Source organism: Mycobacterium sp. E735 (genome assembly GCF_001666955.1).
Classification (GTDB): domain Bacteria; phylum Actinomycetota; class Actinomycetes; order Mycobacteriales; family Mycobacteriaceae; genus Mycobacterium.
The window spans coordinates 1-42,343 of sequence record NZ_LZIX01000073.1; the positions used below are offsets into that span (position 1 = coordinate 1).

The 42,343-nt window shown below is 66.6% G+C and carries 31 protein-coding genes and 2 tRNA genes; 13 read left to right on the top strand and 20 right to left on the bottom strand.

What is annotated here, in order from left to right; genetic code table 11:
- The first annotated feature begins 33 nt into the window (after positions 1 to 33).
- From A5704_RS05860 to A5704_RS29065, 4 genes are all read left to right on the top strand, one after another.
- The gene (locus A5704_RS05860) at positions 34 to 8,286 is read left to right on the top strand and encodes a tetratricopeptide repeat protein (protein WP_231968835.1); all 8,253 of its coding nucleotides are present in this window, start codon (positions 34 to 36) and stop codon (positions 8,284 to 8,286) included.
- Complete coding sequence (locus A5704_RS05865) at positions 8,279 to 8,986, top strand: Type 1 glutamine amidotransferase-like domain-containing protein (RefSeq protein WP_067887832.1); 708 nt, start codon at positions 8,279 to 8,281, stop codon at positions 8,984 to 8,986. The genes A5704_RS05860 and A5704_RS05865 overlap by 8 nt, the downstream gene beginning before the upstream one ends.
- A 180-nt stretch (positions 8,987 to 9,166) precedes the next feature.
- Positions 9,167 to 9,529 (top strand): hemophore-related protein, encoded by a 363-nt coding sequence (locus tag A5704_RS05870; RefSeq protein ID WP_369807379.1) that lies wholly within the window; start codon positions 9,167 to 9,169, stop codon positions 9,527 to 9,529.
- A 63-nt stretch (positions 9,530 to 9,592) separates the two neighbouring features.
- Positions 9,593 to 9,886: a hypothetical protein gene (locus A5704_RS29065; protein ID WP_231968837.1), complete on the top strand. Its 294-nt coding sequence runs from the start codon at positions 9,593 to 9,595 to the stop codon at positions 9,884 to 9,886.
- 21 nt (positions 9,887 to 9,907) lie between these two features.
- On the opposite strand, the gene A5704_RS05880 is transcribed toward A5704_RS29065, so the two are convergent.
- Entirely contained in the window at positions 9,908 to 10,804 is an 897-nt protein-coding gene (locus tag A5704_RS05880) for a TPM domain-containing protein (RefSeq protein WP_067887836.1), read from the bottom strand.
- Positions 10,805 to 10,915: 111 nt separating this feature from the next.
- On the opposite strand from A5704_RS05880, the gene A5704_RS05885 reads away from it, so the two are divergent.
- A tRNA-Cys gene (locus tag A5704_RS05885) sits at positions 10,916 to 10,986 on the top strand.
- A 53-nt stretch (positions 10,987 to 11,039) separates the two neighbouring features.
- On the opposite strand, the gene A5704_RS05890 is transcribed toward A5704_RS05885, so the two are convergent.
- The gene (locus tag A5704_RS05890) at positions 11,040 to 11,426 is read right to left on the bottom strand and encodes a YchJ family protein (protein ID WP_067887838.1); all 387 of its coding nucleotides are present in this window, start codon (positions 11,424 to 11,426) and stop codon (positions 11,040 to 11,042) included.
- Positions 11,427 to 11,605: 179 nt separating this feature from the next.
- A complete protein-coding gene (locus tag A5704_RS05895; protein WP_067887840.1) occupies positions 11,606 to 12,835 on the bottom strand; it encodes a nucleotide disphospho-sugar-binding domain-containing protein in 1,230 nt (409 codons plus the stop codon).
- A gap of 34 nt (positions 12,836 to 12,869) precedes the next feature.
- On the opposite strand from A5704_RS05895, the gene A5704_RS05900 reads away from it, so the two are divergent.
- On the top strand, positions 12,870 to 16,241 hold the full coding sequence (locus tag A5704_RS05900) for an adenylate/guanylate cyclase domain-containing protein (protein WP_231968838.1): 3,372 nt from the start codon (positions 12,870 to 12,872) through the stop codon (positions 16,239 to 16,241).
- Here A5704_RS05900 and A5704_RS05905 read toward each other — a convergent pair.
- The 8 genes from A5704_RS05905 to A5704_RS05940 all read right to left on the bottom strand — a co-directional run bounded on the left by A5704_RS05905 (position 16,208) and on the right by A5704_RS05940 (position 23,556).
- On the bottom strand, positions 16,208 to 17,320 hold the full coding sequence (locus A5704_RS05905) for a hypothetical protein (protein ID WP_156736938.1): 1,113 nt from the start codon (positions 17,318 to 17,320) through the stop codon (positions 16,208 to 16,210). The genes A5704_RS05900 and A5704_RS05905 overlap by 34 nt on opposite strands.
- Positions 17,321 to 17,413: 93 nt before the next feature.
- On the bottom strand, positions 17,414 to 17,911 hold the full coding sequence (locus tag A5704_RS05910) for a hypothetical protein (RefSeq protein ID WP_067887880.1): 498 nt from the start codon (positions 17,909 to 17,911) through the stop codon (positions 17,414 to 17,416).
- Positions 17,912 to 18,014: 103 nt separating this feature from the next.
- Positions 18,015 to 18,088: transfer RNA gene (locus tag A5704_RS05915), tRNA-Ile, on the bottom strand.
- A gap of 103 nt (positions 18,089 to 18,191) precedes the next feature.
- Complete coding sequence (locus tag A5704_RS05920) at positions 18,192 to 18,611, bottom strand: hypothetical protein (protein ID WP_067748511.1); 420 nt, start codon at positions 18,609 to 18,611, stop codon at positions 18,192 to 18,194.
- Between the two features lie 277 nt (positions 18,612 to 18,888).
- The gene (locus A5704_RS05925) at positions 18,889 to 19,311 is read right to left on the bottom strand and encodes a hypothetical protein (protein ID WP_231968841.1); all 423 of its coding nucleotides are present in this window, start codon (positions 19,309 to 19,311) and stop codon (positions 18,889 to 18,891) included.
- A gap of 397 nt (positions 19,312 to 19,708) precedes the next feature.
- The gene (locus A5704_RS05930; RefSeq protein ID WP_067887848.1) at positions 19,709 to 20,575 is read right to left on the bottom strand and encodes a carboxymuconolactone decarboxylase family protein; all 867 of its coding nucleotides are present in this window, start codon (positions 20,573 to 20,575) and stop codon (positions 19,709 to 19,711) included.
- A 40-nt stretch (positions 20,576 to 20,615) separates the two neighbouring features.
- Entirely contained in the window at positions 20,616 to 21,989 is a 1,374-nt protein-coding gene (locus tag A5704_RS05935; protein ID WP_067887850.1) for a TldD/PmbA family protein, read from the bottom strand.
- Positions 21,990 to 22,038: 49 nt separating this feature from the next.
- On the bottom strand, positions 22,039 to 23,556 hold the full coding sequence (locus tag A5704_RS05940; RefSeq protein WP_067887883.1) for a TldD/PmbA family protein: 1,518 nt from the start codon (positions 23,554 to 23,556) through the stop codon (positions 22,039 to 22,041).
- A gap of 59 nt (positions 23,557 to 23,615) precedes the next feature.
- Here A5704_RS05940 and A5704_RS05945 point away from each other — a divergent pair, with 59 nt between their 5' ends.
- The 3 genes from A5704_RS05945 (at position 23,616) to A5704_RS05955 (ending at position 26,719) form a co-directional block, all read left to right on the top strand.
- Positions 23,616 to 24,500, top strand: a complete 885-nt coding sequence (locus A5704_RS05945) for a carbohydrate ABC transporter permease (RefSeq protein WP_067748507.1) — start codon at positions 23,616 to 23,618, stop codon at positions 24,498 to 24,500.
- Positions 24,487 to 25,302, top strand: coding sequence for a carbohydrate ABC transporter permease (locus A5704_RS05950; RefSeq protein WP_067887853.1), 816 nt, complete (start codon positions 24,487 to 24,489; stop codon positions 25,300 to 25,302). Before A5704_RS05945 ends, A5704_RS05950 begins: the two co-directional genes overlap by 14 nt.
- Before the next feature lie 79 nt (positions 25,303 to 25,381).
- Entirely contained in the window at positions 25,382 to 26,719 is a 1,338-nt protein-coding gene (locus tag A5704_RS05955; RefSeq protein ID WP_067887856.1) for a sugar ABC transporter substrate-binding protein, read from the top strand.
- On the opposite strand, the gene A5704_RS05960 is transcribed toward A5704_RS05955, so the two are convergent.
- The 4 genes from A5704_RS05960 to ddaH are packed head-to-tail and all read right to left on the bottom strand — an operon-like array spanning position 26,716 to position 31,149.
- Complete coding sequence (locus A5704_RS05960) at positions 26,716 to 27,594, bottom strand: universal stress protein (RefSeq protein WP_067887859.1); 879 nt, start codon at positions 27,592 to 27,594, stop codon at positions 26,716 to 26,718. The two genes, A5704_RS05955 and A5704_RS05960, sit on opposite strands and share 4 nt — an antisense overlap.
- Entirely contained in the window at positions 27,591 to 29,003 is a 1,413-nt protein-coding gene (locus tag A5704_RS05965) for an amino acid permease (RefSeq protein ID WP_067748582.1), read from the bottom strand. The genes A5704_RS05960 and A5704_RS05965 overlap by 4 nt, the downstream gene beginning before the upstream one ends.
- Before the next feature lie 59 nt (positions 29,004 to 29,062).
- A complete protein-coding gene (rocD, locus tag A5704_RS05970) occupies positions 29,063 to 30,295 on the bottom strand; it encodes an ornithine--oxo-acid transaminase (RefSeq protein WP_067887862.1) in 1,233 nt (410 codons plus the stop codon).
- The gene (ddaH, locus tag A5704_RS05975) at positions 30,292 to 31,149 is read right to left on the bottom strand and encodes a dimethylargininase (RefSeq protein ID WP_067887865.1); all 858 of its coding nucleotides are present in this window, start codon (positions 31,147 to 31,149) and stop codon (positions 30,292 to 30,294) included. Before ddaH ends, rocD begins: the two co-directional genes overlap by 4 nt.
- 122 nt (positions 31,150 to 31,271) lie before the next feature.
- Here ddaH and A5704_RS05980 point away from each other — a divergent pair, with 122 nt between their 5' ends.
- On the top strand, positions 31,272 to 31,718 hold the full coding sequence (locus tag A5704_RS05980; RefSeq protein ID WP_067748496.1) for an Lrp/AsnC family transcriptional regulator: 447 nt from the start codon (positions 31,272 to 31,274) through the stop codon (positions 31,716 to 31,718).
- A gap of 55 nt (positions 31,719 to 31,773) precedes the next feature.
- On the opposite strand, the gene A5704_RS05985 is transcribed toward A5704_RS05980, so the two are convergent.
- From A5704_RS05985 to A5704_RS06000, 4 genes are read right to left on the bottom strand one after another with little or no spacing between them, the layout of a single operon-like run.
- On the bottom strand, positions 31,774 to 33,579 hold the full coding sequence (locus A5704_RS05985; protein ID WP_156737618.1) for a sulfatase-like hydrolase/transferase: 1,806 nt from the start codon (positions 33,577 to 33,579) through the stop codon (positions 31,774 to 31,776).
- Positions 33,572 to 34,030, bottom strand: coding sequence for an SRPBCC family protein (locus A5704_RS05990; protein ID WP_067887871.1), 459 nt, complete (start codon positions 34,028 to 34,030; stop codon positions 33,572 to 33,574). Before A5704_RS05990 ends, A5704_RS05985 begins: the two co-directional genes overlap by 8 nt.
- A 21-nt stretch (positions 34,031 to 34,051) precedes the next feature.
- Positions 34,052 to 34,903: a CbiQ family ECF transporter T component gene (locus tag A5704_RS05995; protein WP_067887874.1), complete on the bottom strand. Its 852-nt coding sequence runs from the start codon at positions 34,901 to 34,903 to the stop codon at positions 34,052 to 34,054.
- Positions 34,900 to 36,870, bottom strand: coding sequence for an ABC transporter ATP-binding protein (locus A5704_RS06000; protein WP_156737620.1), 1,971 nt, complete (start codon positions 36,868 to 36,870; stop codon positions 34,900 to 34,902). Before A5704_RS06000 ends, A5704_RS05995 begins: the two co-directional genes overlap by 4 nt.
- A gap of 193 nt (positions 36,871 to 37,063) precedes the next feature.
- Here A5704_RS06000 and A5704_RS06005 point away from each other — a divergent pair, with 193 nt between their 5' ends.
- Both A5704_RS06005 and A5704_RS06010 read left to right on the top strand, forming a co-directional pair.
- Entirely contained in the window at positions 37,064 to 37,537 is a 474-nt protein-coding gene (locus A5704_RS06005; protein ID WP_067748486.1) for a MarR family winged helix-turn-helix transcriptional regulator, read from the top strand.
- Positions 37,538 to 37,617: 80 nt separating this feature from the next.
- The gene (locus A5704_RS06010) at positions 37,618 to 39,999 is read left to right on the top strand and encodes an ATP-binding cassette domain-containing protein (RefSeq protein ID WP_067748580.1); all 2,382 of its coding nucleotides are present in this window, start codon (positions 37,618 to 37,620) and stop codon (positions 39,997 to 39,999) included.
- On the opposite strand, the gene A5704_RS06015 is transcribed toward A5704_RS06010, so the two are convergent.
- A complete protein-coding gene (locus tag A5704_RS06015; RefSeq protein ID WP_067748484.1) occupies positions 39,975 to 41,090 on the bottom strand; it encodes an esterase-like activity of phytase family protein in 1,116 nt (371 codons plus the stop codon). The two genes, A5704_RS06010 and A5704_RS06015, sit on opposite strands and share 25 nt — an antisense overlap.
- Positions 41,091 to 41,219: 129 nt before the next feature.
- Between A5704_RS06015 and A5704_RS06020 the strand changes: the two genes are divergently transcribed.
- The coding region (locus tag A5704_RS06020) for an acyl-CoA dehydrogenase family protein (RefSeq protein WP_197508454.1) at positions 41,220 to 42,343 on the top strand (1,124 nt) is incomplete at its 3' end.

Genomic DNA, 42,343 nt, shown 5'->3' on the forward strand with positions numbered 1-42,343 from the left:
GAGGTCGAGCAATTCGCCGGAATCGTCGAACTGGTGGTCGAGGAGCCGGCCGCGGCCGAGGCGTACCTGCGCAAGGCCTACAACGGTTTTCGTCGCATGGGTCTCGATGCCGACACCGCCGAGACCGCGGCGTTGCTGGGCCGCACGTGCCTGGCGCTCGACCGGGATGCCGAGGCGAACGAGTTGTGTGCGGAGAGCGAGCGTCTGGCCGGTCACGCGTTGAAGGCGTCGATCGCCTGGCGCACGCTTCGAGCACGGCTGCTGTCGCGCGGCGGTGACCACGACGAGGCGCGGCGGCTGGCCCAGGAGGCCGTCGCGCTGGCCGAGCGCACCGACGCTTTGGTCGATCACGGCGACGCATGCCTTGCGCTGGCAACCGCCTTGGGTGCGGCCGGCGACGTCGCGGGTGCGCGTGCCGCCGCACAGCGGGCAGTCGAATTGTACGAACGCAAGGGCGCTGCCGCGCTTGCCGACCGGGCGCGCGGCCTGGTCGGCGATCGTGTCGTCGCGGTTCCCCAAGCGCCGCAAGAAGCGCCACCGTCCGTCGAACTTGACAACGAATGCGTCCGCTCGGTGCGCGAAATGGACGCCGCAATCGACCGGGAAGCCTGGGAGGAAACTGAGCGACGACTCGCGCCCGAGATCGTCCTCGAGAGTCGGCGCAAGGTCGTCGGATTCCCCCGCACAGTGGTCACGCCTTCCCAATGGGTCAACGATGTCGTCAGGAGCACGCGCGCGCTGGGCGGTGTATGGCACGGTCACGCAACTATCGCCGTGCGCGGTGAGCGGCTGGCGCTCACGCGATTGGAAGTGCACATGGCGGACACCAGTCCCGGTGCGCCGCGCGACGACTCGCTGCAATTGTTCGGCCTCGACGATGACGGACGAATCGGGCTGCACGTCTGGTTCGACATCGACGACATCGATACCGCAATGGCCGAGCTCGAAGCCCGGTTCCAAGCGGAGCGGCCCCCCACGCGGCGTTTGGAGAACACGGCGGCCCTGGTGTTCGAGCATGTTTGGTCGCACTTCGCGACCCGCGACTGGGATGCACTGGCGGACACCGTCGCCGACGACTACGTCGGCATCGATCACCGGCGGGTCGTGAGTGCCGAGACTCAATACAGTCGAAGTGCAGTCGTGCGAGATCTGCAGGCGGCCGCCGAAGTCGGCTTCACGATCTCGATGGTGAGCGCCGTGGCGATCCGCGGGAAGCGTCTGGTGCTCGCCCGCACTCGGGCCTCCGGCCGCGATCCCGGGGCCGTTGAAGACGACGCCCTCAACGTCGTCGAGATCGATGCCGATGACCGGATCGCGAACGTCGCCACGTTCGACCTCGAAGACATCGAGTCCGCAGTCGCCGAACTCGACGCACGCTTCATTGGCGGCGAAGGGGCCGCGTACGCCCGCACATGGTCGGTGGTGACCGGGGCTCTCACTGCCCATAATCGGCGCGAACTGCCGGCCGCAACATCGGACGCGGTGACTATCGACCACCGTCGGGTGGCGACGTTTGCGCCCGGTGAGGGTTTGGAGTACATCCGTGCGGGCTGGGATCTCGACCAACAGCTCGACATCTATGTCGAAACAGAGCATCGCGTCAACGACCTCGGCGCCGTTTTCACGTGGGCAGGACATGGAACATCACGCGAGGGCTTCACGGCGGAATGGCGCGGCGTCGACCTGATGCTGGTCGACGGCGAAATGATCAGTCGAGTAGAGGTTTTCGAAGAGACGGACCTCGACGCGGCGGTCGACATGTTCCAGAAGCTCACTCGGTCCGCACCACGGCCGGAAAACGCGGCGAGCCAAACCTATGAGCGCCTGATGCATCTGCTGGCGGCTCGCGACTGGGACGCAATCACCGCGATAGTGGCCGACGATTTGTTCTACAACGACCGCCGGCGTGTGGTGAATGCCGGTCTCCGGCTTGGACGCAGTGCCGGGATCGAAGACGTGCGGGCGTTGGTCGATGTCGGCTTCACATTGAAGATGGTTCAGGTCCTCGCGACCCGCGGCACGTCGCTCGCGCTCTTGCGGATGCGCGCGTCGGGCAGCGACCCCGAGACGATTCAAAACGATGCCCTCAACATCATCGGGGTCGATTCCGGGGGGCGGATTAGGGCGGTACTTGTCCACGACCTCGACGACGTCGATGCCGCCCTCGCCGAACTCGACGCGCGTTACCTCGCCGGCGAAGCCGCCGCCCACGCGCACACCTGGACGGTGATCACGGAGGCCTACGCCGCGCTCAACAGATTCGAGATGCCGGCGACAACAGCGGACTTCGTCAGCATCGACCATCGCAGGGGGGCGGCGTTCGCACCCGGTGACCTGATCGCCTACGTCCGCGCCGCGTGGGAGCTCGCTCAAGACGGCGCGACCCACATCGAGGCCGTCCATCGACTTACCGAGCTCGGAGCCATACTCACCCACGTGACGCACGGAACGTCACAGGAGGGCTTCGAAGCCGAGTGGCGGGAACTCTTCCTTCTGACCGTCGAAGGCGACGCGATCAACCGCTGCGAGTTATTCGACGAGGAAGACCTGGAATTCGCGCTCGCGCGGTTCGACCAGCTGGGCCAGCCGACAGTGCAGCTCGAGAACGCGGCAAGCCAAACGCACAAACGCTTGGAAACGCTTTTTGCGGCGCGCGATTGGGACACGATGTCGGGCCTTCTGGCCGAGGACATTTCCAATGACGACCGTCGTCGGACGGTGAATTCCGGTACCCGAGAAGGCCGTCAGGCCACTCTCGAAGAGATGGCGGCAACGGTCGAAATCGGCGTCAAAACCATGACGTCTGACGTCATCGCCACCCGAGGCGACCGCTTGGCGCTCTGCCGTAGTCAAACGTGGGGTCGGGACACGGGGCCGGAGGCGTTTCACACCGATGTGTACGACGTTTTCGAGCTCAACGCCGACGGGAAGGTGTCGGCACGGGTCGTCTTCGATCTCGAGGACTACGCCGCCGCCATGGCGGAGCTCGACGCGCGCTACCTCGCCGGTGACGCGGCCGCCCACACGCACGCCTGGTCCCTGATTACCGAAGCCTTCGCGGCGTTGAACCGGCGGGAAATCCCTGCCGTGACGCCCGACTGGGTGAGCATCGACCACCGACGACTCGCCCCCATCGGTCCGAGTGATTTAGCCGCGTACCTCCTTGCCAGTTGGGAACTCTCGCCACAGTCCAGGATCTACATGGCGGCTGTGCACCGGCTGAGCGATCTCGGCGCGGTGTTAACGCACGTGGCCATCGGGACCTCGCCAGAGGGTTTCGATGCGGAGTGGCAGGTCGTTGACGTTGTGACCTTTGACGGCGACCGGATCAGCCGCACCGAGCTTTTCGACGAGGCAGAGCTCGACGCCGCGCTTGCCCGCTTCGATCAGCTCAGCCAGCCGGCGCGCCAGTTGGAAAACGCCGCCACCCAAGCCGGTCGGCGGTACCTGGCGTTCTTCGCCGCCGGCGACTGGGACGCGATGGAGACGATGCTGGACGACAACCTCGTATACGACGATCGCCGTCGTGTAGTAGGCGCGGGCCCCCAACATGGTCGAGACGCTCAGATCGCCGACATGAGGACAGTCGCCGGTCTCTGGCCCGCGAGCGTGACGGCAACCCTGGTGGCGACTCGCGGCACGCGACTTACCCTCATGCGCCTGCGCTTCGCCGATCGCGATGACGGCCTCGACGCATTTCTCACCGAAGTGGTCGGCGTGCTCGAACTCAATTCCAACGGGTTGATCACCTCAGTCGTCTTCTTCGATACCGACGACATTCACGCTGCTTTGGCAGAGCTCGATTCCCGTTACATTGCAGGCGAAGCGGCCGCCCATGCGCGCACCTGGTCGGTCATCATAAAGGGCTGTGCCGCGCTCAACCGACACGAACTGCCCGCCACCACAGCCGATTTCGCGAGCGTCGATCATCGCCGAGGGACAGCTCACGCCCCCGGTGAGCTGATTGAATACGTCCGCGCGGGATGGGATCTCGACCAAAGAATTCGAACCTATCCCGAGGCGGTGCATCGGCTGAGCGACGCGGGAGCGGTTTACACCCATGTCGCGCATGGAACCTCCCGCGAGGGTTTCGACGCTGAATGGCGAGGAATCAGCCTGGTGACGGTCAACGGTGACCTCGTCAGCCGCTCCGAAGTCTTCGACGAGGCGGACCTCGACGCCGCGATTGCGAGGTTTGAGGAACTCACCAGTCCAACGCAGCGGCTGGAGAATGCGGCGAGCCGGGTGGCCGAGCACTTCCTGGCGCATTATGCGGCCACCAACTGGGATGCAATGGCGCAGCTGCTCGTGGAAGACATGACCTCAGAAGATCGCCGTAGGGTCGTGAACTTAGGGAATCGACATGGCCGAGACGCCGAGATAGCGAATTGGCGTGGCACTGCCGACATCCTGGCCACTAACGTGAGGCGGTCCGTCGTCGCTACCCGTGGAGAACACCTTGCGCTCCTTCGTTTCCTCTTCGTGGGACAAGGACAGACGACCGCGGAGTTCCAGCTGCAGGGATTCTCCATCATCGAAATAAGCACGGACGGTCGGATCGTCGCGCTCGTCTCCTTCGACCCGGAAGACATCGACTCGGCCTTTGCAGAGCTTGAGGCCCGGTATTCCGCCGGCGAGGCGAGAGCTCACGCGCACACGTGGTCGGTGATCACGAACATCTACGCGATGTTCAACCGTCATGAACTCACCCCCGTGGACTGGCTCATCGTCGACCACCGGAGGGGCACGCCGTTCGCGTCCGGCGAGCTGAACCCTGCTCTGCAAAACTTCTTCGATCTCACCCCGGACTTCCGCGTCACGATCGAAACAGTGCACCAGCTCAACAAAGCCGGAGCGGTCGTCACCATTGACTCGCAAGGATTTTCACCTGACGGCTTGGATGTCGAATGGCGCATGATTCAACTACTCGTAGTCGATGGCGACCAACTCACGCGGTGCGAGCTCTTCGACGAGACGGACTTGGACGCCGCGATCGAGCAGTTCGATCAGCTCAGCCAGCCGCCACCTTCGGCAGAGAATGCGGCAAGCCGGGTCGTCCAGCAGTTCCTGACACATTTTGCCAGCCACAACTGGGAGGCCATGGCGGAACTAATCGCGGCTGACTTCTTCTCAGACGACCGCCGCTCCGTCATCAATGCCGGAATCCGACGCGGTCGTGATATCGAGATGGAGAATTGGCGGGCCACCGCAGAGGTCTGGATGAGTGATGTGCGCGCGGCCGTCGTTGCGACTCGCGGAAAGAACCTCGTGCTCTTCCGTTTCACGTTCGCGAGCCAAGACGCAGTACCCGCACCATTTCAAGCTGCGGCACTCGGTGTCGTCGAGATCGACGACGACAATCGATGCGCCGCGACCGTCGTATTCGATCCCGATGACGTCGATTCGGCCTTCTCTGAGCTCGATGCGCGCTACCTCGCCGGCGAAGCGGCCGCCTGCGAGCGCACATGGTCTGCCATCGTGGAGGCGTACGCAGCGATCAACCGGCGTCAACTACCAATGATGACAACCGACTTCGCAGATGTCGATCATCGGCGAGGTGCGGCGTGGGCGCCCGGCCAGCTGGTCGAATTCCTCCGTAGCGCGTTGGATCAGACGCCTGATCTGACCATCCGAATTGCCGCGGTGCATCGGTTGAATCGGCAAGGCGCCGTCGTCACCCACGCTGCGAACGGGACCTCGCCGGACGGCTTCGACGCCGAGTGGCGAGAGATCCTCTTTTTGATCGTTGATGGCGACATGCTCAAACATTGCGAGGTGTTCGACGAAGCGGACCTCGGCGCCGCACTTACCCGATTCGATGAGCTGCAGTCGCGGTCGCACCGCCCGGTCAATGCGGCAAGCCAGGTGAGCGAACGGTTTTGGGACTGCCTCACGACGCGAGACTGGACCGCGATGACCGAGGTACTCGCCGAAAATGCTGTGTCGCACGACAACCGTCGGGTGGTCAACTCCGGTGTACTACGCGGGCGAGATATCAATATCGCAAACTTGCGAGCAGTGGCTGAGGTCGGATTCGAGCGCATTGTCTCGACGGTCCTCGCGGTTCGCGGGCAACGCCTTGCCCTCACTCGTATTTGGTCCTCCGCCCTGGGATGTGAGCCCGGGGAGATCAGTGCGGATATGGTCGGCGTCGTGGAGATCGACGGGGACAACCGGATGATTGTTCACTCCATCTTCGATGCCGACGACTTCGACGGCGCCGTTGCCGAGCTCGAAGCCCGGTACATCGCCGGCGAAGCGGCCACCCACGCGCACGTGTGGTCGCTGGTCGCCCAGGGCCACACCCAGTTCAACCGGCACGAACTTCCCGCGATGACGCCGGATGTCGTATACATCGACCATCGCCGGGGCGTGACGATCGAGGGCGCCGATCTGGCCGCAACTGTTCGCGCCAATCTGGATCTTCTTCCGCAGGTACACGTCTACGTCGAGAGTGTGCATCGGCTGACCGAACTCGGAGCCGTCGCCACGCAAGTGGTGAAGGGGACTTCACAACAAGGCTTCGACGCCGAGTGGCAAACGATCACCATCTTCACCTTCGAAGGTGATCTGCTCAGCCGATACGAAGTCTTCGACGAGACGGAACTCGACGCCGCCATCGCACGCTTCGACGAACTGCACCAGCAGCCGCGGCGATTGGAAAACGCGGCAACCCGTGCCGATCAACAGTTCTGGGGGTACATCGCGGCAGGTGACTGGAAAGCCCTGGGGGCGATGCTGGCTGATGACGTGGCCAATGACGACCGCCGGCGGACCGTGAACGCCGGCATTCGGCGAGGCCGAGATTCTGACGTCGCAAACATGCGAAGCCTTTCCGAGATCGGGGTCACCCACGTCACATCGACCATCATCGCGACCCGCGGCGAAAGACTTCTCCTCAGACGTACGCGATTCTCGCTGGACGAAGGGCCCGAAGACTTCAACGTCGAGCTGCTCTGCATTGTCGAGCTGGATGCCGAAAACCGGATTGCGACACGCATCCTGTTCGATCTCGACGAATTAGACGCCGCATTCGAAGAACTCGATGCCCGCTACCTCGCAGGCGAGGCGGCGGATGAAGGGCACACGTGGTCGCTCATGGCGCAGACGTACGCGGGGCTCAACCGGCACGAGATGCCGCCGACCACGCCGGATTTCGTCAACATCGACCATCGGCGCGGCATAACGTTCGAGCCGGGCAACATCGTCCCGTATGTCCAAGCCACCTGGGATGTCGCACCCGATCTCAAGATGCGCATCGAGACGGTGCACCGGCTGACAAACACTGGAGCCGTCATTACTCATACCGGGTATGGCACCTCCCAGGACGGCTTCGACGCGGAGTGGCGAGAGGTCGTCTTTTTCACTTTCCGGGGAGACAGGGTCGATCGCTGCGAGATGTTCGATGATGTGGACGTTGACGCCGCCCTCGCGCGCTTTGACGAGCTGAGCCGGCCAAGACCGAGCCTAGAGAATGCGGCAAGCCGGGCAGAAGAGTGGCTCTTCGTGCATTCGGCGGCTCGCGACTGGGCAGCTGTGGCCGAAATCCTCTCTGGCGAAAGCGTTGTCGACGACCGCCGCCGAGTGGTGAATGTCGGCTTATGGGACGGTCGGGACGTCGTCATCGCGAACATGCAAGCCCTCGCCCAGGGCTTGGCACACGTGACGCTGACGGTCATTGCGACTCGCGGGGAGCGGCTCGCCCTCATTCTCGTTCGATCTTTCAACTCCGACCTCGAACATGGAGAGTTCGTCATCGAAATGCTTGGAGTCGCGGAGCTCGACGCGGGCCTGCGCATTTCGGCCCACGTCTTCTTTGATCCCGACGACATCGACGCCGCCTTCGAAGAACTAGATGCCCGCTACCTCGCCGGTGAAGCGGCCCCGCACGCGCACACTTGGTCGGTCATCGCAGGCTCCTACGCCGCGATGAACCGGCGCGAGCTGTTTCCGACGACGCCGGATTGGGTGAATGTCGATCACCGACGCCCGGGGATATTTGAGGAAGGCGGCCTGAACGCATCCCTGCGTTCGCTGTGGCAACTGACAACCGACCTCACCTTCCGCATCGAAGCCGTCCATCGATTGACTGACCTCGGCATGGTCTGCTCCCATGTGGCTCAGGGTGTTTCACAGGATGGGTTCGACGCCGAGTGGCGGGGCATAGAAGTCCAGACGGTCGACGGTGACCTTATCGACCGCTGCGAAATCTTCGACGAGACGGACCTCGACGCGGCCCTCGCGCGGTTCGACGAGGTCACCGCGATCAGGCCCGACGGTGGGTGACACGGCGCCCCGACAACAACCGCTCTATCTCCTGGCGGACAGTCAGCTGCTCTTTTGGAAACAGCGGGACCGGCTACTCCTCGATGCGGCCGTCGACGGATTGGCCCGAGCCAACCCCCTGAGCGCCGCCTATCTCGGTGCCTCCAACGGAGATCGTCCGGAGTACTACGAGATCTTCGAGGCGGCCATGGATGCGATTGGAATCACCACTCGCCGCATGATCGATTCGTCCTTCGGCCCCGACGATCGCAACTTCCTGGCGAGCGCCCAGTTGATCATCCTCGCCGGCGGGGACGTGCGCCTGGGCTGGGACACCTTCGAGAAGACCGGCATGAAAGGGGCGATTCTGGACCGGTATACCCACGGCGCGCTCCTGGTGGGCGTTTCGGCCGGTGCGGTCCAGCTGGGACGCTACGGAATCGTCGAGACGCCGCAATCTTCCGCACCTGAGCTGTTCGGCGTGTTCGACCTCGTTCCCATGGTCGTCGACGCACACGACGAGCGAACCGAATGGGCTCGGCTGTCGCGGACGATCGAATCTCTGAACGGAGCCGCCACCGGGCTCGGGATTCCGTCCGGTGGCGGAGTCATCGTTCACCCAGACACCGCGGTTGAGGCACTGCGCCGTCCCGCACATCAAATTCGTTTCCAGAGCGGTCGGATCACTCGCTCGCTGCTGCCCGCCGACGCATCCAGCTGAATTGCCCCGGACGCCAAGCGGTGTCTGCAGCCCCCGGCCGCCAGTCCGCCGTCTCCGGCCCCTGGGTGACGGTTGGCCGCGCTAATAGTGACTTTCGGCCCGAGTGAGCGACCTCGATCCGGGTCCAGAGTTAACACCATGCCAACTGCACCTCGACTCACTTTGAACGGAGCGCGCCGGTTGCTGGTCGGGCTGATCGGAGCAGGCGCGATCAGCGGCACGCTGGTATGCGCTGGCGCGGGGACCGCCGCGGCTGATCCGGCGCCTCGACCCGCCAACTGCACGGCGGCGGACGTCGCCGGCGTCGCGGCTGGCGTGGCCGCGTCGCTCTCTACCTACCTGTTCACGCATCCGGACTTGAACGGCTTCTACACCGACCTGCAGGATCGGCCCAAGGACCAGATCCGCGACGAGGTGCAGCAGTACTTCAACGCCAACCCCCAGGAGCAGGCCGATCTTGAGAACATCCGTCAGCCGCTGGCCGATATCAGGCAGCGTTGCCAGTGGACCCCGCTACTCGGGCAGGGCGGCGCGACTCCCTGAGTCGGGCCAGGCACGTAATCGTGTTGCGGCCCCTACGCCGCCGGTCAGAACGAGGAGATGCCGATGAATGTCAGGGCACGGTCGTGGACCGCAGGGGGGATAGCGGTATTGGCCCTCGCCGCAATCCCTGAGACGTACGCCGTGGTGCGGCCGTCCGGGGTGGCCAACGCGGACGTGTGCGCAAGCGTCGGCCGACGTGTTTCAGTGAGCGGATGCACGAACATTGCCGACACCGTCAACGCCAATGTGCCACCCCCGGACGCCTATGCGCCACTGCCGCAAGATTTTCCGCCCCCACCGCCGGTGAATGTCTGCGTCGGGGGCGGACGGCGAGTCCATGTGAGCGGGTGCTTCTGAGGCGGTCGGTGATGCCACCCGTCATCGTCTAGCTGCGGTGCCACCACCCCGACGACGGTGTGCCGCCAATACGTCGGCGTTCGCCAGCGTTTGCGCCTGGGCGGCCAGCGTTGATGCCCGGTTCGCGTAGGCGATCGCCTCGGCGGCATTGGTTGCTTCCTTGGCGTACGCCGCCGCCAAATACCGCCTGGCCTCTTGGGTTCGAGACTGCGCCTCGGCGCCGATGCTGGCGCCATGCCGGGTGACGTAGTCGGTGACCTGACGCAGCCGGGCGTCCGCGGTCGACAGCGCGTCCCTCGATGAGTCGCCGCGCCCCTCGATGCCGGACTGACTCTCGCGACGGGCGGCGCGGCGGTGGCGCACCCGGTAGAACGCGAGAATCACAATGACCAGAACCACAACGACGATGAGGCTGATCGCGATCAGCTGCCAGATCGGCTTCGACGTGCTCGCCGATTTGTCCAACCCGTCGGCCGCGGCGACCGCGGCGCCGGTCCAATCTTTCGCGTTCACCGCAGGGTCAATTCGCTTGCTGCGCAGTGTGTCCAGCTCGGCATCCGTGAGGCCCGGCACTTGCGGCGGCACCGAGAAGGCGTAGAGCTTGGTGTTCGTGGCCACCGACAGCAGCACGTCGTTGCCACCCAGCCCGCTGGCGTTGCGGGTTCGGTCGGCCCAGTTCTCGGGTTTGAACCGGGAGAAATTGTCGACGTAGACCACCCACAGCTGAATGTGCCGATCGCGGTAGAGCCGGTCGATCGCCGAGCTCACCGCCGCCCGACCGGGATCCGTCAGAACTCCGGCGCTGTCGGTGATGTGATCGGTGAGCTTGGACGGCGGCTGCGCACCGGCGGGGGCCGCCGGCAAGAACCCCACCGTGAGGACGGTCAGGACCGCACTAATCAGGCGAACGCCGCGCATATGGGTAACTTATCGTCACTCATGCTGCGGCGGACACTGCTATCCGTCGAAATAATCGGAGCGAGGAAATGGCTGGGCAACGGCCGCTTGCGCTGGCATGGTGGCGGTCGTGCGGGTGTGGCTGAGTGGCTAGGCAGCGGCCTGCAAAGCCGTACACACGGGTTCGAGTCCCGTCACTCGCTCAACATTGCCTGGTCAGTCCGCGAGGCGGCGCTGTTGCCCGGCGCGCCGGCGGCTATGCCTCTTCCGCCACGGCGTCGAGGTAGAACCATCGCCCGGCGCGGCGCTCGAAGCGACTGCGCTCGTGCAGGCTGCCGGCGCGGCCCGCGGACTCGAACCGGGCCGTGAATTCCACCTCCCCACGATTGTCTTCCGGGCCGCCCGCGGCCGTGTCGGTCACTTTCAGGCCGGTCCAGGTGATGGCCGGGTCGACGGTCACGTCCGACGGGCGCGTGCGCGGGTGCCACGTGCGAAACAGGTAGTCGGCGTCACCACGGGCGAACGCCGAATACCGCGATCGCATCAACTCCTCGGCCGTTCGGGCCGGTAGCTCGCCATCGTGGAGCGGCCCGCAACACGCGCGATAGCCTTTGCCACTGCCGCAGGGACACCGTTCGTTCATGTGAAAAGCCTGACAAACCGATTAGCGCCGACTCGCACGCAGGTCGCGCTGTCGGAAGGTCTTGGGCCCGAAAAGCCAGACATGGCCGGCCCGCACTCTCTGCGGCCATACTGGGCTCAAGTCGTCGTCAACCTTGCAAAAACGCACCGTGCGTGAGCCGCCAGAGCAGGCCAAGATCATTACCGAATCCCTAGTAAGCGCCGCTCCATGACGTCCGCGCCGCGCACGACGCCACCCGCTGCTTTGAATCCATCGGCGACGCGCCGCGCGCCGCTGGTCATTGACATCGCCTGCAATACCTTGGATTTCAACCTCGCCGGGGTGAGCTTCCTCGCAGGTAGCCGCGTTCCACTGTGGGACACCTCGACCCGCCGAGCGACCTCGAACTGGTCGCGGCCATAGGGCACGGCGCATACGGGGACGCCAAGCGCGAGGGCCTTCTGCGTGCTGCCCATCCCGCCGTGGGTGATCGCGGCAACGGCGCGACTCAGCACCATTCGATGCGGCACGAACTCGCGCACCGTGGCGTTGGCCGGCACCGCGATGCCGTCGGGCACTCCCGCCGGGTATGTGGCGACGACATGGACCGGCTCGGCGGCCAGCGCTGCCATCGCGACAACCGGCAATCGGATATCACCCTGGCGATCAGACGAGGTCGTGACCAACACGATGGGGCGGTCGATGTCCTGGAGCCAACGGGGCGGCGCAACAGGCGGGTCGAACTCACACGGCCCGATCAGCTCGATCGAGTCGCCCCAATCCGGGTGCGCATATTCGAACGGCTCGCCGGTGGCGACGAGCATCAATGGTGTGCGCCTGAGCAGTTCGTCGACACTGCGAACCGGCACCGCGCCTGCGGCCTCACGAACCCCTCTCAGCGGCCCAAGCAGCGCGCGCTCGAATGGCGCGGTCACCAGGGGACGGAGCGCCCCATCCCGCAGCCGACCGAGCAGGCCGGGCCACGGCCGCAAACCCGGGCCAAAAGGCGGCGTGCCACGCGATCGCAGGAATGGTGTGAACGGCCAAAAGGACACCCACGGCACGGAACCGGCATCCGCCACCGCAGCGGCTCCCCAACAGTTCGCATCCACCACCAGTAGGTCGGGATTTGCGGTCGCGATGGCACTGCGCAGGTCCTCGATCTCATAGGCCGCGCGCTGGCCGAAGACTCCGAAGGCCACCTTCAATGCGGTTCGCGTGTTCGGAGCCATCCAGTCGGTCATAACCGCTGCTTCGATCCTTGGATCGATCGCGGACGTCTCGAATCCGAGCTCGAGGCCGGTGGGTACGCCAGCAGCGAGGGTCCTCAACACGATGCGATGACCGCGCCGCTGAAGTTCAATCAGCAGGGCGACAACCGGAAAGAGGTTTCCGTGAGCTGGCGACGTGTACGCCAGGATGGTGACCATCGGTCACGGATTCCGGTGTTCGGTCCCACCAGGCATGAACGACTATTTTATCGACACCAGCAAATCCACGACCGTGGTTGCGGTTATTCGGCCATGGGGCCGCAATCCCAACGCTTCTATAGACCGTCTGGCGCCCGTCTGGCCGTTACGCTTGAACGGCGGCCACCTCGAGAAGTGCGGAAATGATCAGATGACGGGGTCAGCATGCCGGGGGTGCGGCACCGAGCCTCGCGCCGGTGCCCGCTTTTGCGATGCCTGCGGGTCCCCGATCGAGGTCGCTGCCACACCGGCCGAGCACAAACAGGTTACGGTCCTCTTCGCCGATGTGGTTCGCTCGATGGACCTGGCCGCCATCGTGGATACCGAACGACTGCACGACGTCATGGGCGAACTCTTCAACCGATGCGGAGCAGTCATTCAACGTTACGGCGGCACGGTCGACAAGTTCACCGGCGACGGCATCATGGCGCTCTTTGGCGCCCCGATCGCGTTGGAAGACCACGCAATCCGCGCCTGTATCGCAGCTCTAGAAATACAGACGGAAGTGGCAACCTTAGCCAACGAAGTGCAGCACCGCGATGGTGTCACGCTTTCGCTTCGGATCGGACTGAACTCCGGTGACGTTGTCGTAGGCCAAATCGGTTCCAGCCCTTCGAGTTACACGGCGATTGGAGTGCAGGTGGGGATGGCCCAGCGGATGGAGGCGGCCGCTCCCCCGGGCGGCGTCATGCTCAGCGAAGTCACCTCGCGCCTTGTCGAACACGTGACGGTGCTCGACGATCCGCAGATGGTGACCATCAAGGGGGCATCGGAACCCGTCCCTGCACGGCGCCTGCGAGCGATGGCTCAGAGGAAACCGCTGGCAGCCCGTATTGAATCCACACTTGTCGGCCGAGATCACGAAATCGAAGCCCTCACAGCGGCCATACGTGAGACTGTCGACGGACGCGGCTGCATCGTCGGTATTTCGGGGCCAGCAGGAATCGGCAAAAGCCGGATCTCTCGCGAGTTAGTGAAAATCGCCCAAACCAATGGTGTGCGGGTGTTTTCCACCTTCTGCGAGTCACATGCCAGCGCGATCGCCTTCACGGTAGTCGGCCGCCTCGCCCGCGACCGATTCGGAATAGACGAACGCGACCCCGTAACCGCCCGATCGGCGCTGCGAACTCAACTCGCCGGAGCGGACCCCGAAGATCTCGTACTGGTCGACGATCTGCTCGGCATCCGAGATCCGGAGGCGCCAGTTCCCAACGTCTCAGCGGACGCCCGGCGGCGACGACTAGCCGCACTGTTCAAAACCGCTGCGCTGGCCCGGAGCACCCCAGCTCTCTACATCATCGAGGACGCCCATTGGATTGACGAGACCAGCGAGGCCATGCTCGCGGACTTCTTGACAGTAATCCCCGAGGCAGGGTCGATGGGCGTCGTCACCTACCGCCCGGAGTACGACGGTCCCCTGACGCGCGCACCGGGTTTCCGGGGATTCACTCTCCACCCCCTAGACGACTGCGCGGCATCAACAATGACAGCCGAGCTCATAGGCTCCGATCCGTCTGTCGGCGAGCTGGCGAAACGCATCATCGAGCGATCGGCCGGAAATCCCTTCTACGTCCAAGAGATCGTGCGCGAATACGCCGAGCGACGCGTCATCGTCGGCGAACGTGGCGCGTATCAACGGCAGCAGGACGTGGGCGACGTCAGCGTGCCTCCCACTCTGCAGGCGACGATCGGATCGCGCATCGATCGATTGACCAGCTCGGCAAAGCAAGTACTCAACGCCGCAACAGTCATCGGATCTCGATTCAGCGCCGAACTTCTGGCCATCGTGCAGGGCGAAACTGACGGCCACTCCCAAGCAGCACTGGCCGAACTCGTCCACGCGGAGCTCATCGACCAGGTAAGGTTCACGCCCCGAGCAGAGTATGCGTTCCGCCACCCGCTCGTCCAGGCGGTGGCCTACCAATCGCAGCTCAAACTGCCTCGCGCAGAACTTCATCGACGCCTGGCCGCGGCTATCGAGCAACGCAACGCCATGGCGCTGGATGAGAATGCGGCGTTGATCGCGGCCCACCTCGAGGCTGCGGGGGACCTCCGTGAAGCTTTCGGCTGGCATATGCGTGCCGGAACGTGGTTCACGAATCGCGACATCAATGCCGCGCGTATGAGTTGGCAACAGGCGCAAAAGTTGGCAGACCTGATGCCCACCGACGAACCCCACCGAACTGTGATGCGCGTGGCGCCTCGCGCCCTGCTGTGTGGCAGCGCCTGGAGGGCCGGCGGTAACGTCGCCCCTGCCGACTTCCAGGAGCTGCGCGACCTGTGCGCAACCTCCGATACCCAGGTGCCGCTGGCCTTGGGTATGGCCGGCCTACTGATGCAGCATGCGACCCATGCTCGCAATCGAGAGTCGTTGCCCCTCATATCCGAGTACGTCGGACTGATAGATGCGATCGGCAGCCCGGAGCTGACCGTTGGATTGCTCTATCCCGCGATTTATGCCAATTACGAGGCCTGCAAAATGTCCGACGCGCTGCAGCTGGCACAGCGCGTGATCGATCTGGCCGACGGCGATCCCATCAAGGGCAATCTCTTGACCGGCTCACCTCTCGCGTTCGCTACGGCGATGCGGGCATCGGCGCGATGCGCTCTGGGACAACCGAATTGGGAGACTGACTTCGACGACGCTATGGCATTCGCCCGCGTTGATCCGACCACGTACGTCTCGATAGTCATGTTCAAGTACATGTTGGGTATCCCCACCGGGGCGTTATCGGCCGACGCAGTAGCACTGAAAGACACCGCGGAGGCGCTGCGAACCGCTCAACGATGCAGTGAAGATTTCGCGGTGCATGCAGCGCAACTGGCACGTGGCATCGCCCTTGTGGCCAACGACAGCGCTGATCGGCCGGCCGGCCTCAAGCTGCTCGCGGAAGCACGATCTGCTGCGTTGGCTGAGCGATTCATCCTGGGGACCATACCGATCATCGACCTCCACTTTGCGGCGGACAAAGCCCGGACAATGGACCTCGACGGCGCGATTGCGCTCTCGCGTCGGGTAATCACCGAGCTGCGCCAAACTGGACCGGCGATATATCTCGGTGCGGCCACCAGCGTTCTCGTCGAATCTCTCCTTCGGGGGGGCAACGACGAGGACCTGATCGAGGCTTACAACGCCATCGAGGCCTTGGCGGAAGTTCCTGTCGAAGCTGGGTTTGTGGTCTACCAACCGCGCCTGCTGAAGATGCGTGCTCTACTGGCGCGAGCACAGGACGACGCGCAGGGCTATCGGGCGTATGCAGATCAGTACGTGGCGCTGGCGCACACCCTGGGCTTCAAGGGTGACATTGCACAGGGCCTCGCTCTCGGCCCAAGTCACCGTTCCGGTCGCCACCTGAGCGGCACGTGAACCGGGAACCAACCGTCGAAAACCTCACTCGGCGACGGGCTGTAGGGCTTGGGATACCACGCCTTGGGCACATCGCCGCTGTCCCAGTCGAACCCGAAAAACGGGATCTTGGCGAGCCATACTTCGAAGAAAACGCTCAGCAGGTCCCGGGCGAGATGCGACGCCGGGCACCGGTGCGGGCCTCCCCCAAAGCTCCAATTTCTCTGCGGGCCATCGAGTTTGATGTCCTGGCCGGACATCTCGTCAGCCTCGTCGCGGTGAACGAATCCGACATACAACTCGACGCGAGACCCGGCCGGGATCGTCGTTTCGCCGACTGTCACGCTGCGGCTCGTGATGCGGGAAACGGTCTTCGCCCCGCCGTCCAACCGCAGCAGCTCCTCGATGAACCGGCGTTGCCGGTCCGGATGTTCGCGTAGTTCCTGCTGCAGCATCGGCTGGCGCGCCAGTACCGCCAGTCCGGCCCGGATAGCGAACGACGCGAAGATGAGGCCGCGGCCCACCGAGGCCATCAGCCCCAGCACTTCATCGTCGGAAAGCGGTTCGGTGGCCAGGAGGCTGAGCACATCGGGGCCGCCCTGCGGCGCTCGGCGGATCTTGGCCACCAGCTCCGCGTTGACCGCGTCCGGGGCGAGGTCGGTCGGCAGCCCGCAGACCGTGACGAATGCCGCGCGCCAGACGACCTCGGCGACACCCGCACCGTCGCAGCGGTCCAGCTGCGCCGCGACGGCGTCGACGCATCGTTCCACGATCACCCGCACGGGCCTGAGCATGTCGCGCGAATTGCCGGGCGTGAACAACTGCTCGACCATGATCTTCCGGTACGGACCGAACGGCGGATTGCCGGGCATCAGCTCGCCCTGGCGGCTGGCGAATACCTCGCCGTCGCGTATGGCCGCGAGGACGTCGTCGCGCCGCCACAACACATAGGTACCGTCCGGCTGCCGCAGCACTCTTTGACCGGCCCGCTCGGCTGCAGCCAGCCACTCCCGATAACCCCTGGCCGCCTCCTCGTCGGAACGCATGACCTCCAGCGCGCGGTCGCTACCCGACTCGATCACCGCACCACCGACTTTCACGATCGGCGGTCGCTGTGAACCAAGCATGAACGGGGCCGCCTGGAACTCCGACGCCAAAGTCTATCTCCGAGAGCGATCACCGGCACTGCGGCGCTAGGTGTGCAGTTTCCAACCCGCTAATGGGGTGGGCGCCGCCGGAGCGTTGGGGTCATTGAACTCGATGTAGACGTCGCCCTGCTTGACATTGCCGTCGTAGGCGATGTATCCGTGGGCGGTCTGGCCGTTGGCGACACTGCCCGAGCGCAGGGGCGGCGTCTTGTTGATCTTCTGGTAGTCAACAGCGGATGAGCCGCCCTCGGCGTCCCGGTAAGGGTCTTGCCTCCACGGCGAAGACGCGGCGGTCACGTAGGTCTCGCCGTAGCTGAACGGTGTGTCGGACTTGCCGACGATGGTGAGCTCGATGACGGTACAGCCGCCTCCGCTAAGGGTGCAGCCGGACGAGACCCAGGTCGCGTTGTTGAGCGTGACGTCGGCGGTCGCGGCGCTGTATTCCGTGACATGGATGGTGGTGCCGGCCTTCCCTGTCGGGAACGGCGACTGCTGGGGTGTCGGGTCGGCGGCGCCGACCGGCGCCGTTGCGCAAGCCGTCATCGCGAGCAATGTCACGACCGCTGCGCTTACCGGAGTCGATATGGTCACTCGCAGACGATAGCGCGCATTCGCCAGGGGTCTGTCCGCGATCACACCTCTGAAGTAGGGCGGGCGGGGCTCGAACCCGCGACCAACGGATTATGAGTCCGCGGCTCTAACCAACTGAGCTACCGCCCCTAGCGATGTTCCGTAGGAAACGGTAGCCCAACGCGGGGTCGTCGTCCGCCGGGCATGCTCGAAGCCCGCCGCCCTCGAAAAAGGCGGCGGGCTCGACGGGGCATCACATCGGCGCCGGCTGGCCGGGCGCTTGCCGCGCGGCCTGATCCTTGAGCCTCGGGATCAAGTCCGGCGCGTAGACGTAGATGGCGGACTCGACCTCCCACTCGGCCTGCTTCTGGCTCATCGGCGTCGTCCTGGTGATCATGTTGACCAGCTCCTGGGCCTCCCCGAACTGATTGGGGTTGGCGCGTACCTGGCTGGCGAACCACCGTCCCTCTGCCGCCTCGCTGCAATCGTTGAAGTCGGCGTTGTGCACCATCTTGTTCTGCGCCAGCAGCTTGATGTACTGGTCGTCGGCCGGGGACATGTTGCACGACGCCGACGCGTGCGGCGCTCCTAGCACAGCACCACCGAACATCGCTGCTCCCAGCGCGACCCCGGCGGCCCCCGCCGCCAACACCTGCTCGCGCGATCGTGTCATCCTCACTTCGTCAGACCCCCTCCTCATGGAATTTGCTATCTGTCCTTTCGCGCTAAACGTCGGGTACCACCGTCGCCAAACGCGGCAAACGACGCGTTCGTCGAACAATCAATGAACAGCAGTTAGCCAAAACCTCGGTGAGCTGAAGGTTTTGCGCGGCGGAGAACGCTCGTGCGATCGATGACTACCGCCGATCGGCAATCACATGCAGTGCGTAACTCACCGATACGGGCGGTATCGGTGATCTAAATTGAGTTAGCTGGTGAAGCCCGAGTCGCTACTCTTTGGGCCAGTCCGCGTGCGCGGCCTGATCCTTGATCTTGGGGATCATGTCGGGTGCATAAACGTAGATGGCCGACTCGACCTCCCACTCGGCCTGCGCTTGGTTCATCGAGGTCGTGTTCGTGATCATGTTGACCAACTCTTGCGCCTCCCCAAAGGGATTGGGGTGGTTGCGCACCTGGTCGGCGAACCACCGCCCTTCGGCGGCCTCGGTGCAGTCACTGAAATCGGCGTTGTGCACCATCTTGTTCTGAGCGAGCAACTGGATGTACTGGTCGTCCTTCGGACTCAGATTGCAGGACGCCGACGCTTGCGGTGCCGACAGCACAGCGCCGCCAAGCATCGAGGCCCCCAGCGTGACGCCGGCAGCCCAGACCGATGACGCTCGCATGCGCGACCGCGAACGGGTGGTTGTCATTCCGGACCTCCCTCTGCGTGGGAGCGATCTCGCCCTCCGACGCAACCAAGCCTTCGTGTGGTGACTGCTAACCGAGATAACGGGCCACGGCTTGCAGTCACGCGGTCGATAGTCATCAACTCAGGCGGCGCTGCCATCTGAGATCACCAGCACATATGAGTTCACATATGAGTTTTGGTGTCGGGACATAAATTTAGCCAGTAGCAGCGGCCCGAGTGGAGAACTTTTGTTTGCGCGGCCGTGTACGGATGGTTAACATTCGCTACTTCGCACCGGGCCTGCGTCCGTCGTCCGATCGACGCCAGCCGAGGCGGCATGCGCAAGCCAAAAGCTCTTTGAGCTGCGATTACGCAGCTGGCGGCTGGGCGGCGATCGACCGTGGCAGCCCAGGCGGGAGTCAGCTGAATACAGTCTGCCCGTCGGTCCCGAGCAGATAACGCTCGGTACCCTGCTCGACGCGGGGCGCATCGGCGCCCAAAGCGACGGCGACCTTATTGCTTGCATTCCGCATGATGTCAAAGGTGAGCTCGACGGCCTCGGCATCCGAGAACCGGGAGCGCACCTCGGCGGCATCGTCGACGGCGAGGTGCGCAGGGGTCCAAATTAACGCATCGGTGTAGCGCAGCGCTGCTTTGACGCGGTCGTCGAGCAACCGCGAGGCTTCGAAGCGACCGATCTCGTCGTAGAGCGTCTCCGAACCGCCGGCGTCCAGCGCCGTGCCCTCACGCAGCGACTTGCACAACCGGCAGTTGTGCTGAGCCGCCCCGCGCAGCCGGACCATCTCGGAGGTGACCGGGTCGAGCGCGCGCATCCGGGCCACCGCGGGCAAGAACTCGTTGAACACCAGATTCGCCGGATTCGTGGTGTGATCCCACGCGACGCTGCCGTTCACCCAGCCCAAGTACTCCGAGCCGACGCCGAGAGCCTCCAGCCCCGCCCGCACCCGCGGGACGAAGTCGGCGATATACATCGAGACCACCACGCCAAAGGCGCCGTCGCCCAACTGCTTCACCAGCCGGGACCGCTGCTCGCCGGTGATCGCGGAGACGTCTGCGCTGAACTGCTCGGCGAACTCGGCGACGACGACCTCGGTCTGCGATTCGGGCGCGCCGGACTCGACGGGCGCCGGCAGCGGCGGCAGTGACAACGTCTGGGCACAGACCCGCCGAATCAGCGCCGCGATGCGCGCCTCCGGCGGGGAGCCCGGAAACAGGGCCACCAACCGCGCCAACTGATCTGTTTGGACCGAAACCGGAGCCGCCATTCGTCACACGCTAGAACGCCGCCGGCCGAGCGGCAATCGCCTACTGGGCCTGGCTCACCGACGACATATGGAAGTCCGGGATCCGCAGCGACGGCATGGCCGCTCGGGTGGCCCAGTCCGCCCACTCCCGGGGCAGGGTCTTCTCACTCGTCCCGGCCTCGGTGGCCCGCCGCAGCAGGTCCAGGGGACTCTCGTTGAAGCGGAAGTTGTTGACCGCCGCGGTCACCTCGCCGTCCTCGATCAGGTAGACACCGTCGCGGGTCAGCCCGGTGAGCAAGAGCGTGGTGGGGTCGACCTCGCGGATGTACCACAGCGTGGTCAGCAGCAGTCCGCGTTCGGTGGCCGCGATCATGTCGGCCAACTCGGCCGACCCGCCCGTCATCACCAGGTTGTCGGCGGCGACCGCGACCTCGGCGTCGAATTTGGCGGCCGTCGCGCGTGGGTAGGCCAGCGCGTTGACCACGCCGTCGCGGATCCAATCCACCTGGCCGATCTCCATGCCGTTGTCGAACACCGACATCGTCTCCGACGAGCTGCTCACCGCGACGAACGGTGTGCACGCCAGCCCCGGCGCCATCGGATCGGAGAACAGCGTCAGCGGTAACTCGGTGAGCCGCTCCCCCACCCGCGTCCCGCCGCCGGGCGCCGAAAAGGCGGTGCGGCCCTCTCGCGCACCGCGGCCGGCCATCGACCACGCCAGGTAAAGCATCATGTCGGCGACCGTGGACGGCGGCATGATCGTCTCGTACCGGCCCGCGGGCAGCTCCACGGTGCGCTCGGCCCAACCGAGGCGCATCGACAGCTCCTCGAGCAGCGAATCCATTGGCACGTCGACGAAGTCGGGCGTGCCGATACCCGCCCAGGCGCTTGCCTCGCCGCGTTTGCCGTTGATCTCCACCGCCCCGGCGGGCTGGGTGTAGCGTCGGCGCACCCCCGTCGACGACGCGAGGAACGTCGTCGAAACGCTGTGGTGCGCAAAGCCGTACAGCCGGTCGGCGCCTTCGAATCCGCGACTCAACGAGTCGGCGACATCGGCGAACACCAGGGGCCCGGTGCCGGGCACCGGCGCGTTCCAATCGGCGGGCACCCCTGTGTCGGCCAGCAGCGGCGCGGCATCGCCGGCTTCGGGCGCCGAGCGGGCCGCCTCCTGCGACGCCGCCACCAGCTCGGGGATCACCCGGGGATCGACCTCGGCCGACACCATCGTGCCGATGCGCGCGCCGGATCCTTGGCGGACAATCGAGATCACCGTGATGCTGCGGTTGACAGCAACCCCGTTGGTGGTCATCGAGTTGCCGGCCCATCGCAACGTCGCCTCCACCTTGTCGGTGACGAGCACCATGGTCTCGCTCGCGCCGCCGAGCTTGGCGGCCTCCTCGAGGACGAGGTTGACGACATGCTGCGCGCTGATCATCGGCGCCGCTCCTCAGCATCGCTTCGTTCTGCATCGTCGCCGGCGCGGATCATCGGCCGCCCTCGGTCCGGGTGTTGAGTACGTTGACGCCGCGGAACAGCGCCGACGGACAGCCGTGGCTGACCGGGGCGACCTGACCGGGCTGGGCCTTCCCACAGTTGAATGCGCCGCCGAGCCGCCACGTCGACGGGCCGCCCACGGCTTCCATCGAGTTCCAGAAATCGGTGGTGGTGGCCTGATAGGCCACGTCGCGCAGCTGGCCGTCCAGGCGGCCGTCGCGGATGCGGAAGAACCGCTGGCCGGTGAACTGAAAGTTGTAGCGCTGCATGTCGATTGACCACGACTTGTCGCCGATGATGTAGATGCCGTCCTGCACACGGCTGATGAGGTCGGCGGTACTGACGTCCTCGCGCGCCGGCTGCAGCGACACGTTGGCCATCCGTTGGATCGGCACGTGATGCGGCGAATCGGCATACGAGCATCCGTTGGACCGCGGTTGTCCAAGTCTCGGAGCGAACACCCGATCGAGCTGATATCCGACAAAGATGCCGTCACGCACCAGATCCCAGCTCTGCGCCGCCACGCCTTCGTCGTCGTAACCGATGGTCGCCAGGCCGTGGTCGACGGTGCGGTCGGCGGTCACGTTCATCACCGGTGAGCCGTACCGCATGGTGCCGAGTTTGTCGGGCGTGGCGAACGACGTTCCGGCGTAGGCGGCCTCGTAGCCGATGGCCCGGTCGTATTCGGTTGCGTGCCCGATGGATTCGTGGATCGTCAGCCATAGGTTGGACGGGTCGATCACCAGGTCCGTGCGCCCCGCGATCACGCTGGGCGCCTTGACCTTCTCGGCGAGCAGCGACGGCAATTGCGCCAGCTCGTCCGTCCAGTTCCACACCTCGTCGCCGGCCAGCACTTCCCAGCCGCGCCCGGTCGGCGGCGCCAGCGTGCGCATCGAGTCGAAGCTGCCGGCCGCCGCGTCGACGGTCACCGCCTCCAGCGAGGGCTGCACCCGCACCCGCTGCTGGGTGATCGACGACCCGAACGTGTCGGCGTAAAACGACTGTTCCTTGACGGCCGTGAGGATGGCCGACACGTGGTCGACACCATCGGCACTGAGCAGCCGGCCGGAGTAGTCCTCCAACACGTCGATCTTGTCGGCCACCGGGATGCTGAACGGGTCGGTCCGGTAATTCGAAATCCAGGTGGCGTCGGCGTACACCGGTTCAGGCGCCAGCTCGACGCGCTCACGGTTCAGCGTCGCCAGGGTGGTGGCCACCTGCACGGCGTGCCGCGCGGTCTCGGCCGCGACCGACGGCGCCAGCTCCGCGTGCGAGGCGAATCCCCACGTGCCGTCGACGATCACCCGCACGGCCAACCCGAGCTCGCGGTTGACGACCGCCGTCTCCAGCTCACCATCGCGCAGCTGGATGATCTCGGACACGATGCGGTGAACCCGCAGGTCGGCGCAGCTGGCACCGGCCGCGGTGGCCGATGACAGCGCGGCATCGGCCAGCTCATGGCGGGGCAGGTTGAGGAAGTCGGCATCGATCCCCCGGTTCGGTGTCACCGTTCCACCGTAACGGCCGTTCACCCCAAACCCGGGCGCCGCCCGCTTTAATTACCTCCATGGCCAGCGGCGTCCGGAGGACACAGCCTCGCTCCACCGCGCTGGGCTATGCCCTGCTGGCGCCCAGCCTGTTCGGTGTGCTCGCCTTCTTGCTGCTGCCCATCCTCGTGGTGATCTGGTTGAGCCTGTACCGATGGGACCTGCTCGGGCCGCTGCACTATGTAGGCCTGTCGAACTGGCGGTCGGTGCTGACCGATCGCACCTTCGCCAACTCGCTGATCGTCACCGCCCTCTTCGTGGCGATCGTGGTTCCGGCGCAGACGGTGCTGGGTCTGCTGGCCGCGTCGATGTTGGCCCGCCAGCTTCCCGGCACCGGCCTGTTCCGCACCCTCTACGTGTTGCCCTGGATCTGCGCCCCGCTGGCGATCGCGGTGCTGTGGCGCTGGATTCTTGCTCCCACCGACGGCGCCGTCAGCACCCTGCTGGGCCACAGCATCGAGTGGCTGTCGGACCCCAGCTTCGCGCTGCCGCTCGTCTCGGCCGTCGTCGTATGGACGAACGTCGGATACGTCTCGCTGTCGTTCCTGGCGGGCTTGCTGGCCATCCCCGACGACATCCACGCGGCCGCGCGCACCGACGGCGCGACCGCCTGGCAACGGTTCTGGCGCATCACCCTGCCCATGCTGCGGCCGACCACGTTCTTCGTCCTCGTAACGGGGATCGTCAGTACCGCACAGGTTTTCGACATGGTCTACGCGCTGACCGGCGGCGGACCCGGCGGCAGCACCGACCTGGTGGCCCACCGCATCTACGCCGAGGCGTTCGGCTCCGCGGCCATCGGGCGCGCGTCGGTGATGGCGGTGGTGTTGTTCGTCATCCTGATCGGCGTCACCATGGTGCAACACCTGTATTTCCGGCGGCGGATCAGCTATGACCTCACCTAGTCGGCTCGTCATCTACGCCGGGCTCATCCTCGGTGCGCTGATCACCTTGGCGCCGTTCGCTCTTGGCCTGCTCACCTCGTTCACCTCGGCGCACCAGTTCGCCACGGGCACGCCCCTGCAGCTGCCGCGGCCGTTCACGCTCGCCAACTACGCCGACCTGGGCGGAGCCGGATTCGGCCGGGCGGCCGCCGTGACCGCGTTGATGACCGCCGTGATCCTGCTGGGCCAGATGACCTTTTCGGTGCTGGCGGGATACGCGTTCGCGCGGTTGGACTTTCCCGGGCGCGACGCGCTGTTCTGGGTGTACATCGCGACGTTGATGGTGCCGGGGACGGTGACGGTGGTGCCGCTGTATCTGATGATGGCCCAGCTCGGCCTGCGGAACACGTTCTGGGCGTTGGTGCTGCCCTTCATGTTCGGCTCGCCGTACGCGATCTTCCTGCTACGCGAGCACTTTCGCATCATCCCGAACGACTTGGTCAACGCCGCCCACCTGGACGGCGCCAACACGTTGGACGTCATCGTGCACGTGGTCATCCCGTCCAGCCGGCCGGTCCTGGCGGCTCTGACGTTGATCACCGTGGTTTCGCAGTGGAATAACTTCATGTGGCCGCTGGTGATCACCAGCGGCCACAAGTGGCGGGTGCTCACGGTGGCGACGGCCGACTTGCAGTCGCGGTTCAACGCCCAGTGGACGTTGGTGATGGCGGCGACGACGGTCGCCATCGTCCCGTTGATCGCGCTGTTCGTGGTCTTCCAGCGTCACATCGTCACTTCGATCGTCGTCTCGGGCCTCAAATGACCAGGCCGCGCATCGAGATTGCGGTCAGGGCTGTGATTTTCGGCGCCTTACGACCACCACGGCAATCTGGGCGCACATCATGAGCCGGCCTCGCGTGTCGACGCTGATGGCCGGGGCGCTCGCCCTGGTGGCTGGTCTGTTGGGCGCGACCGCGGTGTTGCTCGACTACTCCGGTCAGCCCCCGGGCGGCAAGGTCGTCGTGACGGTGCGGGTCTGGGCCGACCAGATCGCCGCGGCCTACCGGCAGTCCTTCGCGGCGTTCAACCGCGCGCATCCCGACATCGTGGTGCACACCAGCGTGGTGTCGTATTCGACGTACTTCGACACGCTGCGCACCGATGTCGCCGGCGGTAGCGCCGACGACATCTTCTGGCTCTCCAACGCTTACCTGGCCGCCTACGCCGACAGCGGCCGGCTGATGAACATCGGCGCCGCCCTCAAGCCAGGGTCCGCCTCGGCGTGGGATTCGGCGGTCGTCGACCAATTCACCCGCGGCGGCGTGCTGTGGGGTGTGCCGCAGCTGACCGATGCGGGGATCGCGCTGTACTACAACGCGGACCTGCTCGCCGCGGCCGGTGTCGAACCGGCCCAGCTGAGCGGTTTGCGGTGGAGCGCTGACGGCGGTGACACGTTGCGGCCCATGCTGGCCCGGCTCACGGTGGACGCGGACGGACACGCCGGAAACACAGCCGGTTTCGACGCCCGACGGGTTCGGCAGTGGGGCTACAACGCCGCCAACGACCCGCAGGGCATCTACCTCAACTACATCGGTTCGGCCGGCGGGATTTTCCAGCGCGGCGACCAGTTCGCGTTCGACAATCCGGGTGCGGTGCGGGCCTTCCGTTACCTGGTTGGCCTGATCAACGACGACCACGTCGCGCCGCCCGCCTCGGACACCAACGACAACGGGGACTTCTCCCGCAACCAGTTCCTGGCCGGCAGGATGGCGCTTTTCCAATCCGGCACCTACAACCTGGCGCCGGTGGCCCGCGATGCCCGCTTCCGCTGGGGCGTGACGATGATGCCGGCCGGCCCGGTGGGCCGGGTGAGCGTCACCAATGGCATTGCGGCGGCGGGCAATGCCGCGACGAAACATCCCGAAGCGGTGCGTCAGGTCCTGACCTGGATGGGCAGCAAGGAGGGCAACGAGTTCCTCGGGCGCGAGGGCGCGGCCATCCCGGCGGTCCTGTCGGCCCAACCGGTTTACTTCGACTACTGGGCCGCCCGGGGCGTCGACGTCACGCCCTTCTTCGCCGTGCTCAACGGGCCGCGCATCCCGGCACCCGGCGGTGCGGGCTTCGCGGCTGGCAACGACGCCCTGCGGCCGTACTTCGATGAAATGTTCCTGGGCCGGGGCGATGTCGCGGCAACTCTGAAACGAGCGCAAGCGGCCGCCAACGCCGCGGCGCAACGTTAGCCGGGCAGCACCAGCACAGGCACCGGGCTCTCCCGGATGATCTTGGCGCTGCGCGAACCGAGGAAGACCCGCCGGATGTCACCGCGGGGCCGGGTGCCCAGCGCGAGTATCTCGCCCTCCTGCCAATCCGCCTTCGCCAGCGCCTCTTTCCAGCTGCGTCCGGTAACCACCTGCAGCGCAACGTCTTCGCTCACGATCTGGTCGGTCTTGAGTTCCTCGAGGATGTCGCGCACCTGGGCGGCCCAGGCCGCCAGCACCTGATCCTCGACCTCGAGCCCGACCTCCGGGGGATACATCGTCTTGCCGCGAACGGCGAAGGTGATCACTCGCACCGGCACGCCGAATCGCTGTCCGAAGTCATAGCAGCGCTTCACCACGTCGACCGAGTCGGGGGTGGCCGAATAGGCACAGCTGAGCCGGGTCAACTTGCCTTGGTGCGAGCGGTAATTGCGCGGGCTGATCGCCACCGGCACGGGCGAGGCGTGCAGTAGCCAGTCGGCGGTCGAGCCGATCAGCACTTGCCCGCGCCCACCGCTGGGCAAGGAGCCCAGCACGAGCACGTCGGCGTCGACCTCGTGGACTATTTCGAGGAGTCCCCCGGATACCGATCCGTGCGCGCGGTGCAGGTACGTGACGTCTATCCCGTCACCCACCGTTTCCATTAACCGGGCGGCCTCCTTCGCCGACTCCGCGGCCATGGTGTCGGCCCATAGTTCGTACTCGGCGTCGACGCGGGCGCGCGAGGGTGTCAGCCACGGCTTGGGCACGATGGTCGCCACGGTGATCGAGGTGCCGCGGGTCCGCGCGATGCGCACGCCCAGATGCAGCCCGGAGAGCCCGACCTTGCCGGCCCGGTAGCCCACGACGACGGTCACAGCGCGTCCCGCTCGAGCGTTTCGGCGTTGAGCGCGCTGTGATGGCGGCCCCACACGAAGTAGAAGACTAACGCGAGCGCGATCCAGCCACCGAAGGCAATCCAGGTGTACCAATGCAGGCTCGCGAGGATGTATCCGCACGCCAACACCGAAAGGACGGGCGTGACAGGATAACCGGGCACCTTGAAGCCGCGCGGCAGGTCGGGCTCGCGCACGCGCAAGATGATCACTCCGGCGGAGACGACGACGAACGCGGTGAGCGTCCCGATGGACACCATGTCCGCGAGCTTGTCCAGCGGTATGAAGGCGGCCAGGGCGGAGGCCGCGACGCCGACGATCACCGTGTTGCCCACCGGCGTCATCGTGCGCGTGTTCACCCGCGCGAATCGGGTGGGCAGCAGGCCGTCGCGGCCCATCGCGAACAGGATCCGCGTCTGCCCGTACATGGTGACCAGGGTGACGGAGAAGATCGAAATCACCGCGCCCGCAGCCAGGATGGTGCCGGCCCAGCTGCCGCCCGTGACGTTGTCGAGGATGGTGGCCAGCCCGGCCTCCTGCTGCCCGGCGAAGTCCTGCCAGCGCTGGGTCCCCAGCGCGGCCACCGCGACCAACACGTACACGCTCGTCACGGTCACCAGAGCCGCAATCAGCGCGCGCGGCATGGTCTTTTGCGGGTCCTTCACCTCGTCACCCGCGGTGGACACGGCGTCAAGCCCGATATAGGAGAAAAAGATGGTGCCGGCGGCCGAGCCGATTCCCGCAACGCCGAAGGGCGCGAAGTCGTGGAAATGGTGCGCGTCGAACGCCGTGAACGCCACGATCACGAAGATGATCAGCACGCCCAGCTTGACGAGCACCATGATCGTGTTGACCCTGGCCGATTCGCTGGCGCCTCGGATGAGCAGCAACGCGCACATCGCGATCAAGATGATCGCGGGCACGTTCACGTAGCCCGGCCTGGCATCCCACGGCGCGGCCGACAGCGCGTGCGGCAACTGGAAGCCGAAGACGTTGCCGAGCAGCTTGTTGAGGTAGCCGCTCCAGTTGACCGCGACGGCGGCGGTCGAGACTCCGTATTCGAGCAGCAGACAGGCCGCCACCCCCATCGCCACCACCTCGCCCAGGGTGGTGTACGCGTACGAGTACGACGACCCGGAAACCGGCACGGCCGAAGCCAATTCGGCGTAGCAGATCGCCGCGAGTCCGGCCGCGACCCCGGCGATGAGGAAGGAGAGGATCACTGCGGGGCCGGCTTCGGGCACGGCCTGGGACATGACGAAGAAGATGCCCGTCCCGACCGTCGAGCCGACCCCGAACATGGTCAGCTGGAAAGTGCCGATGCTCCGCTTGAGGTGGTCCGCGGCCCCGTACGCGACGGGCGTGCCGACAACCGGTCGGCGCCGCAGCATCTGCTCCTTCAGGCTGATCGACGTGGGTTGCAATTACCCCTCCTTGCTCGATCAGCTGATTATGGGCCAGCCTCCCGCAGCACAGAAGCGAACTGCTCGATCGCCCAGTCGATCTCCTGCTCGCCGATCACCAAAGGTGGCGCGAACCGCAACGTCGAGCCGTGCGTGTCCTTCACCAACACGCCCCGGTCGGCCAGTCGAAGGCTGATCTGCTTGCCCGTCCCGAGCCGCGGGTCGACGTCGACCCCGGCCCACAACCCCAGCCCGCGCACCTCCAGCACGCCGTGACCCAGCAGTGCGCGCAGACGCGCGTGCAGGTGTGCCCCCAAAACCGCCGAACGGGCCTGGAATTCTCCGCGCCGCAGGATGGACACCACGGTGGTGCCGATGGCGGCGGCCAACGGGTTACCGCCGAAGGTGGAGCCGTGTTCACCGGGATGCAGCACGCCCAGGATCTCGCGGTCGGCGACCACCGCCGACAGGGGGACCACGCCGCCGCCCAGCGCCTTACCGAGCAGGTAGACGTCTGGCACCACGCCCCAGTGGTCGCAGGCGAATGTGTGGCCTGTACGCGCCAGGCCGGACTGGATCTCGTCGGCGATCATCAACACGTTGCGCTCGCTGCACACGGCGCGAACGGCGGGCAGGTAGTCGTCGGGCGGAACGACGATGCCCGCCTCGCCCTGAATCGGTTCCAGCAGCACAGCGACCGTGTCGTCGTCGATCGCACACGCCAGCGCGTCGGCGTCGCCGAAGGGCACCGAGCGGAACCCCGGCGTGAACGGCCCGAAACCGTCCCGCGCCGTGGGATCCGAGGAGAAGCTGACGATGCTGATCGTGCGACCGTGAAAGTTGTTGTCGGCCACGATGATGTTTGCGCGACCGTCGGGGACGCCCTTGACGTCGGCGCCCCACTTGCGGGCGATCTTGAGACCGCTCTCCACGGCTTCGGCGCCCGAGTTCATCGGCAGCACCAAGTCCTTGCCGCACAGCCGGGCCAAAGCGGCGCAGAACGGGCCAAGGGTGTCGGAATGGAAAGCGCGGCTCACCAGCGTGACGGTGTCGAGCTGGGCGTGGGCCGCTGCCGTGATCTCCGGGTTGCGATGGCCGAAGTTCACCGCCGAGTAGGCGGCCAGACAGTCCAGGTAACGCCGACCCTCCACGTCGGTGATCCATGCGCCCTCCGCGCTGGCGGCCACCACCGGCAGCGGCGAATAGTTGTGCGCCGCATGGCGTTCGACCAGCTCGATGGCGGCATCGGTTTCGGTCGGAGTCGGGGCGAGGATCGTCATGGAAAGACCTCCAATGTGCAGCACTTGACCGAACCGCCTCCCTTGAGGAGCTCAGAGAGGTCGACGCCGACGGGCTCGAAGCCCGCGGCACGTAGTTGCGCGGCGAATCCGGTTGCCGCCGCGGGCAAGACGACGCGCCGTCCGTCAGACACGACGTTGAGGCCGAGGACGAACGCGTCGGCGCTTCCCACCACGATCGCGTCGGGGAACAACGCCTGCAGTTGATCCTGGGCGGCGGCGCTGAACGCCGGCGGGTAGAACGCGATCGTGTGGTCGTCGAGCACGGCCAGCGCGGTGTCGAGATGGTAGAAACGCGGATCCACCAATTCGAGTGAGACGACGGGCAGGCGAAGCGCCGCGGAGATTTCCGGGTGTGCGCGCCGGTCGGTGCGAAATCCGTAGCCCGCCAACACCGTTTGCCCGACCATCAGCAGGTCGCCCTGCCCCTCGTTGACATGACGGGTGCACACCGGCCGGTACCCGATGGATGACATCCAGGCGGCATAGGCGCGCGATTCACCGGCGCGCTGCGCGAATCGAAACTTCGCGACGATCGCGACGTCGCCGGCGATGAATCCGCCGTTGGCGGCGTACACCATGTCCGGCAGTCCGGCCGCGGGCTCGATCACGTCCACCCGGTGGCCCAGCCGGCGGTAGGTCGCGCGCAACGCCTCCCATTGCGCGTGCGCGAGCCCGACGTCGACCGGCGTCGAGGTGTCCATCCACGGGTTGATCGCGTACTCGACCGCGAAGAACGTCGGCGGCGTCATCGCGTAGCGGCGGGCGGTTGGCGTTCGAATGTGCCCCGGTCGCGCCGGGGAGGGCGCAGGCGCCGCGACGTACTGTTCCGTCATAAATCAACGGTATTGGCGCCTCGGTACACAATCAAACGCTAGCTGTTGCGTGTCTATGCGCGGTTTATTGCGTTAGACTGCTGCTGGCATCGATTTGTTGCGCACGACCGAAACGGAGGGCGATGGAGCGCCTCGACGAGACCGACTCCCGCATCCTGACCGAACTGACCGAGCATGCGCGGGCCACGTTCGCCGAAATCGGCGAGAAGGTGAATCTGTCTGCGCCCGCGGTCAAGCGCCGGGTCGACCGGATGCTGGACACCGGCGTCATCAAGGGCTTCACCACGGTCGTCGACCGCAACGCACTCGGCTGGAACACCGAGGCCTACGTGCAGGTCTTCTGCCACGGCACGATCGCGCCCGACCGGCTGCGCGCCGCCTGGGTCGACATCCCCGAGGTGGCCAGCGCGGCGACGGTGACCGGCACGTCGGATGCGATCCTGCACGTGCTGGCGCGCGACATGCGGCACCTGGAAGCCGCCCTCGAGCGCATCCGGTCGAGCGCGGACATCGAGAGAAGCGAGAGCATCGTGGTGTTGTCGAATCTCATCGACAGGATGCGCACCTAGCGGCGCGGCGCGCGTAACGCCATGGCGCAATTCGGGCCGAGTTTCCGCCCTGGCGTTACGTCCGCCGGCGGAAGAGGCGCTTGAGCCGTGACGGACGTGATCTAGGCGGCCGGCGAGACGCATACGGCCACGGCCGGTTTCGCTCGGGTACCGATTCGGCCCGCGCGTGTTTGAGCTGCGTCCGCAGGTGCTGACGCAGGCTGTGCAGGTCAGGGTCGGCCCAGCGGTTGACCGCCTCGACCGGGTCCGAGGTCAGGTCGTACAACTCCCACTGATCGTCGAGGGGAGACGTCCGGTACGCCTCTCCCCCAAGCCCATTGGCCGCCAGGTGCCGCACCCCCGGTTCGGTCCAGGTGCTCGGATCGTCGAAGGTGCGCACCAGCTTCCACAGGTGGCCTGCGGCACCGGCGGCGGTCGCCTCGTCGACGCGGACAACCAACCCCTCGAAGTTGGAGGCGGTGTGTGCAGGGATCCGGATGCGCAGCGGCGCAGGCGGATTGACCGTCTGCTGCAAGCGGCGCGCCAATCCCGAAGCACCGCTGTCCCCTTCGAGCATGTTGTCGCGGGTCATCAGGTAGACGGCGCGGGTCTCGTCGGCAGGCGCACCGTCCACGACGGGCATCAGGTTCCGTCCGGGTAGCGGGTGCACTTCGGAGAACGACTCGGCCAGCGTTGCCGAGACCGCCGCGACATCGACGCCCGCGGCCGCCAGCAGCGTGGGAACCAGGTCGACGTGCGAGGTCGGCGCCGTGACGCGCCGTGGTCGCGTGCGGCGCTCGCCGACCCGCGCGATGACGAAGGGGACGCGGGTGGCCTCGTCGTACAGGTTGAACCACTTCTGGTGCAGACCGCCGTGGGCCCCCAGCAGGTCGCCGTGATCGGCGGTGCGCACCAATATGGCCTCGCCCCAACCGCTTTCGGTGACGGCCCGCCGGACGCGATCGATCGGTCCGTCCACCTCGGCGTGCAGCCGGTAGTACAGGTCGCGGTAGCGCTGCGCGTTGCGCGTGTAGGTTCGGTCAATCGCGGCCGCGGGGCCGTAGCCGGAGTAGTACGCCTCGCGAAAGGCGATCTGCGCGGCGGGCTTCGTGGACAGGTCTTCGTCCGCGGTCGGTGCGGCGGGCACCGCGGGAGGGTCGAGCGGCGACGGCTTGACCGGGCTCCGCCGCGACCACGTCGGGAAGAGCACGATGTCGTGGGGATTGACGAAGCTCGCCACCAGGAGGAACGGCCGCAAGGCGGCGGGGTCGCCGGCGCGGCGGCGGGCGTAGCGGTCGGCCAGCCAGGCGACCACCCGGCCCGCGATCAGCGGGTCACGCCGCACACCGGCGTTGGCCAGTGCCGCCCCGTGCGGCTCGGGCCCGACCCAGCCGGAGAAACCATAGGGGCCCAACGGGTCTGCCTCCAGATAGCGCCGCACGGAGGCGGCGTCGCCGACCCCGTTGTCGTCATTGGTCGCCAACGGCCGACCGGTCCGGGGCTCGAGGAGATCGGCGTGCGAAATGTGCCACTTGCCGTCGTAGTGGGTGTCGTAACCGGCCGCCCGGAACCAATTTCCGAGCGTGGGAACCTCGCCCGCACGCAGCCAGCGCATCCGTGAGTCGTCGGCGGTCTTTCCGATGCCGTCGGTCTGGGTCACGCCGTGCAGGTCGGGGTACTGCCCGGTGAAGATGGTCGGTCGGCTCGGCACGCAGGCCAGTGAGCCGGTGTAGTGCCGCGTGAAACTGACACCGTGATCGTCAAACCACTTGCGGCCGGTCAGCGTTCGATCGCGCCACGCGAGCACGTCGGGGGCCTCGTAGGGCGGTACCGCGCGTTCCTCGTCGGTCATGATGACGATGACATCGGGGCGGTCAGACACGGGCATGCTCCAATCGGTCGGCGAGGCCGGCGAGCATCAGTTCGGACTGGCGCGCCAGAAAGCGGCACAGGGCGCGCTCGGCGAGCTTTTGCATTGCGTGCGGCCCGATTTCGACCGTGCTGGTGAGGGTGACCAGGGTGGTGGCCGAGTCGCCGGCGGTCGATTCGAGCGTCCAGCTGTTGGACACCCTGCGGAGTCGGGCGGGCAGGCCTTCGATGTCGTAGCCGAGGGCGCGGGGCGGGTCGAACTCGGTGATGCGCTCGACGAGCGCGTCGCGCTTGACCTGGACGCGCCGGGCGGTGCCGACGGCGGATCCGTTGGGTCCGGAGAACAGGATGCACGAGTGGTCGACGTTGCCGGCCCACGAACTGATCGACCCGAAGTCCGCAAGGGTTTCCCAGATGTCGCCGATGCGGGCCGCGATCGAGCGAGTCCGGCGTATGTCGGCCACGCGCTCACGCTACGCGAACGATCAGCGAGTCAGGTGGAATATCGTCTCGATCGCCACCGCGGCACCGCCCACCGCGATAGTCACCGCGAGCGTCAACCAGTCGGCCATTTTCGGCCGGGCCGGAGCGGCTGAGAGTTGGCCGATGCCGCCCCGGGCGGTGATCGCATCACCCATCTCGTCGGCGCGGCGCAACGTCACCACGATGGCGGCGGCCACCAGGTCGATCGAGTTGCCGGCCGTCTGCTTGACCCGGGCCTTACGCGTCGGTGCCATGTGGTTGGGCCGCAATCGACGAGCGGCGTAGAGCACCTGAAATTCCTCGATCAGCAACGGGAAGGCGCGCAGCGCCAGGGCCAGGGCCACCGCCCACTCGTCCACCGGGATCCGCACCAGCTTGAGCGGGCGGCCCAAAACCGCGAGCGCCGGGGCGATTTCGGCGACATTGGTCGTCCAGGACACCATCGCCCCCAGACCGAGCAGGACGAGGGACAACGCGGTGATCCGCAGGAAGTTCAACGCCCCGCCGAGCCCCAGGTGAACCCCCGCGATCGACACCACCGGACTACCACCGGCCAGCGCGGCCGTCACGAAGCCCAACGCGATGAGGACCCACAGCCAGCGCGGCACCGACGGGAGCGCACCGCGGGGAATGTGGGCGATCCAGATCGCCGTCATCACCAACGCGGCCACCGACCCGATCGTCACCCAGCCCGGGTAGAAGGTCAGCAACAACGCAACACCGAACACCACGAGAAGTTTGGTGCCGGCCCACAGGCTGTGGATCGCGGACCCGCCGGGCACCGGAACCAACAGCACCACCGGGCGCGCGGTGCGCCGCTCCTTGCCGCGCGTCGGGGACGAAGGTGCGGTCACGACACACCCCCGGCCGTCGCGCTGGCCGACACCGTTTGCAGGGCGCCGTTCTGCACGTGCAGGGTTCGCGGGCAGACGGCTTCCAAGCCCACGAAGTCGTGCGAGATGACGACGACGGTCAGCCCGCGGTGACGGCGAAGATCCGCCAGCAGCCGCAGCAGGCCGCGCTGGCTCCCGACGTCCAGCCCGGCCAGCGGCTCGTCGAGGATCAGCACGCGCGGCGAGCACGCCAGGAGTCCGGCCAGCACCACCCGTCTCATCTGGCCGCCGCTGAGCTGATCGATGCGCCGCCTGGCCATCGCGGGTTCCAGCCCGACCGCCGCCAGGGCGGCGATCACCCGGCCTTCGTCGTGGGGCGAAAAGCCCGCCACCGAAGCAACTTCCAGGCCGACGTGGCTGCGCATCAATTGCAGCCTCGACGTCTGAAACGACAACGCCACCGCGCCGACGTGATCCCGGATCGGCTCACCGTCGAGCAGGCAGGCGCCGACCGTGGGAACGGTCAGTCCGGCCATGATCCACGCCAGCGTCGACTTGCCCGAGCCGTTGCCACCGTGAATCAAAATCCCGTCGCCTTGTTCCACGACGAAATTGATGTCGCGCAGGGCGGTCTTCGCCCACGGTGTCCCGCTGTTGTATTCGTGGCTGACGCCAACGATTTCCAGCACCGGCTTGCTTGGGCCGCGCCGGAACGCGGTGGCAGGCAGCGGGGCCGGAACCGTCTCGACCATGCCGGTGTTATCCGGGGAGTCACTCAGGTTGATGGTCCGGTCCGCCGACGCGGCCTCGTTGTCGAAATGCGTGATGTGCACCAGGGCGGTCCGATGCCGCTTGGGAAGGCCGGCCAGCACGTTCAACAGGACCTCTCGGCCCCTCTGGTCGACCATGCTGGTGAACTCGTCAGCGATCAGTAGCGCCGGTTCCCGCGCCAGCGCCGCGGCCAGGGCGAGGCGTTGCAGTTCGCCGCCGGACAGGCCGCCGGTATCGCGCTCGGCGAAACCCCCGAGACCGACTTCCTGCAGCAGATGGTCGACGTCGACCTCGGTTCCCGGGGGCAGCCCCCACACCACATCATCGGCCACGCGGGTTCCCAAGACCTGGCTCTTCGGGTGCTGCAGAACCAGCGCCGTACCGCCCAACATGCCGAGCCCCACCGCGCCCGGGCGGTGCACCGTGCCCGACGTCGGTTGCCGGCCCGCCAAGATGAGCGTCAACGTGGTCTTGCCCGACCCATTGGCGCCGACGACGGCGACATGTTCTCCGACCTGAAGGTCGAGGCTGAGCTCCCGCAAGGCATCTTGCCTGGCATTGGGGTAGCGGAACCGCACCCTATCCAGCCGCACCGGAACGGGCCCGATCGCTGCGCCGGGCGGCTCGTCCGGCGCGTCGAGCTTGTGCACGTCCGGCACGTTGCCCATCCGGTCCAGCAGGCGGGAAAGCGCCCACCAACCGATCCACGACGACACCATGACCCCATAGGTGACGTAGCCGAGCATCAGCCACGGCCAGTAATGCAGCCCGAAGTCGAAGCACCGCTTGACGTCGGCGCCGAGCCATCGCAGATTCACCCGGTCCAGGAACGCGACCATTCCGTCCACGTTCGCCGACATCACCTCAAAGATCAGATGCCGCAACCGGTTCAGCACGGCCAACGCACCGACAGTCGCCCCGGCGACGGCGACCCCGACGATCAGGGAGGAGACGAGCACCGTGGGTGTGCCCCTGCCCCTGCGCTTGACGAATCCGGTCAGGCCGCCGATGTAGGCGCAGTTGACGACCGTCACGGCGCCGCCCACTCCGGAGATGAGGAAGGCGATCATTCCGGCAGCAAACGTCGCGGCCACCAGCACACGGAACCGGTAACGGTAGGACAGCAGCCCCATCGGCACCGTGCCCAGCAGCGCCAATCCTTGGGCGAACGGGATGACACCGGCGATGATCGCGATCACCGCGCAAAGCGCCCCCATGACCGAGGCCTGGGCCAATTCCGCCGGATGTAAAGGTCCGCCCCGACGGCGCGCACGGACGGGGTGGCGGACTTTCACTTCACCGATTCTGCCAGGCCGTGGTCCCAACTCGGTTCGTCACACTCGACACTCCCGACACCATTCGGACCGCGCGTCTTCGCCTCGCTTAGCAAAGCTATGGAACTATGGACACATGGACAGAGTTGTCGAGACCGCAAACATCGAGGCCCAGCAGCTGGGAGCGGATCTGCTCGCCGTGGTGGCGCGGCTCAACAGGCTGGCCACCCAGCGCATCCAAATGCCGCTGCCGGCGGCGCAGGCCAGACTGCTCGCCTCCATCGAAGCCCACGGCGAAGCCCGGATCGGCGACCTCGCGGCGGTCGATCACTGCTCACAACCGACCATGACGACCCAGGTGCGCCGGCTCGAGGACGCCGGCCTGGTCACCCGAACCGTCGACCCGGGGGATGCCCGCGCCGTCCGCATCCGCATCACCCCCCAGGGCAAGCGCACGCTCAACGCGGTTCGCGCCGACCGTGCCGCCGCGATCGAACCGCAACTGGCGTTGCTCGAGCCGGGCGACCGCCAGGTGCTGACCGACGCGGTCGAGGTCTTGCGCCGGCTTCTCGACAACGCGTCGCTGGCGGGGCGCCGCAACGCGCTGTGACGGGCGGACCCACGTGGATGGACGACGGCCGGCGGGTAGACACTAGGTCGATCTGACCGGTGCGACGAAAGGTGGCGGCCATGCGGCCCGAGGCTTCCGGTTTCAGAGCCTCCCCGTTGACCGTGTGGGTCGGGTCGGCGCGATTCGACTTCTCCCCCGGCCGCGACGTGATCGTCGGCTACGGCCCGGGCAGCGACATCGCCCTCGAGCGCCTCGGAACTCCGACCTCGCCGCCCCCGGCGCCCCGCCCCGAGGTGGTGCTGCGGTTCGCGGGCACTCACTGGGTGGCGATCGACCTGAGCCACAACGGCATCTTCGTCGACGGCGCACGGGCCTCGACCGTCGCGATTCGCAACGGCCAGGCGATCAGCGTCGGTGATCCGCAGCGCGGTCCGCGGCTGGTTTTCGAGATCGCTCACCCGGCCGGCCCGCCTCGTCAAACCCCGCCTCGACCGCCCGCTTACCCGCCGCGGCAGGCCCCGGCGCCTCCTCCCTTCCCCCCGCCCCCCGCTCATCCGGGCGAGCCGAGCCCGCTGGCCCCGACCGAGCGCGAGACCCAGCGCATGCGCGTGGTGCCCCCGCAACCGCCGGCGGCCGAACGTCCCGCCCACCCGCAGCCGACACCGCCCGTTCCACCGCCAGTCGAGCCGATCCTGGCGGCGGATGCGCAGGCGAAGGCACCGGGCCTGATCGAGCGGATGATCACCTCGAAACTCCGCGTTCCGCGTGCGGCCGTCGGCGCCGCGGAATCTGGAAATGCCACTTATCGATTGCCGCTCAAAGCCGAGGCCCGCACCCTCGGGGTGACCGCGTACCAGCTCGGGCTGACGGTAGACGGGCGCGACATGTTGTCGGGCATCTCGTTCTCGGCGCGTCCGGGCATGTTCACAGTCGTCGTCGGGCCGTCGGCCAACCGCAACTCCGCCCTGCTCGGGCTGCTCGCCGGCACCCGGCAACCCAGCTCCGGGCGCGTCACGGTCGACGGCCACGACGTGCATGCGGAGCCGGCGTCGATGCGCACCCGCATCGGCATCGTCTCGCCCGAGGACCGCTTGCACCGCCAGCTCACCGTCGAAAAGGCGTTGGCGTACGCCGCCGAACTGCGCCTGCCGCAGGACGTTTCACCGGAGCAACGCGACCGCGTGATCGGCCAAGTCCTCGAGGAACTGGATCTCTCGGAGCACCGGTCCACCCGGATCGGCAAGCTTTCGCCCGAGGTGCGCCGGTGTGCCGCGCTGGCGGTCGAGCTGCTCACCCGGCCGACGCTGCTCGTCGTCGACGAGCCGACCGCCGGCCTGGATGCGGAGCAACAACGTCACGTCATGGCGATGCTGCGGCGCCAGGCCGACATTGGCTGCGTGGTGGTGGCGGCCGTGTCGTCGCCGACGTCGTTGGCGAACCTCGACCTGTGCGACGAGGTGCTGACGCTGAGCTCGGCCGGTACGACGGCGTTCCTGGGGCCGCCCGCACACGTCGAATCCGCGCTGGGCACCGCCGACTGGCCGCAAGTGCTGGCCCGCGTCAGCGCCGACCCCGACGGCGTCCACCGCGCATTTCGCGCCCGTCCCCCGGCGGCTCCCCCGCCGCCCGAGATCGCGCCACCGGCGCCGCCGCCCGCCGAAGCCCCCTTGGGTCGTCAGATCCGGCTGCTGGCCCGTCGTGACGTCCGGCTGCTCTTCGCCGACCGCCTCTACGTCGGGTTCCTGGTGCTCCTGCCGTTCGCACTGGCGGGTCTGACGCTGCTGATCCCGGGCGATTCGGGCCTGACCCGGCCCCATGCCGGCGACGCCCACCCGCACGAAGCGATCGAGATCCTGGCCGCGCTCAACCTCGCCGCGGTGATCATCGGCACCGCGCTGACGATCCGCACTGTGGTGCGCGAGCATCGCATCTTCCGCCGCGAGCAGGCGCTCGGGCTGTCGACCGTGGCCTATTTGGCCGCCAAGATCCTGGTGTTCAGCCTCGCCGCGGCGATCCTGACGGCCATCGTGTTCGCCATTGTCATCGCCGACAAGGGCGGACCGGCGGGTGGCGCGGCCCTGCTGCACAACGCCACCCTCGAGCTGTACGTGAGCGTGGCGGTGACGGCCATCGTGTCCGCGGCGGTCGGGCTGGCGTTGTCGACCATGGGCAAGTCGTTGCGCGAAGTCCTGCCGCTGCTGCTTCCGGTGATCCTGGCCTCCGCGCTCTTCAACGGGAGCCTCGTTCAGCTGGTGAGCAAGTGGGGCCTGCAACAGATCTCCTGGTTCGTCCCCGCCCGCTGGGGCTTCGCCGCATCGGCGTCCACCGCCAACCTGCGCCGCGTCGACCCCCTGGCCGCCGACTGCCAGACGTGGACCCACTACAGCGGCTGGTGGCTGTTCGACATGACGATGCTTGTCCTGCTCGGCGTCGCGGCGGCCGGCTTCACCCTCTACCGGCTGCGGCCGCGGGACCCTCACATCGCGAACAACAGAAACTGAGTGACCTGACTCGGGGAGAAGTTGTTATCGCTGACCAGCACCACCGACTGGCGACCGTCGGGCAGCTTCGGTCCCAGCGTGATGCCCTCGACATTGTCCAGCGGCGACAGTCCCGGCGTGGCGGACAAGTCGACCGCCAGCGTCTTGCTCATCGGGGTCACGTCCGCGCCCAGTGACGGGAGCGCCAAAACGTCGGTGGCGGAGCCGATCTCGGCCCGGTAGATCCGCACGGTCGGCGGGGTGGCGGCGGCCCGTTCGATCACCAGAAACGTCGTGTCCGACAGCGCGACCAGGTCGGAGACGCCGTTGAGTTCGGCGGGCGGGACGGGCGGCTCCATCGGGTAGGCGTACTGGGCGGTCGGTACCCCGGTGGCGACGTCGAATTTGGTGATCCGGGTGAGCACACGGTGACCGTCGCCGCCGGTCGGGCCGTCGTTGTAACCGGGGTCCTCCATCGCGGCGTACAGCGTCCGGCCGTCGGGTGTCAGCGCCAGACCCTCCAAAGCCTTATCCCGGCGAGGGCCCACGTTCTGCGTGGACATCGCCAGATTGGCCGGCAGGGTGAACTCGCCGAGGTAGGCGCCGTCGAGCGCGGCGGTCCGGATCCAGGGGTCGAGCAACACCGGCCCGGAGGTGATCCGTTCGCCCTCGGAGGACCAGTACAGCCGCTGCCGGGCGGGGTCGAACGCGATGCCCTCGGGGTCCGGCGGGACGACCGGTGGCGTGACATCCAGGGTGAGCGGCCGGAAGGGCTGACCGGTACGGTCCAGCAGCGGACGGGTGCCGGTGAAGGTGACCCTGTCAATTCCCCTGTCCGACAGGGACAACTGCACGGTGTAGAACCGGGCCGGGTTCTTCTTCGAGCGGTCGTCGCTGATGACGTAATAGAGCTGACGGCCCGCGTCATAGCTCAGCGCCGACAAACCGCCGATGACCGTCCCGTCGAAGCTCGCATTGAACGGAACCTGCGCCTGACCGAGATAGGCCAACATCGGCCGCGGCGGGGCCGCCGGGGCGTGCGGGTGCGCCGGCGCGCAGCCGGCGAGCGCCAGGGCGAGCAACGCGCACGCCGCGCGGACCCGATGTGCCATACCGGAGAAGGTATCGCCGATCCGGTCGGCTGGGTGAAAACGGGGCACGGCCCGGCCCCGGATGTGTCGTCGGCGAAAACGGGTCGGGTTGTTATTCCCGCAGCGCGAGCCGCAGGATACGGTCGGGTTATGGCGCCAAAGACCACCACCATTGCCGACCAGCTGCGCAACGCCCTCGACGGGCGTTGGCGCGACACGAAAAACCAGCTGCGGTCCACCATGAGCGAGGACCTCTTCCGGCCGCACTACACCCCGAACACCGTGATTGCGCGCACCAAGGTGGCCGAGCAGATGAGGATCATGGCCGCCTTCGGTGCCGCCGCCGACAACTTCCGCAAGGAGCACGGCGGCACCGGCGACATCGGTGCGGCGATCACAATGATCGAGATGCTCGCCATGTCGGATCTGTCGCTGATGGTGAAGGCCGGCGTCCAGTGGGGGTTGTTCGGCGGTGCCGTCGAAAATCTGGGCACCGAGCGCCACCACGAGGCGTACGTGAAGAAGATCATCAGCCTCGAATTGCGGGGCTGCTTTGCGATGACCGAGACCGGACACGGCAGCGACGTTCAGTCGTTGGAGACCACCGCGACCTACGACCCGGCCACGGAGGAATTCATCATCGACTCTCCGACGCCCACCGCCCGTAAGGACTACATCGGCGGGGCGGCCGAAACGGCCACCATGGCAGCGGTATTCGCCCAGCTGATCACGACGGAGGACGGCGAACCGGTCAACCACGGCGTGCACTGCGTGCTGGTGCCGATTCGCGACGCGGAGGGCAATGACCTGCCCGGCGTGACGACGTCGGACTGCGAGTACAAGGGCGGCCTCCCCGGCGTGGACAACGGTCGCATCGTGTTCGACCACGTCCGGGTCCCGCGGGTGAACCTGCTCAACAAATACGGCGACGTGGCGCCGGACGGCACCTACACCTCGCCGATCGAGAACACCAACCGCCGGTTCTTCACCATGCTGGGCACATTGGTGCGCGGACGGATCACGGTGGGCGGCAGCGCCGGCGCCGCCGCCCGCGTCGCGCTGGACATTGCCACGCGATATGCGTTGCAGCGCAAGCAGTTCAGCGCGCCCGATGACGAGTCCGAAGTGCTCATCATGGACTACCTGGTGCACCAGCGCCGGCTGTTCCCCTTGATTGCGAAGTCGTACGCGTTGCAGTTCGCCCAGAACGAGCTGGTCAGCAAGTGTCACGACATCCAGACCGCGGACGCGGTGGACGCCGACGAGCAGCGCGA

Excerpts from the sequence above, each read along its gene's own strand:
- A5704_RS05980 (WP_067748496.1), top strand. The coding sequence starts at position 31,272 with ATGGAGCGCCTCGACGAGACCGACTCCCGCATCCTGACCGAACTGACC.
- A5704_RS05880 (WP_067887836.1), bottom strand. The coding sequence starts at position 10,804 with ATGCGCGGCGTTCGCCTGATTAGTGCGGTCCTGACCGTCCTCACGGTG.
- A5704_RS05930 (WP_067887848.1), bottom strand. The coding sequence starts at position 20,575 with ATGGCGGCTCCGGTTTCGGTCCAAACAGATCAGTTGGCGCGGTTGGTG.
- A5704_RS06015 (WP_067748484.1), bottom strand. The coding sequence starts at position 41,090 with ATGGCACATCGGGTCCGCGCGGCGTGCGCGTTGCTCGCCCTGGCGCTC.
- A5704_RS06005 (WP_067748486.1), top strand. The coding sequence starts at position 37,064 with ATGGACAGAGTTGTCGAGACCGCAAACATCGAGGCCCAGCAGCTGGGA.
- A5704_RS06000 (WP_156737620.1), bottom strand. The coding sequence starts at position 36,870 with ATGGGGGCGCTTTGCGCGGTGATCGCGATCATCGCCGGTGTCATCCCG.
- A5704_RS05945 (WP_067748507.1), top strand. The coding sequence starts at position 23,616 with ATGGCCAGCGGCGTCCGGAGGACACAGCCTCGCTCCACCGCGCTGGGC.
- A5704_RS05965 (WP_067748582.1), bottom strand. The coding sequence starts at position 29,003 with ATGCTGCGGCGCCGACCGGTTGTCGGCACGCCCGTCGCGTACGGGGCC.
- A5704_RS06010 (WP_067748580.1), top strand. The coding sequence starts at position 37,618 with ATGCGGCCCGAGGCTTCCGGTTTCAGAGCCTCCCCGTTGACCGTGTGG.
- A5704_RS05900 (WP_231968838.1), top strand. The coding sequence starts at position 12,870 with ATGAACGACTATTTTATCGACACCAGCAAATCCACGACCGTGGTTGCG.
- A5704_RS05955 (WP_067887856.1), top strand. The coding sequence starts at position 25,382 with ATGAGCCGGCCTCGCGTGTCGACGCTGATGGCCGGGGCGCTCGCCCTG.
- A5704_RS05895 (WP_067887840.1), bottom strand. The coding sequence starts at position 12,835 with ATGGTCACCATCCTGGCGTACACGTCGCCAGCTCACGGAAACCTCTTT.
- A5704_RS05950 (WP_067887853.1), top strand. The coding sequence starts at position 24,487 with ATGACCTCACCTAGTCGGCTCGTCATCTACGCCGGGCTCATCCTCGGT.
- rocD (WP_067887862.1), bottom strand. The coding sequence starts at position 30,295 with ATGACGATCCTCGCCCCGACTCCGACCGAAACCGATGCCGCCATCGAG.
- ddaH (WP_067887865.1), bottom strand. The coding sequence starts at position 31,149 with ATGACGGAACAGTACGTCGCGGCGCCTGCGCCCTCCCCGGCGCGACCG.
- A5704_RS05935 (WP_067887850.1), bottom strand. The coding sequence starts at position 21,989 with ATGATCAGCGCGCAGCATGTCGTCAACCTCGTCCTCGAGGAGGCCGCC.
- A5704_RS29065 (WP_231968837.1), top strand. The coding sequence starts at position 9,593 with ATGAATGTCAGGGCACGGTCGTGGACCGCAGGGGGGATAGCGGTATTG.
- A5704_RS05910 (WP_067887880.1), bottom strand. The coding sequence starts at position 17,911 with ATGACGGCTTGCGCAACGGCGCCGGTCGGCGCCGCCGACCCGACACCC.
- A5704_RS05920 (WP_067748511.1), bottom strand. The coding sequence starts at position 18,611 with ATGACACGATCGCGCGAGCAGGTGTTGGCGGCGGGGGCCGCCGGGGTC.
- A5704_RS05890 (WP_067887838.1), bottom strand. The coding sequence starts at position 11,426 with ATGAACGAACGGTGTCCCTGCGGCAGTGGCAAAGGCTATCGCGCGTGT.
- A5704_RS05925 (WP_231968841.1), bottom strand. The coding sequence starts at position 19,311 with ATGACAACCACCCGTTCGCGGTCGCGCATGCGAGCGTCATCGGTCTGG.